The organism is Allobosea sp. RAF48 (genome assembly GCF_052114025.1).
GTDB lineage: Bacteria > Pseudomonadota > Alphaproteobacteria > Rhizobiales > Beijerinckiaceae > Allobosea.
On the sequence record NZ_JBFRDZ010000005.1, the window covers coordinates 168,601 to 224,882 of the forward strand.

Genomic DNA, 56,282 nt, shown 5'->3' on the forward strand with positions numbered 1-56,282 from the left:
CGAGGAAGTCGAACTTCACAAGGCCAGCCTGTTCGACCCATTTCATGTTGAACTGGGTGACGCGCATGCCGGTGCGCGGATCGACCGAGAGCGCGACGAGCTGTTCCAGCGGCCTGTCGCCGATCACCACGCCTGCGGCGTGGGTCGAAGCATGCCGGTGAAGCCCTTCCAGCTTCTGGCCAATTTCGAGGAGGCGCGCGACGATCGGCTCCTCCTCGGCGGCCTGCTGCAGCTTCGGTTCGCCCTCGATCGCGTCCTTCAGCGAGATGGGCTTTGCCGGGTTCTGCGGCACCAGCTTGGTCAGCTTGTCGACCTGGCCGTAGGGCATCTCCAGTACGCGGCCAACGTCGCGCAGCACGCCGCGCGCCAGCAGGGTGCCGAAGGTGATGATCTGGGCGACACGCTGCTCGCCGTAATGGTGCTTGACGTATTCGATCACCTCTTCACGCCGGTTCTGGCAGAAGTCGATGTCGAAGTCCGGCATCGAGACGCGATCCGGGTTGAGGAAGCGCTCGAACAGCAGGCCGAAGCGCAGCGGATCGACGTCAGTGATGGTCAGCGCATAGGCGACGAGCGAGCCCGCGCCCGAACCGCGGCCGGGCCCGACCGGGATGTCGTGGTTCTTCGCCCACTTGATGAAGTCCGAGACGATCAGGAAGTAGCCCGGGAACTTCATCCGGGTGATGATCGAGAGCTCGAAATCGAGCCGCTTGTCGTAATCCTCGACGCTGAAGCCCTCGGCCGGGCCGTGCTTGGCGAGCCGCGCGGCAAGACCGACGCGGGCCTGCTCCTGCAGCTCCTCCGCCTCGTCGCGCCCCTCCTCGCCGAAGCGCGGCAGGATCGGCTTGCGGGTCGAGACACGCCAGTGACAGCGCATCGCGATCTCGACCGTGCTCGCCAGCGCCTCCGGCAGATCGGCGAAACGCTTCTGCATCTCCGAGCGCGTGGCGAAGTAATGCTCCGGCGTGACGCGGCGGCGCTCGCCATCGGAGACGAGGCGGCCCTCGGCCACCGCGAGCAGCGCATCATGCGCGTCGAAATCGGCGGGCTTGGCGAAGAAGGGCTCGTTGGTGGCGACGATCGGCAGATCGGCATCATAGGCAAGGCGCAGGAGATGAGCCTCCAGCGCCGCCTCCCCGTCGCCGCCATGGCGCTGGATCTCGACATAGAGCCGGTCGCCATAGATCTCGGCCAACGTGGCCAGACGGGACGTCGCCTGCGGGAGCTGGCCGCTGCGCAGCGCCATATCGATCGGCCCGCCATGGCCGCCGGTCAGGGCGATGAGCCCGGCATTGAAGGCGGAGAGCCGCGCGACCGTGGTGACCGGCTGCCCCGCGCCGCCTGTTGCCAGCGCGGCCTCGCTGACGAGCTTCATCAGATTGCCGTAGCCGGCCTCGTCCATGGCAAGCAGAACGATGTGAGGCAGTCGCTGCGGCTGGGCCGGCCTGCGGCCGCTTTCATTGTCGTCGGCGAAATCGACGGAAAGCTGCACGCCGGCGATCGGCTGCAGGCCCGATCCCGCCAGCTTCTCCGAGAATTCGAGCGCGCCGAAGAGATTGTCGTTGTCCGTGAGCGCCAGCGCCGGCTGCCCGTCGGCGGCGGCCATCTTGGCCAGCGTCGCGACCGTCATTGCGCCTTCGAGCAGCGAATAGCTCGAATGGACGTGGAGATGGACGAAGCCGATGTCCGACAGGATGCGCGACTCGCCAGTTTCCCGACCCATGCCCTTCTCCCATCGTCGCAGCGCGACTCGTCGACCTCATTCTCCTTATGAAACCTGAGCCGGATGCGAAACCTCGGCACGCCCTGCGTCGAGGTTTCTCGGCCGATGCTGTGGATGGCTCCTGCCGCACTCAGACGTGCGGCCCGGAGAAGATCGCTGCCCAGAGCCAGATCATGCCGAGGAACACGCCGAGCGAGGCGATCTCGGCAAGGCCGGCGGCGAATTTACGCGCTGCAGTCATGAGAACCTCCGTTGTTCTTGATAGGTTCATTTTAGTTCATGATTTGTTCTCGTCAATCGATGTGCACGCGGCCAAGCCGCCCGCGCTCTCGGGCGGTTAATGATGCCCTAACAGCCACTCGGGCCGCTTAACAGAGCAGGAGACCGTGGCTCCGCCCGGTCCGGGTGGGCGCATGCCCTGCCCGGCCCCGACTTGTGCTGCTCGAATTGAAAGAAATCAGCCGCGGCCGAAGCATCTCGGACCGGCGCAGCGCTCTGTCCGAGAATGGCGGCCAGCACCCTCAATCCAGCGCCACGACGAGCCCGTCGCGGATCGTCACCTGCCGGTCCATCTGGCCTGCGAGCTGCAGGTTGTGCGTCGCGATCAGCGCCGCGAGCCCCGACGCCCGCGCGAGCGCCATCAGCGTGCCGAACACGTGCTGCGAGGTATGCGGGTCGAGATTGCCGGTCGGCTCGTCGGCCAGCAGCAAACGTGGCCCGTTGGCGACAGCGCGGCCGATGGCGACACGTTGCTGCTCGCCGCCGGACAATTCGCCCGGCAGATGATCCAGCCGCTCGCCGAGGCCCAGGAAGGTCAGCAGCTCCGATGCCCGTTCCTCCGACACATCGCGCGGCAGGCCCCGGATGCGCTGCGGCAGAACCACGTTCTCCAGCGCCGTGAACTCAGGCAGCAGATGGTGGAACTGATAGACGAAGCCGATCTCGGTGCGGCGCAGGCGCGTGCGCCCGGCATCGTCGAGCTTGGTCGTGGCTAGCCCGCCGACGAAGACCTCGCCGGCATCCGGCTTCTCCAGCAGTCCGGCGACATGGAGCAGGGTCGACTTGCCGGTGCCGCTGGGCGCGACCAGCGCGACGACCTCGCCCGGCCAGAGCGCGAAATCGGCCCGGCGCAGCACTTCGAGCGGCGCATCGCTTTGCGGATAGAAGCGTTCGACCTGCGAGAGGAAGAGCGCGGGCATCTCCTGCGCCATCTGCTTAGCCCATCCTCAGCGCTTCGACCGGGTCGAGCCGGGCGGCCTTCCAGGCCGGATAGAGCGTCGCCAGCAGCGACAGCGTCAGCGCCATCAGCACGACGCTCACCACCTCCCGCCAGTCGATTACGGAGGGGATGTCGCTCAGGAAGCGCACGGTCGGGTCCCAGAGATTGGCCCCGGTGATCCAGTTCAGCGCCGCCATGATAGACTTGATGTTGTTGGCGAAGAGCACACCGAGGATGAGGCCGGCGACCGTGCCGATGACGCCGATCGCCGCTCCGGTGATCAGGAAGACGCGCAGCACCGTGCCCCGCGTGGCCCCCATGGTGCGCATGATGGCGATGTCGGCGGTCTTGTCCTTCACCAGCATGATCAGGCCGGAGACGATGTTCAGCGCCGCCACAAGCACGATCAGCGTCAGGATGATGAACATCACGTTCCGCTCGACCTCGAGCGCGTTGAAGAAGCTTCGATTGCGCTGGCGCCAGTCCGAAAGGACGAGCGGCCGCGGCGCATCGGCCTCGATCGCGTCACGCACGGTCTGCGTCCGATCGGGATTGTCGACGAAGATCTCGATGACGTTCACGTCGCCGTCGCGGTTGAAATAGGCTTGGCTCTCGGCGAGCGGCATGTAGACGAAGGTGCCGTCGAACTCGGTCATGCCGATCTCGAAGATCGCCTTGACCGGATAGGCCTTGATGCGCGGCGCCGTGCCGAAAGGCGTCGAGGCCCCCTGCGGCGAGACCAGCGTCATCGAATCGCCGACCTGGAGGCCCAGCGCATTGGCGAGGCGCCGGCCGATGGCGACGCCCGGCGTCCCGCTGTCGAAGCCGTCGAGCGTGCCGGACTTGATGTTGCCGCCGATGAAGGGAATCGCCTTGATGTCAGCCTCGCGCACGCCGCGGACCAGCACGCCATTGTTGCCGGTCTGCGAGGAGGCCAGAGCCTGCCCTTCGACCAGCGGAATCGCGAGCTTGACGCCATGGATCTTGGCGAGCTTCTGGGCGACGCTGTCGTAATCGTCGAGCGGCCGGTCGATCGGCGTGGCGAAGATATGCCCGTTTACGCCGACGATCTTCTCCAGCAGCTCCTTGCGGAAGCCGTTCATCACCGACATCACGATGATCAGCGTGGCGACGCCGAGCAGGATGCCGAGGAAGGAGAAGCCGGCGATGACCGAGACGAAGCCCTCGCGCCGGCGCGTGCGCAGATAGCGCCCGGCCAGCAGCCATTCGAAGCCGGCGAAAGGCTTCGTTCCAGTCGGAATGACGGCATTCTCGGCGACAGCGCTCATGAAGCGGCTCTGACCATGCGAGGACCTTTGGCGCGGCGCTCCGTCACGCCGCCCGGCCCTTGAAGCGGTCGAGCGCAGCTTCCAGCGAGACGAGCTCGCGCTCGCCGCCCGCGCGGCGCTTGAGCTCGACCTTGCCCTCGGCCAGGCCCTTCGGCCCGACGATGATCTGCCAGGGTACGCCGATCAGGTCGGCGGTGGCGAACTTGGCGCCCGGCCGATCGTCGGTGTCGTCGAGCAGGGCGTCGTAGCCCTTGGCGAGCAGGTGCTTGTAGATCCGCTCGCTGGCGCCGTCCGTCGCGGCATCACCCACCTTGAGGTTGATGACGGAGACGTCGAAGGGCGCAATCTCGTCGGGCCAGACGATGCCGGCATCGTCATGGCCGGCCTCGATCAGCGCCGCGACGAGACGGCTGGGGCCGATGCCGTAGGAGCCGCCATGCAGCAGTACCGGCTGGCCGTCCGGGCCGGCCACAGCCGCGCCCATCGGCTCGGAATACTTGGTGCCGAAATAGAAGATGTGGCCGACCTCGATGCCGCGCGCCGAAACGCGCTTGTCCTCGGGGACCGCCTCGAAGGCCGCCTTGTCGTGCATCTCCTCGGTGGCGGCGTAGAGGCTCGTCCACTTGTCGACGACGCCCTGCAGGCCGGCGACGCTGTCGAAATCGGTGTCGGCGGCCGGTGTCTCGAAATTCAGGTAGTCGCTGTGGCAGAAGACCTCGCTCTCGCCGGTCGAGGCGAGCACGATGAACTCGTGAGAGAGATCGCCGCCGATCGGGCCGGTATCGGCCTTCATCGGGATCGCCTTCAGGCCGAGCCGCGCAAAGGTGCGCAGATAGGCGGTGAACATGCGGTTATAGGCGTGGCGCGCAGATTCCTTGTCGAGATCGAAGGAATAGGCATCCTTCATCAGGAATTCGCGGCCGCGCATCACGCCGAAGCGCGGGCGCACCTCGTCGCGGAACTTCCACTGGATGTGGTAGAGATTGAGCGGGAGGTCCTTGTAGGACTTGACGTAGGCACGGACGATCTCGGTGACCATTTCCTCGTTGGTCGGGCCGTAGAGCATGTCGCGATCGTGCCGATCCTTGATGCGCAGCATCTCCTTGCCATAGGCGTCGTAGCGCCCGCTCTCGCGCCAGAGATCGGCCGACTGGATGGTCGGCATCAGGATCTCGATGGCGCCGGAGCGGTTCTGCTCCTCGCGCACGACCTTGCAGATCTTGTCGAGCACGCGCAGGCCGAGCGGCAGCCAGGCATAGATGCCCGCCGACTGCTGGCGGATCATGCCGGCGCGCAGCATCAGCCGGTGCGAGACGATCTCCGCCTCCTTGGGCGTATCGCGCAGAAGGGGCAGGAAATAGCGGGAAAGACGCATCAGAAAACCTGTCGGAGGGCAGCGCGCGGGGGATCGCACCGGGGAACTACGCAACGAGTCGCTTTACCTGAGAGACACCATCGCTCTCGGCAAAATGCAAACCAAAATCAGCAGAAAGCGGCGGAAGATGGCGAAGTTGTGTGTCTCTCGCCTCGATCTATTTCGCGTTTCGCTGCCTGATTTAGGTTCAGCTTCGAGCGAAGCGCGCCTTCAGCGCGTAGAGCACGGGCGCCGGCACGAAGGGGGAGACGTCCCCGCCCATCGCTGCGATCTGGCGCACCAGCGTCGCAGTGATGTAGCGCACACCGGGCGAGGCCGGCAGGAACACGGTCTGCACCTCCGGCGCCATCGTCCCGTTCATGCCCGCCATCTGCATCTCGTAGTCGAGATCGCTGCCGTCGCGCAGCCCGCGGATGATGATCGAGGCGCCCGCGCGGCGGGCCGCATCGACCGCGAGATCATCGAAGGTCACGACATCGAGCACAGCCCCCTTCGCCGCAAGCAGCGGCGTCGCGACAGTACGCACCAGCTCGGCGCGTTGCTCGACGGAGAGAAGCGGCGTCTTGCCGGGATGGACGCCGATCGCGACGACGAGCTTGTCGCAAAGCCCGGCCGCAGCCGCGATCACGTCGGCATGGCCGTTGGTCACGGGGTCGAAAGAACCGGTGTAGAAAGCGATGCGTGCCATGATGCCAGCGTTAGCGGCTCATCCACAGCGCGACAAGCCGCATCCCCGATCCCAGCCAGGCTCGGCCTGCCCCAAGGCAAGCCGATGCAACCTCAGGAAAACGGGACGATTGCGGTGAGCGCGGCGGCACTGCCGAGGATGATCGACAGGCAGATCATCAGGGAGGCTAGCGAAGAAACGTGGCGGGACGCGACATCAAACGGGTAGGCATGCATCGAAGACTGCCTCGCGAATCGGAAGTTACTGCATTGCCGTTGGGTGACGGCGCCAGCGGGCCGCGACGAGGCGAGATTGTGACGAAACGGTGACGACAGGCTGGTTATGCCGGCTTTGCATTGCGTTTTCATAGGCAAACCGCCTAAACGACGGCCATGCTGACGATCAACGACATCACCTATCGCCTTGGCGAGCGCCTGCTGCTCGACCACACCGGCGCCGCCATTCCGGACGGCGCGCGCGTCGGCTTCGTCGGCCGCAACGGCACCGGCAAGACGACCCTCTTCAAGATCATCACCGGCGATCTCGGCACCGAGAGCGGCAACATCAGCCTGCCGAAGGGCCGGCGCATCGGCGGCGTGGCGCAGGAGGCGCCGGGCGGCCCGGAATCGCTGATCGAGGTCGTGCTCGCCGCCGACACCGAACGCACCGCGCTGATGCAGGAAGCGGAGACCGCGACCGACCCCCATCGCATCGCCGAGATCGGAACACGGCTCGCCGATATCGGCGCCCATTCCGCGCCGGCCCGCGCAGCGATGGTGCTGCACGGCCTCGGCTTCAACGAGGAGGCGCAGCAGCGCCCCTGCTCCGACTTCTCGGGCGGCTGGCGCATGCGCGTCGCGCTCGCCGCCGTGCTCTTCTCCGAGCCCGATCTCCTCTTGCTGGACGAGCCGACCAACTATCTCGACCTCGAAGGCACGCTCTGGCTCTACGATTATCTCGAGCGCTACCCGCATACCGTGCTGGTGATCAGCCACGATCGCGAGTTGCTCGACACCAGCGTCGACCACATCCTGCATCTCGACCAGGGCAAGCTCACGCTCTACCGCGGCGGCTATTCTTCTTTCGAGAAGCAGCGCGCCGAGAAGCAGATGCAGCTCGCCCGCGCGAAGGAGAAGCAGGACGCCGAGCGCAAGCATCTCCAGGCCTTCGTCGATCGCTTCAAGGCCAAGGCCACCAAGGCGCGCCAGGCGCAGTCGCGGGTGAAGCGGCTGGAGAAGATGGAGACCATCGCAGCGATCGTCGACCGCGACGTGCAGCCCTTCGTCTTCCCCGGGCCGGAGAAACCGCTCTCGCCGCCGATGATCGTGCTGGACGACGCCAGCGCCGGCTATGGCGAGCGCAAGGTGCTGTCGCGGCTCAAGCTCAACCTCGCCCCGGACGACCGGATCGCCCTGCTCGGCTCCAACGGCAACGGCAAATCGACCTTCTGCAAGCTGATCGGCGGAAGGCTCGCCCCGCTCTCCGGCGAGATGAAGAAATCGAGCAAGCTGGAGACCGCCTATTTCGCCCAGCACCAGCTCGACGAGCTGAGGCTCGAAGATACGCCCGTCGGCCATCTGCGTGACCTGATGCCGGATGCGCCGGAGTCGAAGCTGCGCTCCAAGGCGGCGCAGATCGGCTTTCCCGCCAGCAAGGCGGATACGCCGGTGAAGCTGCTTTCGGGCGGCGAGAAAGCCCGTTTGATGCTGGGGCTCGCCACCTTCCACGGCCCGCATCTGCTGATCCTCGACGAGCCGACGAACCATCTCGACATCGACAGCCGCACGGCGCTGATGACGGCGATCAACGACTACCCCGGCGCCGTCATCCTCGTCAGCCACGACCGCTTCCTGATCGAGGCCTGCGCCGACCGGCTCTGGCTGGTCGCGAACGGCACGGTGAAGAACTTCGATGGAGACATGGAAGACTACCGCGCCTTCGTGCTCGACACCGCCAAGGCCGAGCGGCGCGGCAAGCCCGCTCCCGAAGCGGGAGCCGCAAAGCCGAAGACGGACGAGCGCAAGGAGGCCGCGACCAAGCGGGCCGCGCTCGGGCCGCTCAGGCAGAAGCTCAACCTTGCGGAAGCGCGAATCGCCAAGCTGACCGGGCTGATCGAGAAGGTCGACGCGGCGCTCGCCAACGGAGCCTTCTCCCGCGAGCCTGAGAAGGCGCTGCAGCTCTCACGCCAGCGCGCTGAGCTGGGGGAGGCGCTGACGGCCGCCGAGGAGGAATGGCTGCTGCTCGGCGAGGAGCTGGAGAGCGCGTAAGGCCCGGCGGGCAGCGCTGTCGGGGACCTGGGATAACGCCCTTCGACCGCCGAGTTCGCAGGTTCTGCCGGTGGAGGCGCGGCGCCCTGCCCAGCACGGCGTTTGCTTGGCTGAAACGACTATGAGGGCATGCTCGACGCGTTGTCCGGAGATGCCGCGTGGAAACCTCTCTTTATCTGCCCGTCAAGCGCTTCCTCGAGGGCCTGGGTTATTCCGTCAAAGGAGAGATCGGACACTGCGATCTCGTCGGGCTTCGGGATGATGATCCGGCCGTCGTGGTCATCGGCGAGCTGAAGCTGACGTTCAATCTGGAGCTCATTCTGCAGGGCGTGGAGCGAATGAGCCTCGGCGATGAAATCTGGCTGGCAGCTCAGCTTTCCACCAAGGGCAAGGGCCGCGAAAGCGATCCGAGATATCGCAACCTCTGCCGGCGCCTCGGCTTCGGTTTGCTGGGCATCTCCAAATCCGGCCATGTCGATATCCTGGTCTCCCCGACCGCGCCTACGCCGCGGAAGGATCCCCGTCGGCGCTCGAGACTGGTGGAGGAGCACAAGCGGCGCCAGGGTGACCCCGTCGCCGGCGGAGGCACGCGCAAGCCCATCATGACAGCGTATCGCCAGCAGGCGCTCGCCTGTGCCGCAGCGATGGCGTCGGCGCCGCAACGCCCGCGCGATCTCAAGCCATCGTTCCCCGATGCCCAGAAGATCCTGCGCCGGAATGTCTATGGCTGGTTCGAACGCTCCGAGCGCGGCGTCTACGCGCTGACCGAGACAGGTCGCAGTGCATTGGCGACCTGGCTACCCGAGCACGCCGCGAATCGGGAGAGCAGCCAGACATCCGCCTGAGCCCCGAACCACCCCTCGGGTTCCGCCACACGACATCAGCTGTGGAAGACCGGGAAAACGCTGCACCCAAAGCAACAGCGGGGCCAGCGAGTATTTTTTCAGCTCGCGGCGCGACGGCACACGTCAAAACGCGGCGGCAGCCGAAGCTCCCGCCCGGCGTGCAAATATGTGCCGCTCACCCCTGCCCCGGCTTGACGATCCGGCTGAGGCGGTTGTCGGTGAACATGTAGATCTCGCGCCCGCCCGGCTCGGCATAGAGCACCTGGACCTCGCGCTGGCCCTTGCCGCTTTCGCCGATCAGCACGTCGGTCGGCCGCGTGCCCTTGAGCTTCACCAGCTCGCATTCGGTGATGCCGGGCGCGATCTCCTTCGGCAGCGGGCGCGTCGAGGGATCGAGCGAGGCGCCGACGCTGCAATCGCCCTCAGGCGTCAGCACCGGCTCCTGCGTCGAGATTCCGGCGCTGGCGCTGCTCGTCCGCGTCGTGGTCACGCCGCCCTTGGTTTCGGACTGGAAGGCGAAACCGCCCATGTCGACCGAGCAGCCCGCGAGTGTCGCGGCGCAGAGAAACACAACCGGCAGTCTCACGCTTTCTTCTCCCAGCGACCGGCCTCGTCCTGCTGCCAATAGCTGGCGGCATGGCCGGAGGCCCGGGCTTTCTTCCAATCCTCGCGGGCCGCTGTCAGCGCCTCGGGATCGTCTCCATCGAATATCAGAACGATGCGCTCGTAGTCTTGCATTGCGTCGGGAATGCGAACTCCGTCGGCGCAAATCCGTACCTGCGCGGCGTTCGGATTGTGGTCCTGCGTGGTGATCACCACCGGGTTCTGTGCGGCGTCCGCCTCCATCGCCGTGACATGCGGCAGGAAGCTCTCGTCGGCGTAAGTCCAGAGGTGATCGTCGATCACGCTCAGCCGCTCCTGGCTCGAGACCTCGACGACGACCTTCTGGCCGCGCGAGAGCGCCCGGTCGAGGATCGTCGGCAGGACCTGCTCCAGCGGGCGGGACTGCAGATGGAAGAACAGGATCTCGGCCATCGAAACCCTTTTCTCCTAAAACACTGACGTTCGTTCCGCAGAAATCACTTTAGCTTTCGTAGTGGTCGGCCACCAGCCGGTCGAGCAGGCGCACGCCCCAGCCGGGGCCCCAGGAGCGGTTGATCTCGCTGTCCTTGGCGCCCATGCCGGTGCCGGCGATGTCCAGATGCGCCCAGGGCGTGTCATTGACGTGGCGTTGCAGGAACTGCGCAGCAGTGATCGAGCCTGCATAGCGCCCGGCCGAATTCTTCATATCGGCGAACTTCGAATCGATCATCTTGTCGTAGGCCTTGCCGAGGGGCATGCGCCAGACCGTCTCGCCGGTCGCGAGGCCGGCGGCCGTCAAACGCTGCGCCAACTCGTCGCTGTTGGTGAAGAGGCCGGCATTCTCCTGTGCCAGCGCCACAAGGATCGCGCCGGTCAGCGTGGCCAGATTGATCATGAAGCGCGGCTTGAAGCGCTCCTGCGTGTACCAGAGCACATCGGCGAGGACGAGGCGGCCCTCCGCGTCGGTGTTGATGATCTCGATGGTCTGGCCAGAGAGCGAGGTGACGATGTCGCCCGGACGCTGGGCGTTGCCGTCCGGCATGTTCTCGACGAGGCCGATGACGCCGATCGCATTGACCTCGGCCTTGCGGGCGGCAAGCGCGTGCATCAGGCCGACGACGCAGGCAGCGCCGGCCATGTCGCCCTTCATGTCCTCCATGCCGGCACCAGGCTTCAGCGAAATGCCGCCGGTGTCGAAGGTAACCCCCTTGCCGACGAAGGCGACGGGCTGCTCGTCCTTGCCGGCGCCGTTCCAGCGCATGATGGCGACGCGGCTCTCGCGACGCGAGCCCTGGCCCACCCCGAGCAAGGCGCGCATGCCGATCTTCTTCAGATCCTTCTCGTCGAGAATCTCGATCTCGACATCGAGCTTCTTCAGCTTGGCGGCCCGGTCAGCGAATTCTTCCGGGTAGAGGACGTTCGGCGGCTCGTTGACGAGGTCGCGCGCCAGCACGACGCCGGCGGCGACGGCATCGGCCGCCTTCAGGGCCTTCTTCAGGCCGGCAGGATCATCCGAGCGCAGCGTCACCGCGATCGGCCCGGCGTCATCCTTGTCCTTGCTCTTCGTCTTGTAGCGGTCGAAGGCATAGCTGCGCAGCTTCAGGCCCAGCGCCAGCTCGGCGCCACGCTCGGCCGCGATCGTTCCCGCCGGCAGCGCCAGGATGATTTCCGCCGTGCGCCCCGCACCGAGCCGGCCGGCGATGGCGCCACCGAGCTTGACGAAATCGAGATCGTCATTCTTGTCCGCGTCGCCGATCCCGACGACGATCAGCCGCTCGTAGGACGCCCCCTCGGGAGCGGGCAAGGTCAGGCCGGCATAGGCCTTGCCCTTGTAGCGCTCGGCCGCGGCGGCCCGCGTCAACAGCGCCTGCGCAGCGCGCCCCGCCGCATTCTCGGCCGCGGACGGCAACACGAGCCGATCCGAAACCAGGATCACGAGATCCTGCCCTTCGACGGCATTCAGGGCTTTGACCTCGAGCTTCAGGCGCTGGGACATGATCCGCTCACAATCTTGCGACAAGTGCCGGGGAAGGACACAGGGATGGCCGGCGGCAAACGATTCCCGTTTGCGCCGCGAACGCGCCTATACCATATGGGGTGTCCGACGAACCACCTCGGGAATCTCCCATTCCCGACTGCCGGAAGTGATGCGTGCTGTTCAACCGCCTTGACCGATACATCCTGAAGATCGCGGCGGGGGCGGCGATCGTGCTGCTGTTCGGTCTCACGGGGGTCATCTGGGTCACGCAGGCCCTGCGCGAAGTCGACCTCATCACCGGCAAGGGCCAGACGGTCCTGATCTTTCTGACCGTCACGCTGCTGTCGCTGCCCGCGCTGATCGCCGGCATCGCGCCAGTCGCCTTGTTCATGTCGACGCTCTACACGCTCAACAAGCTCAACGGCGATTCCGAGCTGATCGTGATGAACGCCGCCGGCGTGGCACCGCACCGGATCGTCCGGCCCTTCCTCGCCCTGACCATCATCACCGCGGTCATTGTGGCGTGGATGACGATCTCGGTGATGCCCGCGAGCTTCCGCATGCTGCGCGATCTGATCACGCTGATCCGCGCCGACTTCGTCGCCAACGTCGTGAAGGAGGGGCAGTTCGTCTCGCTCGATTCCGGCGTCACCTTCCACTACCGCGAGAAGGCCGGCGACTCGCTGGTCGGCATCTTCATGCAGGATCGTCGCGACCCGGCGCAGCCTTCGATCTATCTCGCCGAGCGCGGACGAACGGTCGAGGCGGAAGGCCAGAGCTTCTTGATGCTCGAGAAGGGGACCATCCAGCGCGAGACCAAGAACACCACCACGACGTCCATCATCTCCTTCGAGCGCTACGCGCTCAATCTCTCGGCGCTGACCGGCGATCCGACCGGCGGCCCCGGGGAAGGCGACGGCGACAAGGTGGTCTACAAGCCGCGCGAACGCTCGACCTGGCAGCTCATCAATCAGAACCCGAACGAGAGCTACTACAAGATTCAGGAAGGCCGCTTCCGGGCCGAGCTGCACAATCGCCTGTCGGCGCCGCTTTACCCCTTCGCCTTCATGCTGATCGCCTTCGCGGCGATCGGCGAAGCGCGGACTACTCGCCAGGGACGTGCGCTGGCGATCCAGGCCGCGATCATGATCGTCGGCGCGACCCGCATTGCCGCCTATGCGGCCTGGACGGCGAGCGTCCGCTCGCCCTTCGCCGCCGCCCTGCTCTACATCCTGCCGATCACGGCCATCACGCTGGCCCTCGCCGTCATCTTCTACGGTGAACGCCTGCGCCCCGTTCTGGCGCGACTCACTGCCCCTCTGACAACGCCGCTCGCCAATATTGCGGCCCGTTTCCGGCGCGCCTGATGCTCCTGTTCTCGACCTTCGGGCGCTATCTGACAAAGCGCTTCGCCCGCGCGATCCTCAGTGTGTTCGGCACCTTCTTCTTCCTGATCGGCACGCTCGATTTCGTCGAGCTGATGCGCCGGGCTGGCGATTCCCCCATCGCGACAACCCCGCGGATCGTGCAGCTCGCGCTCTTCCGGGCACCAGCCGTGGCCGAACAGATCTTCCCCTTCGCCGCGCTCTTCGGCGGCATGTTCGCGCTGCTGACGCTGAGTCGTAAGCTGGAGCTGGTGGTCGCACGCTCGGTCGGCGTTTCGGCCTGGCAGTTCCTGCAACCCGCAGCGGCCGTCGCCGGGATGATCGGCCTGATGTCGATCATGATCTACAACCCGCTCGCGGCTGACCTGAAGCGCAAGGCCACCGCGCTCGAAACGCGGCTGTTCGTCCGCGCGAGCGGCAAGACGGGCGCTGCCCAGGATGTCTGGCTGAGGCAGCGCAGCGTCGATGGACAGGCCATTATCCGCGCGGCCGGCGCCCTGCCGGACGAGGACGGCTTGTCTCAGGTGGCGTTCTTCGTGTTCAACCACGACGGGTCGTTCAAGGAACGCATCGACGCGAAGCAGGCCGTGTTGCGTCCGGGACACTGGGAACTTACCGAGGCGCGCATCACCTCCGCCATGGAAGAGCCACAGAATTTCGCGAGCTACATGGTCGCGACGACCCTGGAGCCGGAACAGATGCGACAGAGCTTCACCCCGCCTGATGCGGTGGGGTTCTGGTCCATGCCAACGGTCATCGATCGGACACAGCGAGCCGGCCTCGACACGACGCCTTATGAGCTGCGATATCAGGCACTTATGGCGCGCCCGCTGCTGCTCATCGCCATGGTGCTGGTGGCAGCATCCGTTTCCTTAAGATTTTTCCGCTTTGGTGGTGTGACCAAGTTGGTGATAGGTGGCGTCGCGGCCGGGTTCGTGCTCTATGTTGCGACCCAGCTGTCGGAGGAACTCGGATCGTCGGGAATCGTCAATCCGATCGTCGCGGCGTGGTTGCCCGCAGCATTGGGGACGATGCTGGGCACCCTTGCCCTCCTCCATCAGGAAGACGGGTGAATCGTACTGTGCCTATGGTTAATTTTGGGTTTAACGGATGGTTTCGCGCGTGAACCGCGTGGCGCACTTTGCTGCGGCGACCGCTCTCGCCTCCAGCCTGGCCTATCTGCTGGCCGGGCCGGCCTATGCCCAGAATCGGGTGGCCGGCTCGAAGCCTGCGCCCGCCGCTGCCGCCGCCAAGCCGCAGGACCGGATGGTCGTCGATGCGCGCGAGCTCGTCTACGACAACGACAAGAAGACGGTCGCAGCCGTCGGCGACGTTCAGATTCTCTATCAGGGTCGGACGATCGAGGCCGATCGCGTCATCTACGACCAGGCCAACAAGCGGGTCACCGCCATCGGCAACGCCCGCATCACCGAGACCAACGGCACCGTCATCACCGGCGACAGGTTCAACCTGACCGATGACTTCCGCGACGGCTTCATCGATTCCCTGCGCGTCGTGAACCCGGACCGCACGCGCTTTTCCGCTCCGCGCGCGGAGCGGACCGACGGCGAAACTTTCATCTTCGAGAAGGGCATCTACACCGCCTGCGAGCCCTGCAAGGACAACCCCGAAAAGCCGCCGCTATGGCAGGTTCGGGCGGCCAGGATCATCCACAAGAAATCCGAGCAGACGGTTTACTACGAGGACGCCCGGCTGGAATTCGCCGGCATCCCGATGGCCTACATGCCGTACATGTCGGGCCCGGACTCGACGGTAAAGCGGAAATCCGGCTTCCTGTCGCCGAAGTTTATCAACACCTCCGCCCTCGGCTTCGGTGTCGGCCTGCCGTATTTCCTCAATCTGGCGCCGAACTACGACCTGACGCTGACCCCGACCTTCCTCACCCGCCAGGGCGTACTCGGGCAGGCGGAGTGGCGGCATCGTCTGGTCAACGGCTCCTATACCATCCGCGCATCCGGCATCTTTCAGCAGGATCAGGAAGCCTTCCTCGCGAGTCCGCTCGGCCCGCGTGACAAGGAGTTCCGCGGTTCGGTCGAAACGAACGGCAAGTTCTACATCAATCAGAACTGGTCGTTCGGCTGGAACGCCGCGATGTCGACGGACCGCTGGTTCTACAAGAACTACCGGATCAAGAACGAGGCCTTCAGCACCACGACCTATCTGCAGGAATCGATCTCGACGGCCTATCTGAACGGCCAGAGCGCAACCGCCTGGTTCGATCTGCGCGGCTACTATTTCCAGCCGCTGAACTACCAGGACTGGCAGAAGCAGCAGCCGATGGTGCTGCCTGTGCTGGACTACGACAAGCGGGTCCACAAGCCGTCCTTCCTCGGCGGCGAGCTGGAATTCACTGTCAACGTCACCAGCCTGAATCGCGACACTGCCGCGTTCACGCAATTGCCGCAGCAGAAGACCTACCTGATCACGACGCCGAGCTATTCGCTCTATGACGGCTGTGCGGTGTACCAGAAGAGCACCTGCCTGGTGCGTGGCCTCGCCGGCAATGTCTCGCGCGCGACGGCCGAGGTTTCCTGGCGGCGCAACTTCATCGATCCGCTCGGACAGATGTGGACGCCCTACGCCTCGGTTCGCGCGGACATCTTCTCGGTCAACCCCGACACCAGCAGCGTGATCAACTCGCGCGTCTCGACGATCGCGGATACCTCCGACGAGGTCTTCGGCCGGGTGATGCCGGCCATCGGCCTCATGTACCGCTATCCCTTCGTCGCCAAGACCGACTGGGGCACCCATATCATCGAGCCGGTCGCGCAGATCGTGGCGCGGCCGAACGAGACGCACAGCGTGCGTCTCGCCAACGAGGACGCTCAGAGCCTCGTCTTCGACGCCACGAACCTGTTCGAATGGAGCGGCAAATTCTCAGGCTATGACCGCGTCGAGGGCGGCACCCGCGCCAATGTCGGCGCGCTCTATACCGGCCGGTTCGGCAAGGAGGCTTTCGCCAATCTCCTCGTCGGCCAGTCCTTCCAGCTCGGTGGACGCAACTCCTTTGCCAGCGGCGACCTCGTCAATACCGGCCTCAACTCCGGCCTCGACACGAACAGCTCTGACATCGTCACCCGTGCGCAGCTTTCGCCGTTCAAGGGCTTCTTCCTGACCGGGGCCGCGCGCCTGAATTCGACGACCTTCGAAGCGCAGCGGATCGACGCCGCCGCGACCTATGCGAACAGCGTGATCACGGCCTCGGTCGGCTATGGTCGCTACGAGCCGCAGCCCGAACTCGGCATCTCGCGCCGGCGTGAGGGCCTGTCGCTCAACGGTTCGCTGCGCATTGCCGACAACTGGCGTCTCCGGGCCGGCGTGCTGTTCGATCTCGACAAGTACAAATACGACCGCGAGCGCTATCGCGACGCCTATGCGGCCTATCTGGCGGCTCCGTCGGTCGCGGCTGTACCGGTCTATCCCAACACGGGACCGTTCCAGACTGCCTCGACCTCGCTCGGTGTCAACTATACCGACGAGTGCACGATTTTCGACATCAGCTATTCGCAAAGCAATGCCGACCGGCAGTCGGGCGCGACCAAGGATACCCGCACGGTCATGTTCCGTCTCGAGCTGCGCACACTGGGCGAGCTCGCCTATTCGCAGAATCTCAACAGCTCATCGGCTGACGGCGTCAGTCAGTGACGATATCCGGGCCGCCGAGGCGGCCCGTTTCCTCTTCGACGCGGAGTTCCGCCTTGCCGCCATTGCCGCTTGCGCTGACACAGGGCGATCCGGCAGGCATCGGGCCGGAGCTTGCCCTGCGGGCCTGGCTTGAGCGCCGGGAGCGCAAGCTGCCGGCCTTCGCCTGCGTTGCCAGCCCCGACGATCTCGCCGGATTGGCGAAGCGGTTGGGTTGGCATGTCCCGGTGCGCGTCTGCGGCTGGGATGATGCCGGGGAAGCTTTTCCGGAAGCCTTGCCGGTCATCGCGCTCACGGCTACCGCCACGGCGGAACCCGGTCGGCCCAACCCAGCGACAGCGCCGGCCACCATCGCTTCGATCGACATGGCAGTCGCCGCAGTGCGGACCGGCGAGGCCGCTGCTGTGGTGACCAACCCGATCGCCAAATCGGTGCTCTATCAGGCCGGTTTCCGGCATCCCGGCCATACCGAATACCTTGCCCATCTTTCAGCGGATGGCGGAAGCGAGCCACGACCGGTGATGATGCTCTGGTGCGAAGAGCTTGCGGTCGTGCCGGTGACGATACATGAGCCGCTGCGCCGCGTAGCAGAGCTCCTGACGACCGAGCTCATCGTGGACACCGCACGTATCGTCGCGGCGGAGCTGAAAGCCCGCTTCGGCATCGCCGCGCCGCGCCTCGCCTTCAGCGGCCTCAACCCCCATGCCGGCGAGAACGGCGCGATGGGGAGCGAGGACATGGCGGTCATCGCGCCCGCCATCGCCGCGCTTCAGGGGGAAGGCATCGATGCGCGCGGTCCCTATCCGGCGGACACGATGTTCCACGCCCGGGCGCGGGCTGGATACGACGTGGCCCTGGCGATGTATCACGATCAGGCGCTGATCCCGATCAAGACGATCGCCTTTGACGAAGGCGTCAACGTCACGCTCGGCCTGCCCTTCATTCGGACTTCTCCCGACCATGGCACCGCCTTCGACATCGCAGGCAAGGGCATCGCGCGGCCCGACAGCCTCTGTGCCGCGCTGAAGCTTGCCGCGCGCATGGCCGAAGGGCCGATGCAGGTGACCGCATCATGAGTCAAATCGACGATCTGCCGCCGTTGCGCGAGGTGGTCGAGCGCCATGGCCTGATGGCGCAGAAGGCGCTCGGACAGAATTTTCTGTTCGACCTCAACCTGACGGGCCGCATCGCAAGAGCGGCTGGGCCACTCGACGACGAGACCGTGGTGGAGATCGGACCGGGCCCCGGCGGGTTGACGCGCGCTCTGCTCGCCAACGGAGCGAGACGGGTGATCGCGATCGAGCGCGACCGGCGCTGCCTGCCGGCGCTGGCCGAGATCGCGGCACGCTATCCGGGTCGGTTGGAGGTCATCGACGGCGATGCGCTCGCCGTCGATCTGTCGCCCCATCTCAAGGGCGAGCACGCGAAAATCGTCGCCAACCTGCCCTACAATATCGGTACGCCGCTGCTGGTCGGCTGGCTCAGCCTCGAGCCCTGGCCGTCCTGGTGGAGCTCATTGACACTGATGTTCCAGCGCGAGGTGGCCGAGCGGATCGTCGCGACGCCGGAACAACGCGCGGATTACGGCCGGCTCGCCGTGCTGTCGAACTGGCGCTGCGAGACGAAGATCCTGTTCGATGTGCCGCGCAACGCCTTCGTGCCGCCACCGAAGATCACCTCCTCGATCGTCCAGCTCGTTCCGCGCGAGCGGCCGGAGCCCTGCGACCGACGCCTGCTCGAGCGGGTCACGCTCGCGGCCTTCGGACAGCGGCGCAAGATGCTGCGGCAGAGCCTGAAGGCGGTGCTGTCGGATCCCGCGCCGATCATCGCCGCCGCCGGCCTCTCCGAGACGGCGCGCGCCGAAGAAATCCCGGTTTCCGGCTTCGTTGCCCTGGCCAACGCGCTCGGTGCCCGGCTCTAGAGCACGCGCGGCCCGGATTGCGAGGCAATCTGGGCGGATCACGCCTTCTCTATCGATAGCTTAAGCCGGGCTCGATCCGCCGGCTCCACGATCGTCAGGGCATCGCCTCGTCGAGCAGTGTCTCGACGAAATCGGCAAGGCCGATCGCCCGGCTGCGCTTCAGCCGCTCGGCGGTGAGGATGGCCTTGATCGAGTCGTAGGCGTCGTTCAAATCGTCGTTGACGATGACGTAGTCGTACTTCTCCCAGCGCGCGATCTCGGAACGAGCGTTTGCGAGTCGCTTGGCGATGACCTCCTGAGCGTCCTCGGCGCGGCGTACCAGCCGCGAGCGCAACTCCGCCATCGAGGGCGGCAGGATGAAGATCGTCACGACATCCTCGCGCGCCTTCTCGACGATCTGCATCGTGCCCTGCCAATCGATGTCGAACAGCACGTCACGCCCGCGCGCCAGCGCCGCCTCGACCGGCTTGCGTGGCGTACCGTAGCAATTGCCGTGGACCTCGGCCCATTCGAGCAGATCGTCATGGTCGCGCAGCGCCTCGAAGGTGTCTCGGTCGATGAAGCGGTAATGCACGCTATCGATCTCCGAGGGCCGGCGCTCCCGCGTCGTCACCGAGACGGAAAGGTCGATATTGGTTTCGCGCTGGCAGAGATTGCGCGTCAGCGTCGACTTGCCGGCGCCTGACGGCGAAGACAGGATCAGCATCAGGCCGCGCCGGGCCGGACGGGTCGTTTCGGCCATCACGGCTCACTCCACGTTCTGAACTTGCTCGCGCAACTGATCGACCACGGTGCGCAGTTCGAGGCCGATGCGCGACAGGCCGGGATCATTGGCTTTGGCGCAGAGCGTCGAGGCCTCGCGGCCGAACTCCTGGGCGAGGAAATCGAGCTTGCGGCCGATCGGGCCGCCTTTGGCGAGGAGTTCGCGCAGCGCGCCCACATGGGCCTGCAGCCGGTCGATCTCCTCGCGGATATCGGCGCGCACTGCAAGCAGCGCCGCCTCCTGGTGCAGGCGCTGCGGATCGAAGCCGCTATTGGCGCCGAGCAGGGTCTCGACCTGCGCGGCGATGCGCGCCCGGATGGCCTCGCTGCTGCGCGCCGGATGCTGCTCAGCTTCGCCGGCAAGCCGCGCGATGGTTTCGAGGTGGCCGAGAAGGATCGCCGCCAAAGCGCGCCCCTCGGCGGAACGGGCCTCCCTCAGAGCGAGAGCCGCAGCCTCCAGGCCGGCGAGCGCCGGGGCCTCGACGGCCCCCAGGATATCCTGCGCTTCGTCGGCGAATTCGACGACCCCGCGAATGCCCAGCAAGCCGTCATAGGATGGCGGGTTGATCCCCGCCGCTGGCGGCAGCCGCTCGACCGCCTGCAGCAAGGCAACGAGAACGGCCTCGTTGATGCGCGGACGCGGCGGGCCAGCGTCGCTGGTGACGGCCAGATTGACGTGCAACGTGCCACGGGCGAACGCGCCGGCCAGATGCTTGCGCGCAGCTTCCGCGAGCGCCTCGAAGCCGGGCGGTACCCGGACGCGCAGATCGAGCCCGCGCCCGTTGACGCTGCGGATCTCCCACGCCCAGCCATGGATGCCGGCGGTCCCCGCGGCGCGGGCGAAGCCCGTCATGCTTTCGATGGCCATGGCCCTGCCGCTCCTGTTGTGATGCGGCGGGACCGTAGTGGCGCGCTCCGGCCGCGGCAAGCGCCGGAACATCGGAAAATGGGGATGACCCGCGCGATAATGGGCAGCTCAGGGCTTGAGCTGCGGAACCTGCTTGGGCGAGTTCAGATCGAACGTCTTGTTGAGCAGCGGATCGCGCGGCGTGCCCTCGGAGGCGTCGAAGGCGCGGGCGCGGGTGCCGGCCACAGCGCCGGCGCCCGCCGGCTGGGCCACGGGCAGGCCGGCATTGTCGGCGCCAGGCTGGGTCGATGCCGGAGCTTCGGTCCGGTTGTCGGGGCCTGCCGGAGGTTCGATCTTGTCGACCACGTCGCCCGAGGGCTTTCCGCCCTGCTGCTGGCTGCGCGTCGTCTCGATCTGGCGCCAACGACCGACATTGCGGTTGTGCTGATCGAGCGTCTCGGCGAAGGCATGACCGCCGCTGCCATCGGCGACGAAGTAGAGTTCCTTCGTCCGCGAATGATTGACCACGGCCTCCATCGCAGCGCGCCCGGGATTGGCGATCGGCCCCGGGGGTAGTCCGGTGATGACATAGGTGTTGTAAGGCGTCGCCTGCGTGATCTCGTTGCGCTGGATCGGCCGGCCGAGCGTGCCCTTGCCGCCGACGAGGCCGTAGACGATCGTCGGATCGGACTGCAGCTTCATCTTCTGGTTCAGGCGGTTGATGAAGACGCCGGCAACGCGCGGACGCTCATCGGCGCGGCCGGTCTCCTTCTCGACGATCGAGGCGAGAATCACGAGTTCCTGCGGCGTCTTGATCGGCAGGTCGGCAGGGCGACGCTCCCAGATTCGCGCAAGGATCACGCGCTGATCGCGCGCCATGCGGTCGATGATCGCCTGCCGCGAGAAGCCACGCGGGAACCGATATGTGTCCGGCAGGATCGAGCCTTCCTTTGGCGCCTGGGCGATCTCGCCGGTCAAAAGCTCATTGTTGCGCAGACGCTCGACGATCTGCTCGCTCGTCAGCCCTTCCGGAACGGTGATCGAATGCTCGACCACCTTGCCGCTGGAGATGATGTCGAGAATCTCCTTCGGGCTCACGCGCGCCTTGAACAGGTACTCGCCGGCCTGAAGCTTGTGCCAATCGCCGCCGACGATCGCCGCGATGCGGAAGCTCAGCGGGTGCTCGATCAACCCCTCGCGCTGCAGCAGCTCCGCGATCTCGGTCAGCCCGCTTTCCTTCGGGATGATGAGGACGCGGTCACCCGCAAGCGGACCTGGCGACTTGCTCTGGCTGGAGACAACGGCGATGCCTGCGCCGACGACGCCGGCGCCGACTAGCGCGATCGTGAAAAGACCGCTCAGCATCGACAGGAAGGGACTGCGGCGACGGCGGCGCACCTTCGGCGGCGGCGCCGGGGGCGCTACGGGCTTGAGGGCCTCGCTCGGACTCTTCGGGGCGACGCGGGGCGTATCATTCACGATCAAGACGCTCGCAGGATGAAGTAGACTGTCTCGGCACGACCGAGCGCCGGAGGGATTCTGGCCCCAGGCGCATCAGGCTTTAAACCGCCATATTAGAACCGGTTTCCTCGTGGCTGTGAACGCGGAATCACGCGTTCGCCAACGCTGGCGCCAAACTCTACCCAACATTATGGCAAAACGGAGCTGACCCGCTGAGATCAGCTATCGGGATGGTAGCGCCGCAGGACCAGCGAGGCGTTGGTGCCGCCGAATCCGAACGAATTCGACAGGGCGTAATCGATCTCGCGCTTGCGCGCGACATGCGGGACGAGATCGATATCCGTCTCGACGGAGGGGTTGTCGAGATTGATGGTCGGCGGCGCGATCTGATCGCGGATCGCCAGCACGGTAAAGATCGCCTCGATCGCTCCGGCCGCGCCGAGCAGATGGCCCGTCGCCGACTTGGTCGAGGACATCGAAGGCCGCTTCGGCGCGTTGGCAAGCAGGCGCTCGACGGCGCGCAGCTCGATTTCGTCGCCGAGAGGCGTCGAGGTGCCATGGGCGTTGATATAGTCGAGATCAGCCGCCGCGATGCCGGCCCGTCCGAGCGCGGCCTGCATGCAGCGATAGGCGCCATCGCCGTCCTCGGCCGGCGAGGTGATGTGGTAGGCGTCGCCGGACATGCCGTAGCCGACAACCTCGGCATAGATCTTCGCGCCACGGCCCAGCGCGTGCTCGAGTTCCTCGAGCACGACGACGCCGGCGCCCTCGCCCATGACGAAGCCGTCGCGGTCCTTGTCGTAGGGACGCGACGCCTTCTCGGGCGTATCATTGAAACCGGTGGACAGCGCCCGGCAGGCGCAGAAACCGGCGATACCGATGCGGTTGACGGCAGATTCGGCGCCGCCCGCAACCATGACATCCGCATCGCCCAGCGCGATCATGCGCGAGGCGTCGCCGATGGCATGCGCACCGGTCGAGCAGGCCGTCACGGCCGCGTGGTTCGGACCTTTGAGCCCGTGCTCGATCGAGACATAGCCGGCGGCGAGATTGATCAGGCGCCCGGGGATGAAGAAGGGCGAGAGCCGGCGCGGCCCGCGCTCCTTCAGCAGCAGGGAGGCCTCGTAGATGCCTCCGAGCCCGCCGATGCCGGAGCCGATGGCGACACCGGTCCGGATCTGGTCCTCGTAGCTTTCAGGCTTCCAGCCCGCGTCCTGCAGCGCCTGCGTGGCGGCGGCCATCGCAAAGACGATGAACTCGTCGACCTTGCGCTGTTCCTTCGGCTCCATCCAGGCGTCGGGGTCGAAGGTCCCGTCGCTACCGTCACCCCGCGGGATGCTGCAGGCAATCTGCGCCGGCAGGTCGCTGGCGTCGAAGCTGGTGATGGGGCCGGCGCCGCTGGCACCGGCCAGGAGACGCGCCCAGGTCGGCTCGACGCCGCAAGCGAGCGGCGTCACCATGCCGAGCCCGGTCACGACCACGCGCCGCATCGGAAAACTGCGAGAAGCCATGATGCCTTCTGTGTCGATCAGCCTGGGAGGCCGATCACGCGCTCTTCGCCGAGAGGAACTTCACGGCATCGCCGACCGTCACGATCGTCTCGGCCGCATCGTCCGGGATCTCGACGCCGAACTCTTCCTCGAAGGCCATCACGAGCTCGACGGTGTCGAGGCTGTCCGCACCCAGGTCCTCGATGAAGTTGGCGCCATCGACAACCTTCTCGGGCTCGACGCCGAGGTGCTCGACCACGATCTTCTTCACGCGCTCGGCGACATCGCTCATGAGTCTCTTCCTTAGAAACTGAAAACGCATCGCAGAGCGCGACGCGCGTTATGGACTTTCATTCCGAGCCGCCGCGCCATCGTGACGATGCCCGCGACCCGGAAAGCTCGAAGCCTGCACAAACGCAACAACCGAGGTTTCGTCAAGTCCCCTCGGCTCGCTCGCCAGCAGCGCGACGGCGCTAGTTAACATAACCTTTCAAGGCTGGCGAGAGCGCCGCAACGTTATCAAAACCAATCTAGAAATGGCGCTAACGCCCCTAGATCATTGCCATTCCGCCGTTCACATGAAGCGTCTGGCCGGTGACGTAGCCGGCCTCCGTGCTGGCGAGGAAGGCGACGGCGGCGGCAATGTCCGCGCCCGCACCCAGCCGGCCCATCGGCACGTCAGAGAGAATGCTCTCGCGCTGCTTCTCGTTCAGAGCCTGCGTCATCGGCGACTCGATGAAGCCGGGAGCGACCACGTTGACCGTGATATTCCGGCTCGCAACCTCGGCAGCGAGCGCCTTCGACATGCCGATCAGGCCGGCCTTGGCGGCAGCGTAGTTGCCCTGCCCCGGATTGCCCGTAGTGCCGACGACGGAGCCGATCGAGACGATTCGGCCGTAGCGCTTGCGCATCATCGACTTCACGGCCGCGCGCGACAGGCGGAAGGCGGCCGTCAGGTTGACGGCGAGAACGCTGTCCCAGTCCTCGTCCTTCAGGCGCAGGAACAGGTTGTCGCGGGTGATGCCGGCATTATTGACGAGGATGTCGAGCCCGCCCAGCTTCTCCTCGGCCGTCGGCACCAGCGCCTCGACCGAATCCTTGTCGGAGAGGTTGCAAGGCGCCACGACGACGCGCTCGCCGAGCTCGGCCGCCAGGGCCTCCAGCGCCTCGGCGCGTGTGCCGGAGATCGCGACGCTCGCACCCTGCGCATGGAGGGTCCGTGCGATGGCTCCGCCGAGGCCGCCGGTGGCACCGGTGACCAGGGCCTTGCGGCCGGTCAGATCAAACATGTTCGCTCCCTTTTCGGCGTTCTGCCGTTCTTGCCCGCGCCGTCAGGCGCCGCGGGCCTTGTAGGCGGCAATATCCTCTGCCGTACCGATCGACACCGGCGACGAGCCGGCGACGATACGCTTCACCAGGCCGGCAAGCACCTTGCCGCTGCCGAGTTCGACGAAATCGGTGACGCCCGCGGCAGCCATGGCCTGCACGCATTCGCGCCAGCGCACGGTGCCGGTGACCTGCGCCACCAGCGAATCCCGGATCGCTTCCGGAGCACTGAGCGGCGCGGCGCCGACATTGGCCATCACCGGCACGACCGGGGCCTGCATCGACACCTTAACCAACGCCTCGCGCATCGCATCGGCAGCCGGCTGCATCAGGGCGCAATGGAACGGAGCGGAGACCGGCAGCAGCATGGCACGCTTCACACCACGCTCGCCCGCGAGCGCGATCGCCCGCTCGATTGCCGCCTTGGCGCCAGACAGGACGACCTGGCCGCCGCCATTATCGTTCGCTGCCTCGCAAACTTCGCCCTGAGCGGCATCGGCCGCGATTGCGCGGGCCTGGTCCAACTCGGCACCGAGAAGGGCTGCCATCGCGCCCTGCCCGACCGGAACCGCCTTCTGCATGGCATCGCCGCGGATGCGCAGCAGCCGGGCGGCGTCCGCTATGGAGAAGGTGCCGGCGGCGGCGAGCGCCGAATACTCGCCGAGCGAATGGCCGGCAACGAAAGCGGCGTCGCGCTTCAGATCGAGCCCGGCCTCGGCCTCGAGCACGCGCACCACCGCCAGGCTGACGGCCATCAGCGCCGGCTGGGCATTGGCGGTCAGGGTCAATTCCTCAGAGGGGCCGTCCCACATCACAGCCGATAGCTTCTGCGACAGCGCCGCATCGACCTCGTCGAAGACCGACTTCGCGGCGGGAAAGTTTTCGGCCAGGCTCTTGCCCATGCCGACCGCCTGCGAGCCCTGGCCCGGAAAGATGAACGCTGTGGTCATGCTGTGAAACGCCCCGGTCTTCACCAATGGTCTTATATGACGCGGCTGTCACATCGGTTCCGCCGCCAAGTCAAGCGCGGAGGCCAAGTTTTCCGCATATGCCCGGCACTTCGGGCCAGATTCCGATTGCCATGACGCCCCGAACGCTGTAACGACCGCCTCCTGCTTGTTCGGCCGGAGGCTGAACGGATGGCGCTTGGCCGCTACGGTCTGCGCAGGCTCCGATGGAGTCGTCATCCCGTGTCTCCGCCTTCGAAGAAATCCTGTCGGGCCTTATCCAGGGCTCGGAGGGCTCCGCGCCGAGCGAAGCAGGGTGAAACAAGGAAGGCCACATATGGCATTGTACGAGCATGTGCTGCTCGCGCGGCAGGATGTCAGCGCGCAGCAGGTCGAAGCTCTTGTCGAGCAGTTCAAGGGCGTGATCGAAGCGAATGGCGGCGCCATCCGCAAGGTCGAGTACTGGGGCGTCAAGTCCCTCGGCTATCGCATCAAGAAGAACCGCAAGGCTCACTACACGCTGCTGAACATCGAGGCTCCCTCCGCCGCCGTGCTGGAGATGGAGCGCCAGATGCGCATCAACGAGGACATCCTGCGCTTCATGACCGTCAAGGTCGACGAGTTGGAGGAAGGCCCGTCGGCCATGCTCCAGAAGCGTGACCGCGAGGACCGTCCGGAGCGTGGCGGCGATCGTTTCGAGCGCGGCCCGCGCCGTGATCGTCCGCGTCGTGAAGACGAAGCGACCGAAACCGTCGAAGCGGAGGCCTGAGAATGTCGACTGCATCCGCTGGCGCCCGTCGCCCCTTCTTCCGCCGCCGCAAGTCCTGCCCGTTCTCGGGCGAAGGCGCCCCGAAGATCGACTACAAGGACGTGCGTCTGCTCTCGCGCTACATCTCCGAGCGCGGCAAGATCGTTCCGTCCCGCATCACGGCGGTCTCCGCCAAGAAGCAGCGCGAGCTCGCCCAGGCGATCAAGCGCGCCCGCTTCCTCGGCCTGCTGCCCTACGTCATCCGCTGAGCCGTTCACCCGGTTCCGGATACCGATAATTCCCGGAGGCGCCTCCCGCGCCTCCGGTTCTCGCTTTCAAGATCAACCAGTCGCCTGGCGGTGAAACTCCACCGGGTTCGTTGAGGCCCGAGCGCCTCTCACCCTGCCGAGCCGGAAGGCTTGCGAGCAGCGGGACAGCAGGACGGACGCATGATTCCGATTGTCGGCATCGGCGCGGGCCTCGTTTCGGCCCTGCTTTTTTCAGTGGTGATCACCGGATCGCCGCTGGCGGCGTTGCTGTATTCAGCCGCCCCCCTCCCGATCTTCATCGCTTCGCTCGGCTGGAACCACCGTTCCGGACTGTTCGCCACGGCTGCCGGCGCGCTCGCCGTCGCAGTCGCGCTCGCACCGACGGGCGGCATCGCCTTCGCCCTGATCATCGGCCTGCCGGCCTGGTGGATCGCCTATCTCGCCTTGCTCGCCCGCGGCGACGCCCAGGGCGGGGTCGAGTGGTATCCCCTCGGCAACCTGCTGCTCTGGATCGCCGCCACCGCCGCGATCGCCACCGTCGGCAGCGCGCTCGTGATGACCACCGACTACGAGACCTATCGGTCGGTCATCGCGCGGATGATCGAGAACCTGCTGAACGAGATGGTGCGCGGAAAGATTGTCGCGCTGCCCGCCGACATCCAGGTGAAGGAGCTCGCGCAAAGCCTCGCGCCGGCCGTGCCGCTCGGCATCGGCGCCTCCTTCGTCACCACCATCACCGCCAATCTCTGGCTCGCGGCGCGCACCGTGAAGATGTCCCACCGGCTGCCGCGTCCCTGGCCCTTCATTCCGTCGGCCTCCCTGCCGCGCCAGGCGCTGCTGCTCCTGGCCGGCGCTGCCGTGGTTGCGGCGATGGGCGGCTTCATCGGTGTCGCCGCGACCGCCCTGGTCGGCGCGCTGTTCGCCGCCTTCATGTTCAGCGGGCTTTGCCTGCTGCACGACATCTCGCGCGGCCGCCCCTGGCGGCTGCCGATGCTGGTCTCGGTCTATGTCGCGCTCATCGTGATGCAGGCCGTGCTGACGCCGCTGCTCGCGCTCGTCGGCCTCGTCGATACGCTTTTCGGCCTGCGCAGACGGGCCGCGCTGCCGCCTCCGCCTACCCGTTCCTGAAACCCAGACTTAAGACATCAAGGAGAAGACCCATGGAAGTGATCCTGCTCGAGCGCGTCGCCAAGCTTGGCCAGATGGGCGACGTCGTCCGCGTCCGCGACGGCTTCGGCCGCAACTACCTGCTCGCCCGCGGCAAGGCGCTGCGCGCCACCGAGGACAACAAGAAGCGCTTCGAGAGCCAGAAGCTCGAGCTCGAGACCCGCAACCTCGAGCTCAAGTCGGAGGCCGATTCGGTCGCCGAGCGCCTGAACGGCCAGAGCGTTACCATCCTGCGCCAGTCCGGCGAGTCCGGCGTGCTCTACGGTTCGGTCTCGACCCGTGACATCGCCGAGGCGCTGACCAAGGACGGCTTCCACGTCTCGCGCGGCCAGGTGACGCTGAACACCCCGATCAAGACGCTGGGCCTGCACACTGTCCCGGTCGTGCTGCACCCGGAAGTCGCGGTCACGATCACCGTCAACGTCGCCCGCTCGGCTCAGGAAGCCGACCGTCAGGCCGCCGGCGAGAACGTCACCGCCCGCGAGGAGTTCGATCTCGACGATCTCGGCCTCGAGGTCGGCGCGGCGCTGGCCGAGGCCGGCGACGACGACCGCTGAGCCAAATCGCCTCCGGGCTGAGTCAAGGGCGCCGTGGCAACACGGCGCCTTTTTCGTTCTGTGGCCTGTGCAAAGGCGTGGATCGCGCAGCGTCCTACTGGCAGGAGCTGTCGGGGTGCTAATCTAGATATCTTCCGACTCAGCAGCCGCCTTGCGTTCCGTGTACCGCGGCCGAATGTCGGCTTGAACCGTAAGCCCGCCCTTACCTATCAAGGCAGCCATGGCCTCCGCGACAGCCCTCGTCACCCGCCTCGAAAACCGCGAGCCGGATTTTCGCGTCCAGCCTCACAACATCGAGGCCGAGCAGGCGCTGCTGGGCGCGATCCTGGTCAACAACGACGCCTTCTATCGCGTCTCCGACTTCCTGCTGCCGGACCATTTCTTCGAGCCGATCCACCAGCGCGTCTTCGAGCTGGTGGCGAGCCTGATTCGGGCCGGCAAGATCGCGACCCCGATCACGCTCAAGACCTTCGTCAACGACCTCGACCTCGGCGAGATCACGCCGAGCCAGTATCTCGCCCGCCTCGCTGCCGAAGCGACGACCGTCATCAATGCCGGCGACTACGGCCGCACGATCTACGATCTGGCCGTGCGCCGGCAGCTCATCGGCGTCGGCGAGGACCTCGTCAACGTCGCCTATGACGCGCCGGTCGAGATGCCGCCGCGTGAGCAGATCGAGGAAGCCGAGCGCAAGCTCTACGAATTGGCGGAAAAGGGCCGCTACGAAGGCGGCTTCCAGAAATTCGACGGCGCGCTTCGCCTCGCCATCGATATGGCGGCGAGCGCCTATCAGCGCGCCGGCGGCCTCTCCGGCATCTCCACCGGCCTGCGCGACGTCGACCAGCGCATGGGCGGCCTGCAGCGCTCCGACCTGCTCGTGCTCGCCGGCCGCCCCGCCATGGGCAAGACCTCGCTCGCCACCAACATCGCCTTCAACATCGCCAAGGCCTGGCGCGGCGAGCGGCAGGAAGACGGCACGATCAAGAGCGTCGACGGCGGCATCGTCGGCTTCTTCTCGCTCGAAATGTCGGCGGATCAGCTCGCGACGCGTATCGTCGCCGAGCAATCCAGCATCTCGTCCTACAAGATCAGGCAAGGCCGCATCACCGAGGGCGATTTCGCCCGGCTCACCGACGTCGCCGCGCAGATCGAGAAGCTGCCGCTCTATATCGACCAGACCGGCGGCATTTCGATCGCACAGCTGATGGCGCGCGCCCGGCGGCTCAAGCGCCAGAAGGGGCTCGACGTCCTCTTTATCGACTATCTCCAGCTCCTTTCCGGCTCGGCCAAGAGCGGGCAGAACCGCGTGCAGGAGCTGACCGAGATCACCACCAGCCTGAAGGCGCTGGCAAAGGAACTGAACGTCCCGATCATCGCGCTTTCCCAGCTCTCACGTCAGGTCGAGAGCCGCGACGACAAGCGCCCGCAGCTCTCGGACCTTCGCGAATCCGGCTCGATCGAGCAGGACGCCGACGTGGTGATGTTCGTCTACCGCGAGGAATACTACCTCAAGGGCAAGGAGCCGCGCCCCGGCACCGAAGAACACAACAAGTGGCAGATCGAGATGGAGGCCATGCACGGCGTCGCCGAGCTGATCATCGGCAAGCAGCGCCATGGCCCGACCGGCGCCGTGGCTTTGCAGTTCGACGCCGATGTGACGCGCTTCTCCGACCGCGCCGACGATCTGCGCCTTCCGGACCGCGAATGATGACAGTCGATTCCCATGATTCCGGCGCCTATGGCGCAACGCTGACGATCGATCTCGACGCGCTGGTCTCGAACTGGCGTCTTCTCGGCGAGCGCGCCCGCACCGAGGCTGGCGCCGTCGTCAAGGCAGACGCCTATGGCCTCGGCATCGAGCCGGTCGTGACCGCGCTGGCGAAGGCCAGCTGCAACAGTTTCTTCGTCGCGCATCTCTCCGAGGGCATTCGTGCCCGCAAGGTTGCGCCCGAGGCGGCGATCTATGTGCTGAACGGACTGCTGCCCGGAACCTGCGGCGCCTATGCCGAGCATGCGCTCTCGCCCGTCCTCGGCTCGCATGAGGAACTGCTGGAATGGGCCTCGTTCCGACAGACCGGCGCCAGGACACGCCCCGCTGCGCTGCATGTCGACACCGCGATGAACCGGCTCGGGCTCTGGCCCGGCGAAGGGCTCAATCTCGCCCGCGAGAAATCCGGCGTGATCGCAGCGGCAGATATCGGTCTGGTGATGAGTCATTTCGCTTCGTCGGAGGACAAGACCGATCCGGCCAATGCCCGCCAGATCGCGGCCTTCGCGGAGATCGCGGCCGCGCTCCCCGATGTTCCGGCCTCGCTCAAGAACTCCTCGGGTCACTTCCTCGAAGACTGCCCGTCCTATCAGCTGACCCGGCCGGGCTATGCGCTCTATGGCGGCAACCCGACGCCCGGAAAGCCGAACCCGATGCGGCCCGTCATCGGGCTGGAAGCGCGGATCATCCAGATCCGCGAGGTCGAGGGCGGCACGCAGGTCGGCTATAACGGCCGCTGGACCGCCAAGGGCAAGCGCAAACTTGCAACGATCAACCTCGGCTATGCCGACGGCTATCCCCGCAACGGCAGCTGGACCGACGCCACGACCGGCGGCTCGGCGCTGCTGGATGGCGTCCTCTGCCCCTTCGTCGGCACGGTCTCGATGGACCTGATCATCATCGACGTCAGCGAGGCTCCGGCAGGCGCGGCCCAGCGCGGGGCGAGCGTGACGCTGATCGGCGGCCCGCTCGACCTCGAAGCCGTAGGCGCCGGCGCCAAGACGATCGGCTACGAGGTCCTGACCAGCCTCGGCCGGCGCTACGAGCGCCGCTATGTGGGGCTTTGACCGTGAGTCACGCCGTCATTCTCGGGCGAAGCGCAGCGCAGACCCGAGAATCGCATGACGCGAAGGCAGCAGCGCCGTCTTCGGAAGGAGATGCTCGGGTCAAGCCCGAGCATGACGCGGCTGCAATGACATTCGCGCCTTGCCAACCGCGGCTCCCCGGCTGATGGCCAAGCGCGGTCCGACCTACCATTGCCAAGCCTGTGGCGCGGTCTATCACCGCTGGCAGGGCAAATGCGACGCCTGCGGGACATGGTCCTCGCTGGTCGAAGATGTGCAGGTTGCACCCGTCCCGGGCGGCGGAAGGCCGTCCTCGAACGGGCGGGCGCGCGGCCGTGTCTTCGCGCTGGAGACGCTGAAGGGCGAGACGCAGGATGCCCCGCGCATCATCTCCGGTATCGGCGAACTCGACCGCGTCACCGGCGGCGGCTTCGTGCCGGGCTCGGTGCTGCTGATTGGCGGCGATCCCGGCATCGGCAAGTCGACCCTGCTGATGCAGGCCTGCGCCGCGCTCGCCAATTCCGGCAGGCGCGTCGTCTATGTCTCGGGCGAGGAATCGACCGGCCAGGTCCGGTTGCGCGCCGAGCGCATGGGGCTGGCGGAGGCGCCGGTCGAGCTCGCGGCCGAGACCAATGTCGAGGACATCGTCGCGACGCTCGGCCAGGGCCAGCGCCCTGCCCTCGTGGTGATCGACTCGATCCAGACCATGTGGTCGGGCGAGGTCGAGAGCGCGCCGGGCACGGTGACGCAGGTGCGCGGCTCGGCGCAGGCGCTGATCCGCTATGCCAAAACCAGCGGCGTCTGCCTGATTCTCGTCGGCCACGTCACCAAGGACGGCCAGATCGCCGGCCCACGCGTGGTCGAACACATGGTCGATGCCGTGCTCTCCTTCGAGGGCGAAGGCGCCCATGCTTTCCGCGTTCTGCGCGGCCAGAAGAACCGCTTCGGTCCGACCGACGAGATCGGCGTCTTCGAGATGACCGGCAAGGGACTGTCGGAGGTCACCAATCCCTCGGCGCTTTTCCTCTCCGGACGCGACCAGCCGGCGCCGGGTGCGGCGGTCTTCGCCGGCATCGAAGGAACGCGGCCGGTCCTGGTCGAGATCCAGGCGCTGGTCGCGCCGACGGCGCTCGGCACGCCGCGGCGCGCCGTGGTCGGCTGGGAGAACAGCCGTCTCGCCATGGTGCTGGCCGTGCTCGAAACGCATGGCGGCCTGCGGCTCGGGCAGCACGACGTCTACCTCAACGTCGCCGGCGGCCTGCGCGTCAACGAGCCGGCGGCCGATGTCGCGGTCGCCGCGGCGCTGGTGTCATCGCTCAGCGGCGCGACCCTGCCGCCTCACGGAGTTTATTTCGGCGAGATCGCACTCTCGGGCGCGATTCGGCCGGTTTCGGTCACGCCGGCCCGCCTGCGAGAGGCCGCCAAACTCGGCTTCGAGGCCGCGCTGATGCCTGCCGGTGGAGCTGATCACGGCGATGGCGGCGGGCTCAATCTGCGCCGTTTCGGCCATGTCACGGAACTCGTTGCCGATATTGCCGCGCGCGCACCTCGCAGAGATGTGAAATGACTTCCCCGAAAGGGTGACGCAGACGGCGGGAACGCGTATAGCAAAGCCGAAACGGTCACTCTATTTGCGGCCGGCCGGCACCAGACCACAGCAAAGCGGCCCTCCCATGCCTGTAACCATTCTCGATCTCGTCGTCATCGGCGTGGTTCTGATCTCGGCTTTGCTCGCTGCCGTCCGCGGCTTTACGCGCGAAGTGCTTGCGATCGCCTCCTGGATCGCCGCCGCAGCGGTCGCCTGGGTGTTCCACCCGCAGCTCCTGCCCTTCGTGAAGCAATACATCCCGGCAAGCTCGGCGCAGGACACCATCGCCCTCGTCGCCTCGATCGCCGCGCTGTTCCTCGCCACGCTGATCGTCGTCTCGATCGTGACGGCCAAGATTTCCGACTTCGTGCTCGACTCGCGCATCGGCGCGCTCGACCGCACGCTCGGCTTCGTCTTCGGCGCCGCGCGCGGCCTGCTGCTGGCGGTGATCGGCTATCTCTTCTTCACCGGGCTGGTCGGCAACGAGAAGATGCCGACCTGGGCCAAGGACGCCAAGGCCAAGCCTGTGCTGGAGGAGACCGGGCGCTCGCTGCTCGCGATGCTGCCGCAGGATGTGAATGCCGATTTCATCAAGAATCTGCTGAAAAAGCAGAAGCCGGAGGAAACCACCGAGGCCCCGGCGGAGGAACCGCGTAGCCCGGCGGCGCCGGCACCGGTTGCACCCGCCCCAACCCGTCCCTAATTGACGCGTAGAGTCACCGTCCCCACGCGTGGAGCTCGCCATGATCTCGCAGACCGAGACTGAGACCGCCTTCGACCCCAATGCCGACCGGCTGCGGGAGGAATGCGGCGTCTTCGGCATTTTCGGCCACTCCGACGCGGCGGCGCTGACCGCGCTCGGCCTGCACGCGCTCCAGCATCGCGGCCAGGAGGCGGCGGGCATCGTCTCCTTCGACGGCAACCGCTTCCATTCCGAGCGCCGCCTCGGTCTCGTCGGCGACGCCTTCTCGGAAGCGAGCGTCATCGACAAGCTCAAGGGCAAGCAGGCCATCGGCCACGTCCGCTATTCGACGACGGGCGAGACCATTCTGCGCAACGTCCAGCCGCTCTTCTCCGAGCTGCATGGCGGCGGTTTCGCCGTGGCGCATAACGGCAACCTCACCAACGGCCTGACACTGCGGCGCAATCTAGTCCGCGACGGCGCGATCTATCAGTCGACCTCCGACACCGAGGTCCTCCTCCATCTCGTCGCCCGCAGCCGCAAGCAGCAATTCGTCGACCGCTTCATCGAGGCGATCCGCCAGATCGAGGGCGCCTATGCCTTCGTCGGCATCACCAACAAGAAGCTGATCGGCGCACGCGATCCGCTCGGCATCCGCCCGCTCGTGCTGGGCGAGCTCGACGGCTGCCCGATCCTGACCTCGGAGACCTGCGCGCTCGACATCATCGGCGCCAAGTTCATCCGCGAGGTCGAGAACGGCGAGGTCGTGATCATCTCCGAGAGCGGTATCGAGAGCCACAAGCCCTTCCCGCCGGTGCCCGAGCGGCCCTGCATTTTCGAGTACATCTACTTCGCCCGCCCCGATTCCATCGTGAAGGGCCGCAGCATCTATGAGCGCCGCAAGGCAATGGGCGCGGTGCTGGCGCAGGAATCGCCAGCCGATGCCGATGTCATCGTGCCCGTGCCGGATTCCGGCGTGCCGGCAGCGCTCGGCTATTCGCAGGCGAGCGGCATCCCCTTCGAGCTCGGCATCATCCGCAACCACTATGTCGGCCGCACCTTCATCGAGCCGACGCAGAAAGTCCGCGAACTCGGCGTCAAGCTGAAGCACTCGGCCAACCGCTCGGTCGTCGAGGGCAAGCGCGTCGTGCTGGTCGACGATTCGATCGTGCGCGGCACGACCTCCTTCAAGATCGTGAAGATGATGCGGGAGGCCGGTGCCCGCGAGGTGCATTTCCGCATCTCCTCGCCGCCGATCACCCATCCCGACTACTACGGCATCGACACGCCCGACCGCGAGAAGCTGCTCGCCGCCACGCATTCGCTGGAGGAAATGCGGCAGTTCGTCGGCGCGGATTCGCTGGCCTTCATCTCGGTGAACGGGCTCTACCGCGCCATGGGCCATGAAGGGCGCGACCCCGCGCGGCCGCAATTCACCGACCACTGCTTCACCGGCGACTACCCGACCTCACTGACCGACGTGATCGGCGAGAGCGCCAAGCAGCAGATCTCCCTGCTGGCCGAAGCCGGCTGAGCCACCGGAAGCCGATATGACCAAGCCTCTCGAGGGGCGCCTCGCGCTCGTCACCGGCGCCTCGCGCGGCATCGGCCGCGCCGCCGCGCTCGCCTTCGCGCGGGCCGGCGCCCATGTCGTCGCGCTCTCCCGTACGGCCGGCGCCCTGGAGGAGCTCGACGACGAGATTCGCGAGATCGGCGGAACCGCCACGCTCGTACCGCTCGACCTCAGCGACGCCACGGGGCTGGAAAAGCTCGGCCCAGCCCTGCTGGAGCGTTGGGGCAAGCTCGACATCCTGCTGGCGAACGCCGGCATCCTCGGCCCTCTCACCCCGCTCGGCCACGCGACCGAGAAGGACTGGGCCAAGGTGCTCGACACCAACGTCACCGCCAACTGGCGGCTGATCAAGTCGCTCGATCCGGCGCTCCGCGCCTCGGATGCAGGCCGTGTCCTGCTGATGTCGTCCGGCGCTGCGCATAAGTGCACGGCCTATTGGGGGCCGTACTCGATTTCCAAGGCCGCGGTGGAAGCGCTGGGGCGCACCTACGCTGCCGAGACGGCAACGACGCCGGTCAAGGTCATGCTGGTCAATCCGGGGCCGCTGCGCACCCGCATGCGCGCCGAGGCGATGCCGGGCGAGGACCCGATGACGCTGAAGACGCCGGAGGATCTGGCGCCGCATCTGGTCAGGCTCGCCTCGCCGGACTGGACCGAGAGCGGCAAGATCTTCGACTTCCCGCAGGGCAAGGTGCTGAGCCCGCAGCTGCCGGCCTGAGCCGGCTGCGTCAGCCCTGCGAGGCCCGCGCGAGTGTGATCAGGTCGGGAATGGTCAGGTTCGGGAGAGCCGCCATTTCCTCCTGGCTGAACCAGCGGATCTCGTCATGCTCGTCGACGAGATTGGCAGCCTCGCCGCCTTCCCAGGCGCGGACCACGTAGATGTGGTGCAGCGCCGCGCCATTGCGCTCGGGAAAGCGCTCGGCTTCCGACAGCACGAGTTCATAGCGGGTCGGCGTCAGCCCGACCTCCTCGCGACACTCGCGGATCAGAGCGCGCTCCAGCGCCTCTCCGGGCTCCACGCGCCCACCGATCGCGTCCCAATGGCCGGGCCAGGCCTGCTTCCAGACGGCGCGCAGCCCGAGCAGCACCTTCCGGTCCCGGTCGACGAAAAGCGCGCTCACGGTTTCGAGCATGCGCGCCCCGCCGTGCTCACTCGGCCCTGAGCCAGCGCAGCAGCCCGGCCTGATCGCCGCTCTCGACCGCCGCCGCGACACGCCGGCCGACCGAGGCTCCGAACTTGTAGCCATGGCCGGAGCAGGCCGAGACAGCCGTCACCCGGCCGATCTGCCGTGAGAGGAACTTGCGGTCCGCGGTGAAGGTGTAGGCGCAGGTCACGACGCGATCGACCCGGTACTCGGCGATGCGTGCGAAGGGCGGCGAGAAATAGTCGCGCAGCATCTCGCCCTCGCCTAGGCGCGGCTCACGCTCCTCGGCCGGCTGGCGCGGGCGCTTGTGGATGCCGGCGCCGAACTTGAGCCCGGTTCCGTCGACCGGCGGCAGGACGTAACCGTCGATCGTGCCGCCGACATCGACGATGACCGGCGCCGCCTGCCAGGCTGCCTTCAGATCCTCCGGCGGGTCGAGATAGACCACCGCGGTGCGATAGGTGGTCAGGGTCTCGGCCAGATCGGGCAGCAGCTTCAGCACCCAGGCCCCGGCCGACACCACGACGCGGTCGAAGCTCGCCTGCTCGCCATCGGCCAGGGTCAGCTTGCCGGCCTCCGGATCGATGGCCGCAACCTCCACGCCCTCGCGAATCATGGCTCCGCGCTCGCGCAGCAGGCGCACCAGCCCGGCCGCGATGCGGGCCGGAAACAGCGCACCGCCCTCCCGGTTGAGGTAGGCGTAGCGGATCGTTGCCGCGTCGAGGAAGGGGTAGCGCCGGGATGCTTCCGCCGGCTCGTAGAGCTCATAGGGCGAGCCGACTCGGTCGAACCCCTGCAGATAGGCGTCGCCTTCGTCATCCGGTGTCTGCGAGACGCCAAGCGTGCCGCAGGGTGCGTAATGGCGCGTGCCGAGATCGGCCCAGAGCTCCTCCCAGGCCTCGAACGCCTCGCTGATGGTGCGGGCATAGCCGTCTGCGCCGGCATAGGCACGGCGGATGATGCGGTGCTGGTCGCCGGAGGCAGCGTAGGGGTTGGGGATCTGCGGCGCCTGCTCGAAGAGCGTGACGTCATGCCCGCGCTTGTTCAGCGACCAGGCGGTGGAAAGCCCGGCGATTCCGGCGCCGACGACCGCGATCCGCATCAGCCCTTGCGCTCCTTGTCGTAGGGATTCTGGCCACCGCGCCGGTGCAGCCGGATCGGCGTGCCCGGCAGGTCGAAGCCTTCCCGCAGGTTGTTCACGAGATAGCGGACATAGGAGATCGGCAGATGCTCGAGCTGGTTGCCGAACAGCGCGAAGGTCGGCGGGCGCGCCTTGGCCTGCGTCATGTAACGAATCTTGATGCGCCGCCCGGCCACGGCCGGCGGCGGATGCGCCGAGAGCACGCCTTCCAGCCAGCGGTTGATGCGCGCGGTCGAGACGCGGCGGTTCCAGACCTCGTAGGCCGAGAACACCGCCTGCATCAGCCGGTCGATGCCCTCACCGGCGAGGCCGGAAAGCGGCACGATCGGCACGCCACGCACCTGCGCGAGCAGATGATTGGCCTTCTCCTTGAGCTCGGCGAGCAGGCCCTGCTTGTCGGCGACGAGGTCCCATTTGTTGAGGCCGATGACGACGGCCCGGCCCTCGCGCTCCGTCAGGTCGACCAGCGTCAGGTCCTGCTTCTCGAAGGGGATGGTGGCGTCGAGCAGCACGACCACGACTTCGGCGAAGCGGATGGCGCGCAGCGAATCCGCAACGGAGAGCTTCTCAAGCTTCTCCTCGATGCGCGCGCGCTTGCGCATGCCGGCAGTATCGAAGAGCTTGACCTTGCGGCCGCGCCATTCCCAGTCGACCGAGATGGTGTCGCGGGTAATGCCGGCCTCGGGGCCGGTCAGCAGACGCTCCTCGCCGATGATGCGGTTGACCAGAGTCGACTTGCCTGCATTGGGGCGGCCGATGATGGTGACGCGTAGCGGCCGGTCGGGATTGTCGTCCTCGTCGGCAACCTCCGCCGGAACGTCCGCCCAGGGGTCTTCCTCTTCTTCCTCGGGCTCGTCCGGGATGAAGGGTACCAGAGCTTCGAGCAGATCGGCCGTGCCCTCGCCATGCTCGGCCGAGAACGGCACGGGGTCGCCGAGGCCGAGCGAATAGGAGTCGATGATGCCGTCAGCGCCCTTCTTTCCCTCCGCCTTGTTGGCGAGCAGGATCACGGGCTTGCCGGAGCGACGCACCAGATCGGCAAAGGGCTGATCCATCGGCGTCAGGCCGAGGCGTGCATCGATCATGAACACCACGACATCGGCCTGGGCGATCGCGGTCTCGGTCTGGGCGCGCATGCGGCCGGCGAGCGAATCCTTGTCCGCCTCCTCGAGGCCGGCCGTATCGATGACCTTGAAGCGCAGATGGCCGAGCGTGGCATCGCCCTCGCGGCGATCGCGCGTGACGCCCGGCCGGTCGTCGACCAGCGCGAGCTTCTTGCCGACGAGCCGGTTGAACAGCGTCGACTTGCCGACATTGGGCCGGCCGATGAGGGCGACGATGGCTGTCATCAGACTTCACATTCCATCGTCACTCCGGCGCGGCCGCAAGACCGGAACGGAGTGACGGAAGCGTTGGGAGCCAGGCTCCGGTTCAGTTCTTCACCGTGACGGGCCCGCCGCGGACGAGAGCGAGATACAGTTCCACGCGCTGGCGCAGCGCCTGCGGAGCCTGAGGATCGGTGATCGCGGCATCGAACCAGCGGCCGGCTTCGTCGAATTGATTGGCCTTGAGCGCGGAGATGCCGAGGAATTCGCGGGCCGAATGGCGCCAGGCCCCCTGCGGGCTCGCCAGCGGCTCCAGTGTCGTCTTGACCTCCGCATAGGGCGAGAGATCGACGCGCAGGATGCCGGCACGCAGCTTGGCGAGGTCGCGATAGGTCGCGTCCAGCGTGGCGTCGTTGGCGAGCGCATCGAAGGCGGCAATGCCGGCAGCCGCATCGCCCTTGGCGGTTTCGGCGGCAAGGCGGAAGCGCGCGATCAGGCGATAGCCGGCGGGCGCGCTGCTGGCGAGTTCCTTCAGGATCGTCTCGGCCTGCGTGCTGTCACCGTCTCGGGAGGATTTCAGGGCCGCTTCGAGGCGCGCGCCCACGGCCTGCGAGGCCTGGTTCTCGCGGTGCAGCCAGAATTGCCAGCCTGCTACCGCGACTACGGCCAGCACTGCGAGGCCGGTGATGAGCCAGCCATATTTCTTCCAAAGCTCCGCCGCCTTGTCGCGCCGGACTTCCTCATCGATCTCGCGAAAAATATCGGCCATTTGACTGTCAAAATCCCTGTTGGGAGCCCGGTAGCATTTTCGAGCGGCGAAGGCGAGCCGGTTCAGCGAACGGATCGTCACGCCTATGACAAAGCCGCGATGGACGCCCCTGCCCGCGCCATGGCAGAAGCGGCGCAGCGCTTGCTGCGCCCGACCCGGACGGCCCTTTCAGTTTTGGCCGTGGAGAGACCCATGAATCAGATCACCGCCAGACGGAGCGGCCTCGCCGCCATGACCCTTGCCGCCTTTGCATTCGGCTCGCTCGCGCTTCCCGCCGCGGCGCAAACCCAGCCGATCAAGGTCAAGGTCTTCGTCGGCGCCATGTTCGAGATCGGTGAGAACACGGGCGACCGGGCGGGCGAATTCCAGCACTGGTACGAGCGTTACTGGAAGGCGAGCCAGCCGCACACGGTCAAAGGCGCGCTGAAGCCGATTTACTGCAACGACGACGGCGTCTGCGGCGCGGTGCTCGGCATGGGCAAGGTCAATTCCTCGTCCTCGATGCAGGCGATTCTGCTCGATCCGGCCTATGACTTCTCCCAGACCTATTTCGTACTCAGCGGCGTTGCCGGCACGCCGCCTTCGCGCGGCACGATCGGCGACGTCTCCTGGGGCAGCTGGCTGGTCGACTACGACCTCGGCCATCGCTGGGCGCCGGAGGAAGGCAAGCCGGGCGAGCCCGTCTTCATGCCGCGCAAGGGCTATGAGAGCTACCGCGTCTTCCAGCTCAACCCGGCGCTCGTCAACTGGGCGGTGAAGCTCAGCTCGGGCGTCAACCTGCAGGATTCCGACTCGGCCAAGCAGTATCGCATGCGCTACCCCGACAAGCGGGCGCAGGCTGCTCCGTCCGTGACGGTTGGCACGCATATGACCGGAGACACCTTCTTCCACGGGCCGGGCCTGTCGAAGGAAGCGCAGTACATGGCCAAGCTCTACGGCGCCGACGACTATGTCATCACCGAGATGGAAGCCGCCGCGATCACGCTGGTGATCAAGCGCCAATTCGGCACCGACCGGATCCTGAGCCTGCGCGGTGCGGTCAATTTCGACCAGGGCAACCCCGACGAGACGACGCTGCAGCATCTCGACCCGGCACCGGGCCAGACCGCCGGCGGCTTTGCCGAGACCGTCGCCAATATCGAAGCTGTCGGCTCGCGGGTGGTCGATCACATCACTGCCAACTGGGCGGAATGGCAGAACGGAGTGCCGGCGAAATAAGGCCCGCCAAAGGGCCCGGGACGCTCAGCCTGCCCGGAAGAGCAGGCTGCCGTCCCCGTAGGAATAGAAGCGATAATTCGCAGCGATCGCATGGGCATAGGCCCGCTTCATCATGTCGAGCCCGCAGAAGGCGGAGACGAGCATGAACAGCGTCGAGCGCGGCAGATGGAAGTTCGTCATCAGCAGGTCGACCGCCCGGAAGCGATAGCCAGGCGTGATGAAGATCGCCGTGTCGCCCGAGAAAGGCCGGATGGTTCCGTCCTCCGCTGCCGCGCTCTCGATCAGGCGCAGCGAGGTGGTGCCGACGCAGACGATCCGCCCGCCCTTCGCCTTGACGGCGTTGAGGGCAGCCGCCGTCTCGGCCGAAACGGTGCCCCATTCGGAATGCATGCGATGCTCGTCGGTATCCTCCGCCTTCACCGGCAGGAAGGTCCCGGCGCCGACATGCAGCGTAACGAAATGGCGTGAGACGCCGCGCGCCTCCAATTCAGCCAGAAGCTTCGGCGTGAAATGCAGCCCGGCGGTCGGCGCTGCCACGGCGCCGTCGTTGCGGGCGAAATTCGTCTGGTAGTCTGTGGCATCGGCGCTGTCCGTCGGGCGCTTGCCGGCGATATAGGGCGGCAACGGCAATTCGCCGAGCCGCGCGATCGCTTCGTCGAGATAGGCGCTGGTCAGGCTGAACCGCAGCTCGATCTCGCCCCCCTCGCTTTTGCCGATCACCTCGGCCTGCAGGCGGCCGAGCTCGCACGCATTGCTCGCCCCGTCCGCATCGAAGACCACGGTCTCGCCGAGCGCCAGCTTCTTGGCCGGCCGGGCGAAGGCGAGCCAGCGATCATCGCTCTCGCGCTTGTGCAGCATGATCTCGATGCGGGCCGAATCGGCGCCGCGATAGCGCCGGCCGCGCAGGCGGGAGGGAATGACGCGCGTGTCGTTGAGGACGAGCGCGTCCCCGGGCTGGAGCAGCGAGACGAGATCGCGAATGCCGCGATCCTCCAGCGGCTCGGGCGCATCCGGGCGCACCACGAGCAGCCGCGCCGCATCGCGCGGGCTAACGGGCCTCAGCGCGATCCGATCTTCCGGCAGGTCGAAGTCGAAGAGACCGACATCCATCGTCAGCAAGACTCTTTCAAAAGCAGCGAGCCCTCATCCTGAGGAACGAGCGGAGCTCGTGTCTCGAAGGATGTGCCAGTGTGTACTGGAACCGCCCTTCGAGACGCCGCGCAAGCGCGGCTCCTCGGGACGAGGGCTCGCCTTGAGCGAAGTCCTCAGGCCGCGTCGGCCATCACCTTCATCGAGACGATGGAATCGGGATCGCGCACCGGCTCGCCGCGCTTGATCTTGTCGACATTGTCCATGCCTTCCACGACCTCGCCCCAGACCGTGTACTGCTTGTCCAGGAAGCGCGCGTCGTCGAACACGATGAAGAACTGGCTGTTGGCCGAGTTCGGATTCTGCGCGCGAGCCATCGAGCAGATGCCGCGGACATGCGGCTCGGCGTTGAACTCCTGCTTCAGGTCCGGATAGCTCGAGCCGCCGGTGCCGGTGCCATGCGGGCAGCCGACCTGGGCCATGAAGCCGTCGATGACGCGATGGAAGACGATGCCGTCATAAAAGCCCTCGCGGGCAAGCAGCTTGATGCGCTCGACATGGCCGGGAGCGAGGTCGGGGCGCAGCTTGATGACCACCTTGCCCTTGGTGGTTTCCATCACGAGGGTGTTTTCGGGATCGAGCGACATTAGCTCTGCCTTTCGTTAGGCGGCACACGGCCGTGGAAACGGATGATGAAGGGTCGCCCCGCGATACTCGCTCCGAGGCCCTTCGACAACCTCATCGGTGTGCAGGAATGGATGGCGGCAACGGCGGAATCGCTGAAGCGCCTCTGGAACTCGGGATCGCCGCGTCGCGTCTCCCAGGTCACGCGCGGCTGCCCGAAGAGGCTGCCGTCGCGGCGCAGGCTGAAGCGAAGCGAAACCATCGCGCCAGTGAGATCCCCCGGCAAGGGCGGCGGATTCCAGCAGCGCCGCAGGGCCGGCGCGATATCGGCCAGCTTGTCGGCGGTCCCCCCCTCTTCCCGCGGCGTCTCGGGCGATACCGAGCCGATCAGGCCGATTTCGCCGTTGCGGCGCATCGGGCTCTGTGCCCCTATGCGGCGCTGCTCCATGCCCGGAATGTCGTTGTCGCCGCCGAACGGCCCGCCGATGCCTGGGTTGTAGCGCTGGCCGCTCTGGGGCGGCAGGATCGGATTCTGGGAGCCGGAAGGCGGCGGCAGCACGGGATTTTGCGAGCCGGAGGCAGGCGGCAGACCGAGGTCGCGCGTATCCTGCGCGCCCGCGCCGCCGCCGAGGATCAGCAGAGTGAGAATGCCTGAAAGGGCCGTCCGCAGCATGGTTCCAGCCCTCCCCGGTTACATCTCACTTGGCGTCGGTGGCCATCCGCATGCGGACGATCTTGTCGGGGCCGGTCACCTGGCCGCTACCCTGCGCGCCCTTCTTGATCTTGCGCACGGCGTCCATGCCGGAGACGACCTCGCCGAAGAGCGTGTACTGGCCGGTCAGCGGGCCGCAACCCTCATAGCAGATGAAGAACTGGGAATTCGCCGAATCCGGCGACTGCGAGCGCGCCATGCCGACGGAGCCGACCTTGTAGGGGGTCGGGGTGAACTCGGCCGGCAGGTTCGGCAGGTCGGACTTGCCGGTGCCGGTTCCGGTCGGATCGCCGGTCTGGGCCATGAAGCCGTCGATGACCCGGTGGAAGACTATGCCGTCATAGAAGCCGCGCTTCACCAGAGCCTTGATCTGGGCGACATGCTTCGGCGCCAGATCCGGCCGCAGGCGGATCGTCACAGGCCCGTCCTTGGTCTCGAGGATGACGGTGTTCTCCGGATCCGGCTTCGGGCTCTGGGCCTGGGCGAAACCGAGCGAGGCGACGACTGCAAGGGCGGCGAGCGAGCTGCGCAGCATGAATATCTCCATGGCCACCGGCGAGCCCGGCGGATGGCCGTAGGTAGCGATATCCTTTGACCGGAACAAGGCACCCTTCCCTCGCGAGCACGGCCGCGGGCACCGGCGAAAAGAACGTTGTTGCACTGCACAAGTGCAATGGAGATCAAACTTGCAAAAATTTCAGGCTGCATTTGTCTAAACTGATGACAGAGCCGTCACAATCAGCTAGACCATCTCCCGCTGGGAGCGCTTTGCTAGACAGGGCGCTGCGGACCAGGTCTCGGGAGGACAAACGCCCGCCTAGTATCCGAGTCGCACGCAACTAGACGCGCGCCGATGCTGCGGTAAAAAAGACTACCCAAGGCAAGGCATTGGCCTTGCCTTTTTCTTTGCCGGCTCTCCGGCGAGCTGCCGGACGAACCTTCCCAGATCGGCTGCAGGTGGAAACGCCCCGCAACCTAGGGCGCCGCGCTCAGATGTCGTAGGTCACCCAGACATACCAGACACCGGCGAAGATCACCGCGGCGATGACCGAGGTGACCGCGGCCTTCTTGAGCAGCCCCGGCAGGATCGGCGCGCCGGGCTCCGTACCTTCGACGACATCCCCTGTCTCGTGCTGGCTGCGGATGCCGAAAGGCAAAACGGCGAAGAGCGTGATCCACCAGATCACGAAGTAGAGCGCGAGGCCGCCGACGACGTTCATGCGCCCCTCCCGGCCAGAGCGATGCAGGAAAATGCCACCCGGGCCTCGGTCGGCACGCCGAAGCGCGCGGTGTGGCGTGCCGGCAGGCCGTTCGGGAAATGCTTCACATATTCGGCGTTGCAGGCGGCATAGTCGGCGGGATCGGTGATCAGCATCGTCATCTGCACGACGCGGTCGAGCCCGCTGCCGGTCTCCGCAAGAATTTCGGCGATGCGGCCGAGCGCGTTGCGGACTTCGTCCGCCGGCGTATCACCGCGATGAATGCCGCGCGCGGGATCGTGCGGCGCCGAATGGCCGGATACGAAGATCATGCCGCCGGCAACGGTCGCCGCGCTGAAGGGACGTGGCGAGCCCGGCTCGGGCTCCCCGACGAAAGCGATCTCGGACATGACGTTCAGGCCTGTTCCAGTTCGACCAGCGTGCCGAGGAAATCCTTGGGATGCAGGAAGAGCACGGGCTTGCCATGGGCGCCGATGCGCGGCTCACCCGAGCCGAGAACGCGCGCGCCCCGCGCCTTCAGCCGGTCGCGCGCAGCGAGGATGTCGTCGACCTCGTAGCAGATGTGGTGGATGCCGCCGTCGGCATTGCGCTCGAGGAACTTCGCGATCGGGGAGTCGGCGCCAAGCGGCTCCAGCAACTCGATCTTGGTGTTCGGCAATTCGACGAAGACCACGGTGACGCCGTGCTCCGGCTCAGGCTGCGGCTGCGACACCCGCGCACCCAGCGTGTCACGATAGAGCGCCGTCGCGGCCGCGAGGTCCTTCACCGCGATGGCGACATGGTTGAGGCGTCCGATCATCTTCGTCTTCTCCAGCCCGGCGGTGCTGCGCCCGTTCTACACCTCGACCACCAGCGCATGCACCAGCGGCTTCTTGCCCCACTCCTCGTTCACGGCACTGCGCACCCCGCGCTCCAGCGCGTTGCGAAGGGCTTCCGGGTCGCGGCGGCGGGCCTTGGGGATACCGTCGAGCAGCTCGCCGACGGTGTCGGCGACATATTCGTCGAAATCGGTGCCGTCGCGGGTGCGCGGCGGCAGGCCGAGCACGGCGATCTCCGGCTCGCCCGCAATACTGCCCTTCTCGTCGACCGCAACCGCAATCGAGACGATGCCCGCGAAGGAGAGCCGCCGGCGCTCCTGCAGCGTCTTCTCCAGCGCGTTCACCAGCAGCGAGCCGTCCTGATAGAGACGGCCGTGCGGGGCTTCATCGACCTTTCGGGCGCCCTCGCCCGAGATCGCCACGACGTCGCCATTGCCGGCGCGCAGCACATGCTTCACGCCGAGGCTGCGGGCGAAGCTCTCATGCTCGGCGAGATGCAGGTCCTCGCCATGGGCGGGAATCGCGATCTGCGGCTTCAGCCAGCCATAGAGCCTGGCCATCTCCTCGCGGCGGGGATGGCCGGAGACATGCACGAGATGGGTGCGGTCCGTGATGATCTCGATGTTGTCGCGCGCAAGCGCATTGAGGATGTTGCCGACCGACTTTTCGTTTCCGGGGATGGTGCGCGACGAGAAGATCACGCGGTCGCCCGGCGAGAGCGCGATCTCGGGATGGTCGTCCGCGGCAATGCGCGAGAGCGCGGCGCGCGGCTCGCCTTGGCTGCCGGTCAGCAGCGCCACGACCTTGTCGCGCGGCAGATAGCCATAGGCATCGACCGGCCGGAAGGCGGGGATACCATCGAGATAGCCACACTCGCGCGCGACGTCGATGACGCGGTCCATGGCGCGGCCGACGACCACGACCTCGCGCTCGGCAGCCATTGCGGCTTCAGCAACGGCGCGCAGCCGGGCGACGTTGGAAGCGAAGGTGGTGACTGCGACGCGACCGGGCGCCGACGCCACGAGCTCCTTGAGCTTGGCAGCAACGTCCGCCTCGCTCGGGCTGATGCCGTCGCGCATCACATTGGTCGAGTCGCAGACGATGGCCAGCACGCCCTCCTCGCCGAGCTCGCGCAGCCGCTTCTCATCAGTTGGCAGGCCGACGCGCGGCGTCGGGTCGATCTTCCAGTCGCCGGTATGGACGACGAGGCCGGCCGGGGTGCGGATGGCGAGCGCGTTCGACTCGGGAATCGAGTGGGCCACGGGGACGTATTCGATGTCGAACGGCCCGAGCGTGATGCGCCCGCCCTGCGGCACGACGTTGATCTCGACATTCGGCGCGCCCGGCTCGGAGAGCCGGCGCGTCGCGAGAAGGCCGGCGGCGAAGCGCGTGCAATAGACCGGCGCGCGGAGGCTGGGCCAGAGCGCGGCGAGCGCGCCGATATGGTCCTCATGGGCATGGGTGATGACGATGCCGAGGAGGTTCGCCCGCTCCTCGATGATGTAGCGCAGATCGGGCAGCACGATATCGACGCCCGGCGCTTCCGGGCCGGCGAAGGACAGGCCGCAATCGACCAGAATCCATTTGCGTCTCCCCTCGGGCCCGAAGCCGTAGAGAGCGGCGTTCATGCCGATCTCGCCGAGGCCGCCGAGGGGAACGAAAACGAGCTGGTCGCTGGAACGGGTCACTGGCAATCCTGAAGGCATGGCAGTCGCCAACAGCGCATCATTGCGCGCCGATGCCGACTTGCCGGGAGGTCTTTCGGGATACGCGGTGCATCCCGGACGAAGCGAAGCGGAGACCCGGGATCCATGCCGGCGCGATTCCGGCTCGCGTTCCGGCATGGATCCCGGGTCGTCCTTCGGCCGCCCGGGATGACCGCGTGGAACCGACGAATTCCTCTAGCATGGTCGCGACGCGGCAGGCCAGCATGGCCGCCCACGCATCTCAGGCCGCTCCGAAGAAGAGATCGCCCGCATCGATGACCCGCCGGCCGGCTTCCGTTTCGAGTTCGAGACGCCCTGTCGGGTCGAGACCGACAAATCGCCCCGCCAGCGGACCGTCAGGCAGGCGGATGGTGATGGCCTCGCCGAGAAAGGCGGCGCGCTCGAGCCAGGCGGCACGGATCGGCCCGAAGCCACCGGGCTGGGACCAGATGGCGAAGCGCTGGGCGAAGGCATCGCTCAGCCCCGTCAGCATCGTCTCGACATTGGCCTGCGGCGCCGCCGCCTTGAGGAAGGTCGCGGGATAGGGCGTGTCGGAGGGGCAGGAGGCGATGTTGACCCCGCAGCCGACGATGACGTTGAGCCGCCCTGCCCGGCTCTCGCCTTCGAGCAGCAGCCCCGAGGTCTTGGCGCGGTCGAGCAACAGGTCGTTCGGCCATTTCAGCTTGAGTCCCGACGCGGCCGGGCCGAGCAGTTTCGCGGCGGCATCGTGCAGGGCGAGCCCCACCACGAAGCCGAGCTGCGGCGCCAGGGCCGGCTCGCAAGGGTCGGTCAGCAGCAGGCTCGCATAGAGATTTCCGGGGGGCGAACCCCATTGCCGGCCGTGCCGCCCTCTGCCCGCATTCTGGCTGCGGGCGACGATCCAGAGCTTGCCCGGCTCGCCCTGATCGAGCGCGCGACGAGCTTCCTCCATGGTGGAGCCGACCTCGTCCCGAATGATCAGCCGGTAGCCCGCGGCGCGGGCGGCCTCACCGAGCACGCGCCCTCGGCTCAGAAGAGCGACTTCGCCGCTGCCTCTGCCGCATTGAAGAGCGGCGCCGGCAGGAGCGAAAGCACCAGCACGAAGATGGTGGAGAACAGCAGCACGGTGCGCACACCGTAATCCGCAGTCTCGAAGGCCGGCTTCGGATCGTCGAAGTACATCACCTTGACGAGGCGCAGATAATAGTAGGCACCGACGACGCTGGTGATCACGCCGACGACGGCGAGCACGTAGAGCTTGGCCTCGATCGCGGCGAGGAAGACGTACCACTTCGCCCAGAAGCCGGCGAGCGGCGGGATGCCGGCGAGCGAGAACATCATCATCGACATCGCGAACGCCATCCAGCGATTGGTACGGGACAGGCCGGCAAGCTCCGAGATGTCCTCGACCAGTTTGCCGTCACGGCGCATCATCAGCACGCAGGCGAAGGCGGCGAGCGTCGTGGCGAGATAGATCGCCATATAGGTCATCACCCCCTGCACGCCGCCGGGGGTGCCGGCGGCAAGGCCGACCAGCGCGTAACCCATATTCGCGATCGAGGAATAGGCGAGCAGGCGCTTGATATTGCGCTGGCCGATCGCGGCGAAGGCGCCGAGCGCCATCGAGGCGATCGAGATGAAGACGATGATCTGGCGCCAGTCCTGGATCGCGCCCGGGAAGGCGCCGACGAAGATGCGGACGACCATCGCCATGGCGGCCATCTTGGGGGCCGAGGCGAAGAAGGCGGCGACCGGGGTCGGAGCGCCCTCATAGACGTCCGGCGTCCACATATGGAACGGCACGGCCGAGATCTTGAAGGCGACGCCGGCGGCGATGAAGACGATGCCGAAGATCAAGCCGATGCCGGCATGCCCGCCCTGCGTCGCCGCAGCGATGCCGGAGAAGGTGACGGTGCCGGTGAAGCCGTAGACCAGCGAGGCGCCATAGAGCAGCATGCCGGAGGAGAGCGCGCCCAGCACGAAGTACTTCAGGCCCGCCTCGGTCGACTTCGCATTGTCGCGGTCGAACGCCGCGACGACATAAAGCGCCAGCGACTGCAGCTCGAGGCCGACATAGAGGCTGATGAGATCGTTGGCCGAGATCATCATCATCATGCCGATGGTGGCGAGCACGACGAGAATGGGGAATTCGAAGCGCATCGCCCCCTCGCGCCGCAGAGTGTCGGCGGAGAGAAGGATCGTGGCGCCGGCGCCGATCAGCGTCAGCACCTTCATGAAGCGGGAGAAGCCGTCGGCGATGAAGCCGTTGTTGAAGGTCAGGAGCTTGCCGCCGGCCGAGACGACCAGCACCAACGCGACCGCAAGCAGCACGAGCGCGAGGCCTTCGAGCAGGCGCGTCGCGCGCTCACCCTGGATCGCGCCGATCAGCACCATCGCGATGGCGCCGACGGCGAGGATGATTTCCGGCAGGGCCGGGCCGAGAGCGGGCAGAGCCATGACGAGACCTTACTGCACGGCCGCCACTGCCGTCTTCGCGACAGTGAGCGCAGCCTGATAGTTCTTGATGAGCGCTTCGGTCGGCGCCGCGAAGGCGTCGAGGATCGTGTGCGGCTGCACGCCGTACCAGATCGTCAGCAGGACGAGCGGGACCAAGATCGCGATCTCGCGGCCGTTCAGGTCCTTGATGTCCTTGAGCTCCGGCTTGACGAGCTCGCCGAAGACGACCCGGCGGTAGAGCCAGAGCGCATAGGCGGCCGAGAGAATGACGCCGGAGGTCGCGAAGAAGGCAACCCAGGGATTGGCGCGGAAGGCGCCGACCAGCGTCAGGAACTCGCCGACGAAACCGGCGGTGCCCGGCAGGCCGACATTGGCCATGGTGAAGACCATGAACACCACCGCATAGAGCGGCATGCGGTTCACCAGCCCGCCATAGGCAGCGATCTCGCGGGTGTGCATGCGGTCGTAGATCACGCCGACGCAGAGGAAGAGCGCGCCCGAGACGAGGCCATGGCTCATCATCTGGAACATCGCGCCCTGGATGCCCTGCGGCGTCAGGGTGAAGAGGCCCATGGTGACGAAGCCCATATGCGCCACCGAAGAGTAGGCGATCAGCTTCTTGATATCCTCCTGCATCAGCGCCACCAGCGAGGTGTAGACGATGGCGATGACGGACAGCGCGAAGACCAGCGGCGCGAAATAATGCGACGCCTCCGGGAACATCGGGATCGAGAAGCGGATGAAGCCGTAGCCGCCCATCTTCAGCAGGATCGCCGCCAGGATGACGGAACCGGCCGTCGGCGCCTCGACGTGCGCGTCGGGCAGCCAGGTATGGACCGGCCACATCGGCATCTTCACCGCGAAGGAGGCGAAGAAGGCGAGCCACAGCCATGTCTGCATGCCGGCCGGGAACTTGTGGGCGAGCAGCGCCGGAATGTCGGTCGTACCGGCGTTCCAGTACATCGCCATCACCGCCAGCAGCATCAGCACCGAGCCGAGCAGGGTGTAGAGGAAGAACTTGTAGGAGGCGTAGACGCGCCGCTTGCCACCCCAGATGCCGATGATCAGGAACATCGGGATCAGGCCGGCTTCGAAGAACAGGTAGAACAGCACGAGGTCGAGCGCCGCGAAGACGCCGATCATCAGCGTCTCCAGGATCAGGAAGGCGACCATGTACTCTGCCACCCGCTTCTCGACCGAGGTCCAGGAGGCGAGGATGCAGAACGGCATCAGGAACGCCGTCAGCACGATGAAGGGGAAGGAAAAGCCGTCGACGCCGAGCTTGAACTTGATGGCATCAGAGACCCAGCCATGGGTCTCGACCATCTGGAAGCCGGGGTTGGCCGTGTCGAAGCGGCTCCAGGCGACGCAGGCGAGCACGAAGGTCAGCACCGTCGTGATCAGCGCCGCCCAGCGAGCGTTGGAGTCGACCGAGGCCTGATCGCCACGCTGCGCCAGGATGAAGGCAGCGCCGACCAGCGGCAGGACCAGAAGACCGGTGAGGATACCGAAACCGAAGGACATCATCTCACCCGCGGGTCACAAGATACCAGGTCACCAGCCCAGCGACGCCGATCAGCATCGCGAAGGCATAGTGATAGAGATAGCCGGTCTGCAGCCGGACCACCCGGTTGGTCACATCGACCACGCGGGCCGAGATGCCGTCCGGTCCGAGGCCGTCGATGACCAGGCCATCGCCCTTCTTCCAGAGGAAGCGGCCGAGCCATTTCGCCGGGCGCACGAACAGGAAGTCGTAGAGCTCGTCGAAGTACCACTTGTTCAGCAGGAACTGGTACAGCGCAGGGTTCGCAGCGGCGAGCTTGCCCGGAATGTCCGGGCGGCGGACATACATCCAGTAGGCGAGCACGAAGCCGGTCAGCATCGCCACGAACGGTGATGCCACGACCCACTTGGGCACCTCGTGCATGGTGTGCAGGATGTGGTTGTCCTTGCCCATGAACAGCGCCGACTTCCAGAAATGCTCGAAGTCGTGACCGACGAAGTACTCCTTGAAGGCGACGCCCGCGAAGATCGCGCCGACCGAAAGCAGGGCGAGTGGCAGCAGCATCACCCAGGGGCTCTCATGCGGCGTGTGATCATGGCCGTGGCCGTGATCGTCATGCGCGTGCTCATTGTGACCGTGTGCGGCATGGTCATGGTCATCATGACCATGCGAGTCATGGCCGTGGCCCCAGCGCGGCGCGCCCTCGAAGGTCATGAAGTAAAGCCGCCAGGAATAGAAGGACGTCATGCAGGCGGCGACGACCAGCAGGATGAAGGCATAGGAGCTGGCGAAGCCACCATGCTCGACCGAGGCATAAGCGCTCTCGATGATCGCATCCTTCGAGAAGAAGCCGGCGAAGCCGAAAACCGTCCCGGGGATACCGACGCCGGTCAGCGCCAGGGTGCCGATCGTCATCGCCGCCGCGGTCAGCGGGATGTGCTTACGCAGGCCGCCCATGCGGCGCATGTCCTGCTCGTGGTGCATCGCGTGGATGACCGAGCCGGCGCCCAAGAAGAGCAGGGCCTTGAAGAAGGCGTGGGTGAAGAGGTGGAAGATGCCGGCGCCGTAATTGCCGACGCCGAGCGCGACGAACATGTAGCCGAGCTGCGAGCAGGTCGAATACGCGATGACGCGCTTGATGTCGTTCTGCACGAGGCCGACCGTCGCGGCGAAGAAGGCCGTGGTGGCGCCGATGACGACGACGACGGTGAGCGCGACGGGAGCATACTCGAAGAGCGGCGACAGGCGCGCCACCATGAAGACACCGGCAGTAACCATGGTCGCGGCATGGATGAGGGCCGAGACCGGGGTCGGGCCTTCCATCGCGTCAGGCAGCCAGGTGTGGAGCAGGAACTGGGCCGACTTGCCCATCGCGCCGACGAACAGCAGCAGGCAGGTCAGGGTCAGCGCGTTCCAGTCATAGCCAAGGAAGCGGAAGCCCTGGTTCACGAACTCGCCGGCGCGCGGGAAGATCGCGTCGAAGGCGACCGAGCCGAACAGCACGAAGACCAGGAACATGCCGAGCGAGAAGCCGAAATCGCCGACGCGGTTGACGATGAAGGCCTTCATCGCCGCGGCATTGGCCGAGGGCTTCTGGTACCAGAAGCCGATCAGCAGATAGGAGGCGAGACCGACGCCCTCCCAGCCGAAGAACATCTGGACGAGATTATCCGCCGTCACCAGCATCAGCATCGCGAAGGTGAACAGCGAGAGATAGGCGAAGAAGCGCGGCCGGTGCGGATCCTCGTGCATGTAGCCGATCGAGTACAGGTGCACGAGCGAGGACACCGTGTTGACGACGACCAGCATCACCACGGTCAGCGTGTCCACGCGGAAGGCCCAGTCGACCTGGAGGCTGCCGGAGGAGATCCAGCTCGCGACCTGGATCCGCGTCGTGGCGGAGCCGAAGCCGACCTGGACGAAGGCGACCCAGGACAGGATTGCCGAGACGATGAGCAGCGAGGTCGTGACGATCTCGGAGCCGCGCGCGCCGATCAGCCGGCCGAAGAGGCCGGCGATCAGGAAGCCGATCAGGGGGAGGAAGACGATCAGGTGATACATGGCCGTGAGGTCCAGGCGCCGGACAGCGCTCAGCCTTTCATCATGTTGATGTCTTCCACCGCGATCGTGCCGCGGTTGCGGAAGTAGACGACGAGAATGGCGAGGCCGATCGCGGCCTCAGCCGCCGCCACCGTGAGTACGAGCAGCGCGAAGACCTGTCCGACGATGTCGTTCAGGAAGCTCGAGAAGGCGACGAAGTTCAGATTGACCGAGAGCAGGATGAGCTCGACCGACATCAGGATGACGATGACGTTCTTGCGGTTGATGAAGATGCCGAGCACACCGAGCGTGAACAGGATGGCGCTGACGGCGAGATAATGGCCCAGTCCGATCGTCATCACGCCATCTCCTCGGGAACGCCGGCGCGCGAGGGCACCTGCTTGACCTCCATCGCCGCGTCCTTGGTACGGGCGTTCTGGGTCGGGACGTGCTGGCGCTTGATGCCGTGCCGCTCGCGCAGCGTCAGCACGATCGCGCCGATCATGGCGACCAGCAGCACGAGACCCGCCGCCTGGAAGTAGTAGACGTACTGGGTGTAGAGCACGCGGCCGAGCGCCTCGGTGTTGGTGACGCCGGCAGGGATCGCGGCGACCGGCGCCTTGACGATCTGCGGGTCGATGACCCAGGCGCCGACGACCAGCAGCAGCTCGACGGCGAAGATGAAGCCGATGAGCGCACCGACTGGCAGATAATTCAGGAAGCCCTGGCGGAACTCGGCGAAATCGACGTCGAGCATCATCACCACGAAGAGGAAGAGCACCGCGACCGCGCCGACATAGACGACGACCAGCAGCATCGCGAGGAACTCGGCACCCAGCAGCATGAACAGCCCGGCCGCATTGACGAAGGCCAGGATCAGGAACAGCACCGAATGCACGGGATTGCGTGAGGTCACCACCATGAAGGCGGATGCCACGGTCACCCCTGCGAAAAGATAGAAGAAAGCCGCTGCGGCATTCATCTCGGCCAGCCCTTCCCGCCCCTTTTCGGCGCGGTCCTCGTTTGGTTCGTGCTCCGGGACTCGGGATCCCGGTGCAATTTGGAGCGTCTATAATCAGGCCCGCCGGACGCGACAACCGCGCGGCGGGTCTGGTCTCATTCCAAGGGCGTCAATCTCGGGCGAAGCGAAGCTCAGACCCAAGAATCTCCTGCAAGAGATGCTCGGGGCAAGCCCGAGCATGACGGCCAGTTCATCATCGATACGGCGCATCCATCGCAATATTGCGCGCGATCTCGCGTTCCCAGCGCGCGCCGTTCGCGAGCAGCTTGTCCTTGTCGTAGAACAGCTCCTCGCGCGTTTCGGTCGCGAACTCGAAATTCGGCCCCTCGACGATGGCATCGACCGGGCAGGCTTCCTGGCAGAAGCCGCAATAGATGCACTTCGTCATGTCGATGTCATAACGGGTGGTGCGGCGCGTGCCGTCGTTGCGGCGCGGACCGGCCTCGATGGTGATGGCCTGCGCCGGGCAGATCGCCTCGCAGAGCTTGCAGGCGATGCAGCGCTCCTCGCCGTTCGGATAGCGGCGCAGCGCGTGCTCGCCGCGGAAGCGCGGCGAGAGCTGGCCCTTCTCGAACGGGTAGTTCAACGTCGCCTTCGGCTTGAAGAAGTAGCGCATCGACAGGCCGATCGCCCCGACGAACTCCTTCAGCAGCAGGCCCCTTGCGGCTTGCGCGAGTGACATCGCCTTCGTCCTTCCATCCTCAGCCGAACAGCGTCCGGCCGATCACGAAACCCAGGATCGGCATGAAGCCGATCGTCATTGCCATCAGCGCCCGCCGCAGGATGCGGATGCGGCGCTCATAATCCATCTTTTCGGCCTCTGTCGTCGAGTGATCCGTGCGCCTCAGCGCCCCGATCACCACGGCCGAGATCAGCCGGTATTCCAGCAGGCCCAGCCCGAAGCCGATCAGGGCGCCGAGGAAACCCGCCATGTTCATGCCGCCAGCAGCCCAAGCCACTGAACAGCCTTGTATCCGCCGAAGCCACCGACAACCGCGGCGGCCACCGCCCCTCCGAGCGCCACGTCAAGCGCATCGAAGATTCGGCTTCGCCGCGCCCACCAGCACGCCGAGCCGTACAGAACCAGTGCTGCGATCATACCGAATGCAATTCCGGAGATCGCAGCCAAACTCACCCGCCGACCGGACCCCAGCCCGTCAACTGCAGCACCAGCGCCACGATCACCACGCTGGCGATCGAGAGCGGCAGGAAGACCTTCCAGCCCAGACGCATCAACTGGTCGTAGCGGTAGCGCGGCACGAAGGCCTTCACCAGCGCGAACATGAAGAACACGAGGCAGACCTTGAGCGCGAACCAGAACACGCCGGGCAGCCAGGTGAAGGGCGGCAGCGCGACCGGCGGGGCCCAGCCGCCGAGGAACAGGATCGTCGTCAGCGAGCACATGGTCATGATCGCCACGTATTCGCCGAGCATGAACAGCAGGTACGGCGTCGAGGAATACTCGACCATGAAGCCCGCCACGAGCTCAGATTCCGCCTCGGCCAGGTCGAAGGGCGGCCGGTTCGTCTCGGCCAGCGCCGAGATGAAGAAGACCACGAACATCGGGAAGAGCGGCAGGAAGTACCAGTTCAGGATGCTGAGCCAGGGCACGCCGAGCGCATGGGCCAGGCCACGGTTCTGCTGGGCTTCGACGATAGCCGAGAGGTTGAGCGAACCGACGCAGAGCAGCACGGTGATGATGACGAAGCCGATCGAGACCTCGTAGGACACCATCTGCGCCGCCGAGCGCAGCGCGCTCATGAACGGGTACTTCGAGTTCGAGGCCCAGCCGGCCATGATGATGCCGTAGACGCCGAGCGAGGAGATCGCGAGGATGTAGAGCACGCCGACATTGATGTCGGCGATCGCCCAGCCTTCCGCCACCGGGATCACCGCCCAGGCGCCGAGCGCCAGCAGGCAGGAGATGAAGGGCGCGAGCAGGAAGATGCCCTTGTTGGCGCCGGCCGGGATGATCGGCTCCTTGAGCGCGAACTTGATCAGGTCCGCGAAGCTCTGGAACAGCCCCCAGGGACCGACGACGTTCGGGCCACGGCGCAGCTGCACCGCCGCCCAGACCTTGCGGTCGGCGAGCAGTATATAGGCGATGAAGACCAGCAGGCAGACCAGCAGCAGCAGGCTCTTGCCGAGGATGATCGCGATATCGAGGACGAGGTCCCAGTTCATGGCCGGTTACTCCGCCGCCTGCTGGTGCCGGCCCGAGGCCAGCGCCGAGCATTCCGCCATCACGGCAGAGGCACGCGCGATCGGGTTGGTCTGGTAGAAGTCACTGACGGCCGGGGCGAAGCCCGCCTTGTCGGTCTTGCCGCCAAGGCCGGCGAGCTTGCCGATCT

57 protein-coding genes (2 of these 57 only partly in view) are annotated in these 56,282 nt (G+C 66.3%); 18 read left to right on the forward strand and 39 right to left on the reverse strand.

The genetic code is table 11. The features are described 5' to 3' along the window. The 6 genes from dnaE to AB4Z10_RS11700 form a co-directional block, all read right to left on the reverse strand. On the reverse strand, positions 1–1,723 hold the 5' end (the start) of the coding sequence (gene dnaE, locus AB4Z10_RS11675; protein ID WP_441470570.1) for a DNA polymerase III subunit alpha. 1,751 nt of this gene lie to the left of the window's left edge; only the first 1,723 of its 3,474 coding nucleotides appear in the window; the start codon lies at positions 1,721–1,723; the stop codon falls past the left edge of the window. Positions 1,724–2,244: 521 nt separating this feature from the next. Next, entirely contained in the window at positions 2,245–2,934 is a 690-nt protein-coding gene (locus AB4Z10_RS11680) for an ABC transporter ATP-binding protein (protein ID WP_441470571.1), read from the reverse strand. Between the two features lie 4 nt (positions 2,935–2,938). Further along, positions 2,939–4,231 carry a lipoprotein-releasing ABC transporter permease subunit gene (locus AB4Z10_RS11685; protein ID WP_441470572.1) on the reverse strand — a complete coding sequence of 431 codons (1,293 nt, stop codon included), beginning with the start codon at positions 4,229–4,231 and terminating at the stop codon, positions 2,939–2,941. Between the two features lie 43 nt (positions 4,232–4,274). Beyond that, positions 4,275–5,606, reverse strand: a complete 1,332-nt coding sequence (gene proS / locus AB4Z10_RS11690) for a proline--tRNA ligase (protein WP_441470573.1) — start codon at positions 5,604–5,606, stop codon at positions 4,275–4,277. 187 nt (positions 5,607–5,793) lie between these two features. Next, positions 5,794–6,294 (reverse strand): pantetheine-phosphate adenylyltransferase, encoded by a 501-nt coding sequence (gene coaD / locus AB4Z10_RS11695; RefSeq protein WP_441470574.1) that lies wholly within the window; start codon positions 6,292–6,294, stop codon positions 5,794–5,796. A 92-nt stretch (positions 6,295–6,386) separates the two neighbouring features. Continuing rightward, complete coding sequence (locus tag AB4Z10_RS11700) at positions 6,387–6,509, reverse strand: hypothetical protein (RefSeq protein WP_441470575.1); 123 nt, start codon at positions 6,507–6,509, stop codon at positions 6,387–6,389. 156 nt (positions 6,510–6,665) lie between these two features. On the opposite strand from AB4Z10_RS11700, the gene AB4Z10_RS11705 reads away from it, so the two are divergent. Both AB4Z10_RS11705 and AB4Z10_RS11710 read left to right on the forward strand, forming a co-directional pair. Next, positions 6,666–8,540, forward strand: coding sequence for an ABC-F family ATP-binding cassette domain-containing protein (locus AB4Z10_RS11705; RefSeq protein ID WP_441470576.1), 1,875 nt, complete (start codon positions 6,666–6,668; stop codon positions 8,538–8,540). Positions 8,541–8,698: 158 nt separating this feature from the next. Further along, positions 8,699–9,385, forward strand: a complete 687-nt coding sequence (locus AB4Z10_RS11710; protein ID WP_441470577.1) for a DUF2161 domain-containing phosphodiesterase — start codon at positions 8,699–8,701, stop codon at positions 9,383–9,385. 175 nt (positions 9,386–9,560) lie between these two features. Here AB4Z10_RS11710 and AB4Z10_RS11715 read toward each other — a convergent pair whose 3' ends face one another. The 3 genes from AB4Z10_RS11715 to AB4Z10_RS11725 are packed head-to-tail and all read right to left on the reverse strand — an operon-like array spanning position 9,561 to position 11,963. Further along, on the reverse strand, positions 9,561–9,971 hold the full coding sequence (locus tag AB4Z10_RS11715) for a hypothetical protein (protein ID WP_441470578.1): 411 nt from the start codon (positions 9,969–9,971) through the stop codon (positions 9,561–9,563). Continuing rightward, positions 9,968–10,420, reverse strand: coding sequence for a DNA polymerase III subunit chi (locus tag AB4Z10_RS11720; RefSeq protein ID WP_441470579.1), 453 nt, complete (start codon positions 10,418–10,420; stop codon positions 9,968–9,970). The genes AB4Z10_RS11715 and AB4Z10_RS11720 overlap by 4 nt, the downstream gene beginning before the upstream one ends. Before the next feature lie 49 nt (positions 10,421–10,469). Beyond that, complete coding sequence (locus AB4Z10_RS11725; protein WP_441470580.1) at positions 10,470–11,963, reverse strand: leucyl aminopeptidase; 1,494 nt, start codon at positions 11,961–11,963, stop codon at positions 10,470–10,472. A 155-nt stretch (positions 11,964–12,118) separates the two neighbouring features. Here AB4Z10_RS11725 and lptF point away from each other — a divergent pair, with 155 nt between their 5' ends. The 5 genes from lptF to rsmA are packed head-to-tail and all read left to right on the forward strand — an operon-like array spanning position 12,119 to position 18,914. After that, positions 12,119–13,312: an LPS export ABC transporter permease LptF gene (gene lptF / locus AB4Z10_RS11730; RefSeq protein WP_441470581.1), complete on the forward strand. Its 1,194-nt coding sequence runs from the start codon at positions 12,119–12,121 to the stop codon at positions 13,310–13,312. Then, positions 13,312–14,403 (forward strand): LPS export ABC transporter permease LptG, encoded by a 1,092-nt coding sequence (gene lptG / locus AB4Z10_RS11735; RefSeq protein ID WP_441470582.1) that lies wholly within the window; start codon positions 13,312–13,314, stop codon positions 14,401–14,403. Before lptF ends, lptG begins: the two co-directional genes overlap by 1 nt. Before the next feature lie 49 nt (positions 14,404–14,452). Next, the gene (locus tag AB4Z10_RS11740; RefSeq protein WP_441470583.1) at positions 14,453–16,996 is read left to right on the forward strand and encodes an LPS-assembly protein LptD; all 2,544 of its coding nucleotides are present in this window, start codon (positions 14,453–14,455) and stop codon (positions 16,994–16,996) included. A 53-nt stretch (positions 16,997–17,049) separates the two neighbouring features. Then, the gene (gene pdxA / locus AB4Z10_RS11745; protein ID WP_441470584.1) at positions 17,050–18,069 is read left to right on the forward strand and encodes a 4-hydroxythreonine-4-phosphate dehydrogenase PdxA; all 1,020 of its coding nucleotides are present in this window, start codon (positions 17,050–17,052) and stop codon (positions 18,067–18,069) included. Further along, positions 18,066–18,914, forward strand: coding sequence for a 16S rRNA (adenine(1518)-N(6)/adenine(1519)-N(6))-dimethyltransferase RsmA (gene rsmA / locus AB4Z10_RS11750; protein WP_441470585.1), 849 nt, complete (start codon positions 18,066–18,068; stop codon positions 18,912–18,914). The genes pdxA and rsmA overlap by 4 nt, the downstream gene beginning before the upstream one ends. 94 nt (positions 18,915–19,008) lie before the next feature. Here the strand turns inward: rsmA and gmk are convergent, their stop codons facing one another. The 7 genes from gmk to fabD form a co-directional block, all read right to left on the reverse strand. Further along, a complete protein-coding gene (gene gmk, locus AB4Z10_RS11755) occupies positions 19,009–19,656 on the reverse strand; it encodes a guanylate kinase (RefSeq protein ID WP_441470586.1) in 648 nt (215 codons plus the stop codon). Between the two features lie 6 nt (positions 19,657–19,662). Next, a complete protein-coding gene (locus AB4Z10_RS11760; protein ID WP_441470587.1) occupies positions 19,663–20,544 on the reverse strand; it encodes a YicC/YloC family endoribonuclease in 882 nt (293 codons plus the stop codon). Positions 20,545–20,652: 108 nt separating this feature from the next. Continuing rightward, positions 20,653–22,002, reverse strand: a complete 1,350-nt coding sequence (mltG, locus tag AB4Z10_RS11765; protein ID WP_441470588.1) for an endolytic transglycosylase MltG — start codon at positions 22,000–22,002, stop codon at positions 20,653–20,655. A gap of 200 nt (positions 22,003–22,202) precedes the next feature. Further along, positions 22,203–23,474, reverse strand: coding sequence for a beta-ketoacyl-ACP synthase II (gene fabF, locus AB4Z10_RS11770; RefSeq protein WP_441470746.1), 1,272 nt, complete (start codon positions 23,472–23,474; stop codon positions 22,203–22,205). A gap of 55 nt (positions 23,475–23,529) precedes the next feature. After that, the gene (locus tag AB4Z10_RS11775) at positions 23,530–23,766 is read right to left on the reverse strand and encodes an acyl carrier protein (RefSeq protein WP_149128804.1); all 237 of its coding nucleotides are present in this window, start codon (positions 23,764–23,766) and stop codon (positions 23,530–23,532) included. 259 nt (positions 23,767–24,025) lie between these two features. Beyond that, a complete protein-coding gene (fabG, locus tag AB4Z10_RS11780) occupies positions 24,026–24,763 on the reverse strand; it encodes a 3-oxoacyl-[acyl-carrier-protein] reductase (RefSeq protein WP_441470589.1) in 738 nt (245 codons plus the stop codon). A gap of 42 nt (positions 24,764–24,805) precedes the next feature. Beyond that, entirely contained in the window at positions 24,806–25,750 is a 945-nt protein-coding gene (fabD, locus tag AB4Z10_RS11785) for an ACP S-malonyltransferase (RefSeq protein ID WP_441470590.1), read from the reverse strand. 334 nt (positions 25,751–26,084) lie between these two features. Here fabD and rpsF point away from each other — a divergent pair, with 334 nt between their 5' ends. The 10 genes from rpsF to AB4Z10_RS11835 all read left to right on the forward strand — a co-directional run bounded on the left by rpsF (position 26,085) and on the right by AB4Z10_RS11835 (position 35,881). Beyond that, positions 26,085–26,516, forward strand: a complete 432-nt coding sequence (gene rpsF / locus AB4Z10_RS11790; protein WP_441470591.1) for a 30S ribosomal protein S6 — start codon at positions 26,085–26,087, stop codon at positions 26,514–26,516. Positions 26,517–26,518: 2 nt separating this feature from the next. After that, on the forward strand, positions 26,519–26,764 hold the full coding sequence (gene rpsR / locus AB4Z10_RS11795) for a 30S ribosomal protein S18 (RefSeq protein ID WP_038367644.1): 246 nt from the start codon (positions 26,519–26,521) through the stop codon (positions 26,762–26,764). Positions 26,765–26,944: 180 nt separating this feature from the next. Then, positions 26,945–27,892 carry a DUF2232 domain-containing protein gene (locus tag AB4Z10_RS11800; protein WP_441470592.1) on the forward strand — a complete coding sequence of 316 codons (948 nt, stop codon included), beginning with the start codon at positions 26,945–26,947 and terminating at the stop codon, positions 27,890–27,892. A gap of 32 nt (positions 27,893–27,924) precedes the next feature. Further along, the gene (gene rplI, locus AB4Z10_RS11805; RefSeq protein WP_441470593.1) at positions 27,925–28,488 is read left to right on the forward strand and encodes a 50S ribosomal protein L9; all 564 of its coding nucleotides are present in this window, start codon (positions 27,925–27,927) and stop codon (positions 28,486–28,488) included. Between the two features lie 220 nt (positions 28,489–28,708). Next, positions 28,709–30,196 carry a replicative DNA helicase gene (locus AB4Z10_RS11810; protein ID WP_441470594.1) on the forward strand — a complete coding sequence of 496 codons (1,488 nt, stop codon included), beginning with the start codon at positions 28,709–28,711 and terminating at the stop codon, positions 30,194–30,196. Beyond that, entirely contained in the window at positions 30,196–31,323 is a 1,128-nt protein-coding gene (alr, locus tag AB4Z10_RS11815) for an alanine racemase (protein ID WP_441470595.1), read from the forward strand. The genes AB4Z10_RS11810 and alr overlap by 1 nt, the downstream gene beginning before the upstream one ends. Before the next feature lie 163 nt (positions 31,324–31,486). After that, complete coding sequence (gene radA / locus AB4Z10_RS11820) at positions 31,487–32,887, forward strand: DNA repair protein RadA (protein ID WP_441470596.1); 1,401 nt, start codon at positions 31,487–31,489, stop codon at positions 32,885–32,887. A gap of 106 nt (positions 32,888–32,993) precedes the next feature. Then, on the forward strand, positions 32,994–33,611 hold the full coding sequence (locus AB4Z10_RS11825) for a CvpA family protein (protein ID WP_441470597.1): 618 nt from the start codon (positions 32,994–32,996) through the stop codon (positions 33,609–33,611). Positions 33,612–33,651: 40 nt separating this feature from the next. Continuing rightward, on the forward strand, positions 33,652–35,124 hold the full coding sequence (gene purF / locus AB4Z10_RS11830; protein WP_441470598.1) for an amidophosphoribosyltransferase: 1,473 nt from the start codon (positions 33,652–33,654) through the stop codon (positions 35,122–35,124). Between the two features lie 16 nt (positions 35,125–35,140). Then, a complete protein-coding gene (locus AB4Z10_RS11835; protein WP_441470599.1) occupies positions 35,141–35,881 on the forward strand; it encodes an SDR family NAD(P)-dependent oxidoreductase in 741 nt (246 codons plus the stop codon). A 10-nt stretch (positions 35,882–35,891) separates the two neighbouring features. Here AB4Z10_RS11835 and AB4Z10_RS11840 read toward each other — a convergent pair whose 3' ends face one another. From AB4Z10_RS11840 to AB4Z10_RS11855, 4 genes are all read right to left on the reverse strand, one after another. Next, a complete protein-coding gene (locus AB4Z10_RS11840; RefSeq protein ID WP_441470600.1) occupies positions 35,892–36,296 on the reverse strand; it encodes an NUDIX hydrolase in 405 nt (134 codons plus the stop codon). Positions 36,297–36,312: 16 nt separating this feature from the next. Next, on the reverse strand, positions 36,313–37,410 hold the full coding sequence (locus AB4Z10_RS11845) for an NAD(P)/FAD-dependent oxidoreductase (RefSeq protein ID WP_441470601.1): 1,098 nt from the start codon (positions 37,408–37,410) through the stop codon (positions 36,313–36,315). After that, a complete protein-coding gene (der, locus tag AB4Z10_RS11850) occupies positions 37,410–38,798 on the reverse strand; it encodes a ribosome biogenesis GTPase Der (protein WP_441470602.1) in 1,389 nt (462 codons plus the stop codon). Before der ends, AB4Z10_RS11845 begins: the two co-directional genes overlap by 1 nt. An 82-nt stretch (positions 38,799–38,880) precedes the next feature. After that, positions 38,881–39,543 carry a tetratricopeptide repeat protein gene (locus AB4Z10_RS11855; RefSeq protein ID WP_441470603.1) on the reverse strand — a complete coding sequence of 221 codons (663 nt, stop codon included), beginning with the start codon at positions 39,541–39,543 and terminating at the stop codon, positions 38,881–38,883. 192 nt (positions 39,544–39,735) lie between these two features. On the opposite strand from AB4Z10_RS11855, the gene AB4Z10_RS11860 reads away from it, so the two are divergent. Beyond that, positions 39,736–40,761, forward strand: a complete 1,026-nt coding sequence (locus tag AB4Z10_RS11860; RefSeq protein ID WP_441470604.1) for a purine-nucleoside phosphorylase — start codon at positions 39,736–39,738, stop codon at positions 40,759–40,761. A 24-nt stretch (positions 40,762–40,785) separates the two neighbouring features. On the opposite strand, the gene queA is transcribed toward AB4Z10_RS11860, so the two are convergent. The 19 genes from queA to nuoG all read right to left on the reverse strand — a co-directional run. Then, positions 40,786–41,871, reverse strand: coding sequence for a tRNA preQ1(34) S-adenosylmethionine ribosyltransferase-isomerase QueA (gene queA / locus AB4Z10_RS11865; protein ID WP_441470605.1), 1,086 nt, complete (start codon positions 41,869–41,871; stop codon positions 40,786–40,788). 155 nt (positions 41,872–42,026) lie between these two features. Next, positions 42,027–42,497, reverse strand: a complete 471-nt coding sequence (locus AB4Z10_RS11870; RefSeq protein WP_291658294.1) for a peptidylprolyl isomerase — start codon at positions 42,495–42,497, stop codon at positions 42,027–42,029. After that, positions 42,497–43,147, reverse strand: coding sequence for a hypothetical protein (locus AB4Z10_RS11875; protein WP_441470606.1), 651 nt, complete (start codon positions 43,145–43,147; stop codon positions 42,497–42,499). Before AB4Z10_RS11875 ends, AB4Z10_RS11870 begins: the two co-directional genes overlap by 1 nt. Positions 43,148–43,172: 25 nt before the next feature. After that, on the reverse strand, positions 43,173–43,721 hold the full coding sequence (locus AB4Z10_RS11880; RefSeq protein ID WP_441470607.1) for a peptidylprolyl isomerase: 549 nt from the start codon (positions 43,719–43,721) through the stop codon (positions 43,173–43,175). Between the two features lie 454 nt (positions 43,722–44,175). Then, a complete protein-coding gene (locus tag AB4Z10_RS11885; protein ID WP_441470608.1) occupies positions 44,176–44,406 on the reverse strand; it encodes a DUF1467 family protein in 231 nt (76 codons plus the stop codon). Next, on the reverse strand, positions 44,403–44,795 hold the full coding sequence (locus AB4Z10_RS11890; RefSeq protein WP_441470609.1) for a RidA family protein: 393 nt from the start codon (positions 44,793–44,795) through the stop codon (positions 44,403–44,405). The genes AB4Z10_RS11885 and AB4Z10_RS11890 overlap by 4 nt, the downstream gene beginning before the upstream one ends. Before the next feature lie 5 nt (positions 44,796–44,800). Continuing rightward, positions 44,801–45,205: a methylmalonyl-CoA epimerase gene (mce, locus tag AB4Z10_RS11895; protein WP_441470610.1), complete on the reverse strand. Its 405-nt coding sequence runs from the start codon at positions 45,203–45,205 to the stop codon at positions 44,801–44,803. Positions 45,206–45,241: 36 nt separating this feature from the next. Beyond that, a complete protein-coding gene (locus AB4Z10_RS11900) occupies positions 45,242–46,912 on the reverse strand; it encodes a ribonuclease J (protein WP_441470611.1) in 1,671 nt (556 codons plus the stop codon). A gap of 259 nt (positions 46,913–47,171) precedes the next feature. Beyond that, positions 47,172–47,927 carry a biotin--[acetyl-CoA-carboxylase] ligase gene (locus tag AB4Z10_RS11905; RefSeq protein ID WP_441470612.1) on the reverse strand — a complete coding sequence of 252 codons (756 nt, stop codon included), beginning with the start codon at positions 47,925–47,927 and terminating at the stop codon, positions 47,172–47,174. Positions 47,928–47,938: 11 nt separating this feature from the next. Continuing rightward, positions 47,939–49,366 (reverse strand): NADH-quinone oxidoreductase subunit NuoN, encoded by a 1,428-nt coding sequence (nuoN, locus tag AB4Z10_RS11910; RefSeq protein WP_441470613.1) that lies wholly within the window; start codon positions 49,364–49,366, stop codon positions 47,939–47,941. A gap of 9 nt (positions 49,367–49,375) precedes the next feature. After that, positions 49,376–50,890: an NADH-quinone oxidoreductase subunit M gene (locus AB4Z10_RS11915; RefSeq protein ID WP_441470614.1), complete on the reverse strand. Its 1,515-nt coding sequence runs from the start codon at positions 50,888–50,890 to the stop codon at positions 49,376–49,378. A gap of 4 nt (positions 50,891–50,894) precedes the next feature. Then, positions 50,895–52,931, reverse strand: coding sequence for an NADH-quinone oxidoreductase subunit L (gene nuoL / locus AB4Z10_RS11920; RefSeq protein ID WP_441470615.1), 2,037 nt, complete (start codon positions 52,929–52,931; stop codon positions 50,895–50,897). Between the two features lie 29 nt (positions 52,932–52,960). After that, entirely contained in the window at positions 52,961–53,269 is a 309-nt protein-coding gene (gene nuoK / locus AB4Z10_RS11925; RefSeq protein ID WP_061968159.1) for an NADH-quinone oxidoreductase subunit NuoK, read from the reverse strand. Next, positions 53,269–53,892, reverse strand: coding sequence for an NADH-quinone oxidoreductase subunit J (locus tag AB4Z10_RS11930; protein ID WP_441470616.1), 624 nt, complete (start codon positions 53,890–53,892; stop codon positions 53,269–53,271). Before AB4Z10_RS11930 ends, nuoK begins: the two co-directional genes overlap by 1 nt. A gap of 232 nt (positions 53,893–54,124) precedes the next feature. Continuing rightward, the gene (gene nuoI / locus AB4Z10_RS11935; protein ID WP_038367698.1) at positions 54,125–54,613 is read right to left on the reverse strand and encodes an NADH-quinone oxidoreductase subunit NuoI; all 489 of its coding nucleotides are present in this window, start codon (positions 54,611–54,613) and stop codon (positions 54,125–54,127) included. A gap of 19 nt (positions 54,614–54,632) precedes the next feature. After that, entirely contained in the window at positions 54,633–54,863 is a 231-nt protein-coding gene (locus AB4Z10_RS11940) for a hypothetical protein (RefSeq protein ID WP_441470617.1), read from the reverse strand. A gap of 2 nt (positions 54,864–54,865) precedes the next feature. Beyond that, positions 54,866–55,030 (reverse strand): hypothetical protein, encoded by a 165-nt coding sequence (locus AB4Z10_RS11945; protein ID WP_441470618.1) that lies wholly within the window; start codon positions 55,028–55,030, stop codon positions 54,866–54,868. Between the two features lie 32 nt (positions 55,031–55,062). Beyond that, positions 55,063–56,115, reverse strand: coding sequence for an NADH-quinone oxidoreductase subunit NuoH (gene nuoH, locus AB4Z10_RS11950; protein ID WP_441470619.1), 1,053 nt, complete (start codon positions 56,113–56,115; stop codon positions 55,063–55,065). 6 nt (positions 56,116–56,121) lie between these two features. Beyond that, positions 56,122–56,282, reverse strand: partial view of an NADH-quinone oxidoreductase subunit NuoG gene (nuoG, locus tag AB4Z10_RS11955; protein ID WP_441470620.1) — the end only. Its footprint extends 1,918 nt past the window's final position; the window shows 161 of its 2,079 coding nt (coding positions 1,919–2,079); its start codon lies beyond the right edge, outside the window; the stop codon is at positions 56,122–56,124.

Coding starts and splice junctions, on each gene's coding strand:
- alr (WP_441470595.1), top strand. CDS start 30,196: ATGACAGTCGATTCCCATGATTCCGGCGCCTATGGCGCAACGCTGACG.
- fabF (WP_441470746.1), bottom strand. CDS start 23,474: ATGCGGCGCGTGGTCGTGACCGGGCTCGGCATGGTGACGCCGCTCGCT.
- fabD (WP_441470590.1), bottom strand. CDS start 25,750: ATGACCACAGCGTTCATCTTTCCGGGCCAGGGCTCGCAGGCGGTCGGC.
- nuoN (WP_441470613.1), bottom strand. CDS start 49,366: ATGGCTCTGCCCGCTCTCGGCCCGGCCCTGCCGGAAATCATCCTCGCC.
- queA (WP_441470605.1), bottom strand. CDS start 41,871: ATGGATGTCGGTCTCTTCGACTTCGACCTGCCGGAAGATCGGATCGCG.
- mce (WP_441470610.1), bottom strand. CDS start 45,205: ATGATCGGACGCCTCAACCATGTCGCCATCGCGGTGAAGGACCTCGCG.
- AB4Z10_RS11885 (WP_441470608.1), bottom strand. CDS start 44,406: ATGAACGTCGTCGGCGGCCTCGCGCTCTACTTCGTGATCTGGTGGATC.
- fabG (WP_441470589.1), bottom strand. CDS start 24,763: ATGTTTGATCTGACCGGCCGCAAGGCCCTGGTCACCGGTGCCACCGGC.
- AB4Z10_RS11915 (WP_441470614.1), bottom strand. CDS start 50,890: ATGTCCTTCGGTTTCGGTATCCTCACCGGTCTTCTGGTCCTGCCGCTG.
- rplI (WP_441470593.1), top strand. CDS start 27,925: ATGGAAGTGATCCTGCTCGAGCGCGTCGCCAAGCTTGGCCAGATGGGC.
- AB4Z10_RS11760 (WP_441470587.1), bottom strand. CDS start 20,544: ATGGCCATCGAAAGCATGACGGGCTTCGCCCGCGCCGCGGGGACCGCC.
- purF (WP_441470598.1), top strand. CDS start 33,652: ATGATCTCGCAGACCGAGACTGAGACCGCCTTCGACCCCAATGCCGAC.
- rpsF (WP_441470591.1), top strand. CDS start 26,085: ATGGCATTGTACGAGCATGTGCTGCTCGCGCGGCAGGATGTCAGCGCG.
- rpsR (WP_038367644.1), top strand. CDS start 26,519: ATGTCGACTGCATCCGCTGGCGCCCGTCGCCCCTTCTTCCGCCGCCGC.
- AB4Z10_RS11705 (WP_441470576.1), top strand. CDS start 6,666: ATGCTGACGATCAACGACATCACCTATCGCCTTGGCGAGCGCCTGCTG.
- AB4Z10_RS11940 (WP_441470617.1), bottom strand. CDS start 54,863: ATGGCGGGTTTCCTCGGCGCCCTGATCGGCTTCGGGCTGGGCCTGCTG.
- radA (WP_441470596.1), top strand. CDS start 31,487: ATGGCCAAGCGCGGTCCGACCTACCATTGCCAAGCCTGTGGCGCGGTC.
- AB4Z10_RS11840 (WP_441470600.1), bottom strand. CDS start 36,296: ATGCTCGAAACCGTGAGCGCGCTTTTCGTCGACCGGGACCGGAAGGTG.
- AB4Z10_RS11685 (WP_441470572.1), bottom strand. CDS start 4,231: ATGAGCGCTGTCGCCGAGAATGCCGTCATTCCGACTGGAACGAAGCCT.
- AB4Z10_RS11860 (WP_441470604.1), top strand. CDS start 39,736: ATGAATCAGATCACCGCCAGACGGAGCGGCCTCGCCGCCATGACCCTT.
- AB4Z10_RS11680 (WP_441470571.1), bottom strand. CDS start 2,934: ATGGCGCAGGAGATGCCCGCGCTCTTCCTCTCGCAGGTCGAACGCTTC.
- AB4Z10_RS11890 (WP_441470609.1), bottom strand. CDS start 44,795: ATGTCCGAGATCGCTTTCGTCGGGGAGCCCGAGCCGGGCTCGCCACGT.
- AB4Z10_RS11725 (WP_441470580.1), bottom strand. CDS start 11,963: ATGTCCCAGCGCCTGAAGCTCGAGGTCAAAGCCCTGAATGCCGTCGAA.
- nuoL (WP_441470615.1), bottom strand. CDS start 52,931: ATGTATCACCTGATCGTCTTCCTCCCCCTGATCGGCTTCCTGATCGCC.
- AB4Z10_RS11930 (WP_441470616.1), bottom strand. CDS start 53,892: ATGAATGCCGCAGCGGCTTTCTTCTATCTTTTCGCAGGGGTGACCGTG.
- AB4Z10_RS11775 (WP_149128804.1), bottom strand. CDS start 23,766: ATGAGCGATGTCGCCGAGCGCGTGAAGAAGATCGTGGTCGAGCACCTC.
- AB4Z10_RS11835 (WP_441470599.1), top strand. CDS start 35,141: ATGACCAAGCCTCTCGAGGGGCGCCTCGCGCTCGTCACCGGCGCCTCG.
- proS (WP_441470573.1), bottom strand. CDS start 5,606: ATGCGTCTTTCCCGCTATTTCCTGCCCCTTCTGCGCGATACGCCCAAG.
- AB4Z10_RS11945 (WP_441470618.1), bottom strand. CDS start 55,030: ATGATCGCAGCACTGGTTCTGTACGGCTCGGCGTGCTGGTGGGCGCGG.
- nuoH (WP_441470619.1), bottom strand. CDS start 56,115: ATGAACTGGGACCTCGTCCTCGATATCGCGATCATCCTCGGCAAGAGC.
- nuoI (WP_038367698.1), bottom strand. CDS start 54,613: ATGTCACTCGCGCAAGCCGCAAGGGGCCTGCTGCTGAAGGAGTTCGTC.
- AB4Z10_RS11810 (WP_441470594.1), top strand. CDS start 28,709: ATGGCCTCCGCGACAGCCCTCGTCACCCGCCTCGAAAACCGCGAGCCG.
- AB4Z10_RS11825 (WP_441470597.1), top strand. CDS start 32,994: ATGCCTGTAACCATTCTCGATCTCGTCGTCATCGGCGTGGTTCTGATC.
- AB4Z10_RS11800 (WP_441470592.1), top strand. CDS start 26,945: ATGATTCCGATTGTCGGCATCGGCGCGGGCCTCGTTTCGGCCCTGCTT.
- AB4Z10_RS11855 (WP_441470603.1), bottom strand. CDS start 39,543: ATGGCCGATATTTTTCGCGAGATCGATGAGGAAGTCCGGCGCGACAAG.
- AB4Z10_RS11720 (WP_441470579.1), bottom strand. CDS start 10,420: ATGGCCGAGATCCTGTTCTTCCATCTGCAGTCCCGCCCGCTGGAGCAG.
- nuoK (WP_061968159.1), bottom strand. CDS start 53,269: ATGACGATCGGACTGGGCCATTATCTCGCCGTCAGCGCCATCCTGTTC.
- der (WP_441470602.1), bottom strand. CDS start 38,798: ATGACAGCCATCGTCGCCCTCATCGGCCGGCCCAATGTCGGCAAGTCG.
- AB4Z10_RS11870 (WP_291658294.1), bottom strand. CDS start 42,497: ATGTCGCTCGATCCCGAAAACACCCTCGTGATGGAAACCACCAAGGGC.
- AB4Z10_RS11845 (WP_441470601.1), bottom strand. CDS start 37,410: ATGCGGATCGCGGTCGTCGGCGCCGGAATCGCCGGGCTTTCCACCGCC.
- gmk (WP_441470586.1), bottom strand. CDS start 19,656: ATGGCCGAAACGACCCGTCCGGCCCGGCGCGGCCTGATGCTGATCCTG.
- AB4Z10_RS11700 (WP_441470575.1), bottom strand. CDS start 6,509: ATGCATGCCTACCCGTTTGATGTCGCGTCCCGCCACGTTTCTTCGCTA.
- rsmA (WP_441470585.1), top strand. CDS start 18,066: ATGAGTCAAATCGACGATCTGCCGCCGTTGCGCGAGGTGGTCGAGCGC.
- lptG (WP_441470582.1), top strand. CDS start 13,312: ATGCTCCTGTTCTCGACCTTCGGGCGCTATCTGACAAAGCGCTTCGCC.
- coaD (WP_441470574.1), bottom strand. CDS start 6,294: ATGGCACGCATCGCTTTCTACACCGGTTCTTTCGACCCCGTGACCAAC.
- AB4Z10_RS11880 (WP_441470607.1), bottom strand. CDS start 43,721: ATGCTGCGCAGCTCGCTCGCCGCCCTTGCAGTCGTCGCCTCGCTCGGT.
- AB4Z10_RS11875 (WP_441470606.1), bottom strand. CDS start 43,147: ATGCTGCGGACGGCCCTTTCAGGCATTCTCACTCTGCTGATCCTCGGC.